Source organism: Shewanella phaeophyticola (assembly GCF_025398315.1).
GTDB lineage: Bacteria > Pseudomonadota > Gammaproteobacteria > Enterobacterales > Shewanellaceae > Shewanella > Shewanella phaeophyticola.
On record NZ_JAODOQ010000001.1, the window covers coordinates 288,358 to 346,028 of the forward strand.

49 protein-coding genes and 10 pseudogenes (2 of these 59 only partly in view) are annotated in these 57,671 nt (G+C 42.2%); 35 read left to right on the forward strand and 24 right to left on the reverse strand.

All coding sequences use genetic code 11. The features are described from left to right. The 3 genes from cobA to cysC form a co-directional block, all read left to right on the forward strand. On the forward strand, positions 1-630 hold the 3' portion of the coding sequence (cobA, locus tag N4T56_RS01370; RefSeq protein ID WP_261731970.1) for a uroporphyrinogen-III C-methyltransferase. 189 nt of this gene lie to the left of the window's left edge; 630 of the gene's 819 nt are visible here — the last part of the coding sequence; its start codon lies off the left edge, out of view; it ends in the stop codon at positions 628-630. A gap of 183 nt (positions 631-813) precedes the next feature. Next, a complete protein-coding gene (locus tag N4T56_RS01375; RefSeq protein WP_261731971.1) occupies positions 814-2,538 on the forward strand; it encodes an SLC13 family permease in 1,725 nt (574 codons plus the stop codon). A 45-nt stretch (positions 2,539-2,583) separates the two neighbouring features. Beyond that, positions 2,584-3,207, forward strand: a complete 624-nt coding sequence (gene cysC / locus N4T56_RS01380) for an adenylyl-sulfate kinase (RefSeq protein WP_261731972.1) — start codon at positions 2,584-2,586, stop codon at positions 3,205-3,207. An 87-nt stretch (positions 3,208-3,294) separates the two neighbouring features. On the opposite strand, the gene N4T56_RS01385 is transcribed toward cysC, so the two are convergent. From N4T56_RS01385 to yjjX, 6 genes and pseudogenes are all read right to left on the reverse strand, one after another. Continuing rightward, positions 3,295-4,476: a dipeptidase gene (locus N4T56_RS01385; RefSeq protein WP_261731973.1), complete on the reverse strand. Its 1,182-nt coding sequence runs from the start codon at positions 4,474-4,476 to the stop codon at positions 3,295-3,297. A 39-nt stretch (positions 4,477-4,515) separates the two neighbouring features. Continuing rightward, positions 4,516-4,968 carry a SufE family protein gene (locus N4T56_RS01390; RefSeq protein WP_261734727.1) on the reverse strand — a complete coding sequence of 151 codons (453 nt, stop codon included), beginning with the start codon at positions 4,966-4,968 and terminating at the stop codon, positions 4,516-4,518. 47 nt (positions 4,969-5,015) lie between these two features. After that, positions 5,016-6,307, reverse strand: a pseudogene (locus N4T56_RS01395) (aminotransferase class V-fold PLP-dependent enzyme). 92 nt (positions 6,308-6,399) lie between these two features. Beyond that, positions 6,400-7,440, reverse strand: coding sequence for an NADP(H)-dependent aldo-keto reductase (locus tag N4T56_RS01405; RefSeq protein ID WP_261731976.1), 1,041 nt, complete (start codon positions 7,438-7,440; stop codon positions 6,400-6,402). 144 nt (positions 7,441-7,584) lie between these two features. Next, positions 7,585-8,097 (reverse strand): GNAT family N-acetyltransferase, encoded by a 513-nt coding sequence (locus N4T56_RS01410; protein ID WP_261731977.1) that lies wholly within the window; start codon positions 8,095-8,097, stop codon positions 7,585-7,587. Beyond that, positions 8,081-8,654, reverse strand: a pseudogene (gene yjjX / locus N4T56_RS01415) (inosine/xanthosine triphosphatase). Before yjjX ends, N4T56_RS01410 begins: the two are co-directional and overlap by 17 nt. A gap of 268 nt (positions 8,655-8,922) precedes the next feature. Here yjjX and N4T56_RS01420 point away from each other — a divergent pair. The 3 genes from N4T56_RS01420 (at position 8,923) to N4T56_RS01430 (ending at position 10,625) form a co-directional block, all read left to right on the forward strand. Further along, positions 8,923-9,369 carry a hypothetical protein gene (locus N4T56_RS01420; RefSeq protein WP_261731978.1) on the forward strand — a complete coding sequence of 149 codons (447 nt, stop codon included), beginning with the start codon at positions 8,923-8,925 and terminating at the stop codon, positions 9,367-9,369. Positions 9,370-9,382: 13 nt separating this feature from the next. Continuing rightward, a complete protein-coding gene (locus tag N4T56_RS01425) occupies positions 9,383-9,727 on the forward strand; it encodes a hypothetical protein (protein ID WP_261731979.1) in 345 nt (114 codons plus the stop codon). A gap of 109 nt (positions 9,728-9,836) precedes the next feature. Continuing rightward, entirely contained in the window at positions 9,837-10,625 is a 789-nt protein-coding gene (locus N4T56_RS01430; RefSeq protein WP_261731980.1) for a ribonuclease H family protein, read from the forward strand. Positions 10,626-10,726: 101 nt separating this feature from the next. On the opposite strand, the pseudogene pepN reads toward N4T56_RS01430, so the two are convergent. The 6 genes and pseudogenes from pepN to N4T56_RS01460 form a co-directional block, all read right to left on the reverse strand. Continuing rightward, a pseudogene (gene pepN / locus N4T56_RS01435) lies at positions 10,727-13,391 on the reverse strand (aminopeptidase N). Positions 13,392-13,468: 77 nt separating this feature from the next. After that, positions 13,469-14,062, reverse strand: a complete 594-nt coding sequence (gene lpoB, locus N4T56_RS01440) for a penicillin-binding protein activator LpoB (RefSeq protein ID WP_188918121.1) — start codon at positions 14,060-14,062, stop codon at positions 13,469-13,471. Positions 14,063-14,111: 49 nt separating this feature from the next. Next, a pseudogene (locus tag N4T56_RS01445) lies at positions 14,112-15,483 on the reverse strand (COG3014 family protein). Further along, the gene (def, locus tag N4T56_RS01450) at positions 15,477-15,989 is read right to left on the reverse strand and encodes a peptide deformylase (protein WP_261731981.1); all 513 of its coding nucleotides are present in this window, start codon (positions 15,987-15,989) and stop codon (positions 15,477-15,479) included. The pseudogene N4T56_RS01445 and the gene def overlap by 7 nt, the downstream one beginning before the upstream one ends. Positions 15,990-16,073: 84 nt before the next feature. Further along, complete coding sequence (locus N4T56_RS01455) at positions 16,074-16,286, reverse strand: SlyX family protein (protein WP_188918115.1); 213 nt, start codon at positions 16,284-16,286, stop codon at positions 16,074-16,076. A gap of 23 nt (positions 16,287-16,309) precedes the next feature. Beyond that, a pseudogene (locus N4T56_RS01460) lies at positions 16,310-17,280 on the reverse strand (WD40 repeat domain-containing protein). 167 nt (positions 17,281-17,447) lie between these two features. On the opposite strand from N4T56_RS01460, the gene fkpA reads away from it, so the two are divergent. After that, positions 17,448-18,212, forward strand: coding sequence for an FKBP-type peptidyl-prolyl cis-trans isomerase (gene fkpA / locus N4T56_RS01465; protein WP_261731982.1), 765 nt, complete (start codon positions 17,448-17,450; stop codon positions 18,210-18,212). Between the two features lie 142 nt (positions 18,213-18,354). On the opposite strand, the gene N4T56_RS01470 is transcribed toward fkpA, so the two are convergent. Continuing rightward, on the reverse strand, positions 18,355-19,320 hold the full coding sequence (locus N4T56_RS01470; protein WP_261731983.1) for a zinc transporter ZntB: 966 nt from the start codon (positions 19,318-19,320) through the stop codon (positions 18,355-18,357). A 174-nt stretch (positions 19,321-19,494) separates the two neighbouring features. Between N4T56_RS01470 and N4T56_RS01475 the strand changes: the two genes are divergently transcribed. Then, on the forward strand, positions 19,495-19,866 hold the full coding sequence (locus tag N4T56_RS01475; protein WP_261731984.1) for a YacL family protein: 372 nt from the start codon (positions 19,495-19,497) through the stop codon (positions 19,864-19,866). Positions 19,867-19,926: 60 nt separating this feature from the next. On the opposite strand, the gene N4T56_RS01480 is transcribed toward N4T56_RS01475, so the two are convergent. Both N4T56_RS01480 and narQ read right to left on the reverse strand, forming a co-directional pair. Beyond that, entirely contained in the window at positions 19,927-20,556 is a 630-nt protein-coding gene (locus tag N4T56_RS01480) for a response regulator (protein ID WP_188918106.1), read from the reverse strand. Beyond that, the gene (narQ, locus tag N4T56_RS01485) at positions 20,549-22,264 is read right to left on the reverse strand and encodes a nitrate/nitrite two-component system sensor histidine kinase NarQ (RefSeq protein WP_261731985.1); all 1,716 of its coding nucleotides are present in this window, start codon (positions 22,262-22,264) and stop codon (positions 20,549-20,551) included. Before narQ ends, N4T56_RS01480 begins: the two co-directional genes overlap by 8 nt. A gap of 281 nt (positions 22,265-22,545) precedes the next feature. On the opposite strand from narQ, the pseudogene nrfA reads away from it, so the two are divergent. The 6 genes and pseudogenes from nrfA (at position 22,546) to N4T56_RS01515 (ending at position 29,144) form a co-directional block, all read left to right on the forward strand. Then, positions 22,546-23,941 (forward strand): annotated as a pseudogene (nrfA, locus tag N4T56_RS01490) (ammonia-forming nitrite reductase cytochrome c552 subunit). 346 nt (positions 23,942-24,287) lie between these two features. Beyond that, a complete protein-coding gene (locus tag N4T56_RS01495; RefSeq protein WP_188918100.1) occupies positions 24,288-24,626 on the forward strand; it encodes a P-II family nitrogen regulator in 339 nt (112 codons plus the stop codon). A 10-nt stretch (positions 24,627-24,636) separates the two neighbouring features. Then, positions 24,637-25,887 carry an ammonium transporter gene (locus N4T56_RS01500; RefSeq protein ID WP_261731986.1) on the forward strand — a complete coding sequence of 417 codons (1,251 nt, stop codon included), beginning with the start codon at positions 24,637-24,639 and terminating at the stop codon, positions 25,885-25,887. 281 nt (positions 25,888-26,168) lie between these two features. After that, positions 26,169-27,192, forward strand: a pseudogene (locus N4T56_RS01505) (IS110 family transposase). Between the two features lie 298 nt (positions 27,193-27,490). Then, the gene (locus N4T56_RS01510; protein WP_261731987.1) at positions 27,491-27,811 is read left to right on the forward strand and encodes a hypothetical protein; all 321 of its coding nucleotides are present in this window, start codon (positions 27,491-27,493) and stop codon (positions 27,809-27,811) included. A gap of 115 nt (positions 27,812-27,926) precedes the next feature. Next, positions 27,927-29,144, forward strand: coding sequence for a tetratricopeptide repeat protein (locus N4T56_RS01515; protein WP_261731988.1), 1,218 nt, complete (start codon positions 27,927-27,929; stop codon positions 29,142-29,144). 201 nt (positions 29,145-29,345) lie between these two features. Here N4T56_RS01515 and N4T56_RS01520 read toward each other — a convergent pair whose 3' ends face one another. Continuing rightward, a complete protein-coding gene (locus tag N4T56_RS01520; protein WP_261731989.1) occupies positions 29,346-29,516 on the reverse strand; it encodes a hypothetical protein in 171 nt (56 codons plus the stop codon). Between the two features lie 11 nt (positions 29,517-29,527). Then, a complete protein-coding gene (locus N4T56_RS01525) occupies positions 29,528-30,208 on the reverse strand; it encodes an amino acid ABC transporter (RefSeq protein WP_261731990.1) in 681 nt (226 codons plus the stop codon). A gap of 392 nt (positions 30,209-30,600) precedes the next feature. Here N4T56_RS01525 and aroG point away from each other — a divergent pair, with 392 nt between their 5' ends. Continuing rightward, entirely contained in the window at positions 30,601-31,656 is a 1,056-nt protein-coding gene (gene aroG, locus N4T56_RS01530; RefSeq protein WP_261731991.1) for a 3-deoxy-7-phosphoheptulonate synthase AroG, read from the forward strand. A gap of 28 nt (positions 31,657-31,684) precedes the next feature. Here aroG and N4T56_RS01535 read toward each other — a convergent pair whose 3' ends face one another. Next, entirely contained in the window at positions 31,685-31,870 is a 186-nt protein-coding gene (locus tag N4T56_RS01535; protein ID WP_261731992.1) for a hypothetical protein, read from the reverse strand. Between the two features lie 350 nt (positions 31,871-32,220). On the opposite strand from N4T56_RS01535, the pseudogene N4T56_RS01540 reads away from it, so the two are divergent. Further along, positions 32,221-34,014, forward strand: a pseudogene (locus N4T56_RS01540) (ABCB family ABC transporter ATP-binding protein/permease). Between the two features lie 289 nt (positions 34,015-34,303). Beyond that, on the forward strand, positions 34,304-34,522 hold the full coding sequence (locus N4T56_RS01545) for a hypothetical protein (RefSeq protein WP_261731993.1): 219 nt from the start codon (positions 34,304-34,306) through the stop codon (positions 34,520-34,522). Between the two features lie 205 nt (positions 34,523-34,727). Here N4T56_RS01545 and N4T56_RS01550 read toward each other — a convergent pair whose 3' ends face one another. Together N4T56_RS01550 and N4T56_RS01555 are read right to left on the reverse strand one after the other, a co-directional pair. After that, positions 34,728-34,922: a hypothetical protein gene (locus N4T56_RS01550; protein ID WP_261731994.1), complete on the reverse strand. Its 195-nt coding sequence runs from the start codon at positions 34,920-34,922 to the stop codon at positions 34,728-34,730. Between the two features lie 359 nt (positions 34,923-35,281). Next, positions 35,282-36,769: an FMN-binding glutamate synthase family protein gene (locus N4T56_RS01555; RefSeq protein WP_261731995.1), complete on the reverse strand. Its 1,488-nt coding sequence runs from the start codon at positions 36,767-36,769 to the stop codon at positions 35,282-35,284. A 195-nt stretch (positions 36,770-36,964) separates the two neighbouring features. On the opposite strand from N4T56_RS01555, the gene N4T56_RS01560 reads away from it, so the two are divergent. The 6 genes and pseudogenes from N4T56_RS01560 to N4T56_RS01585 all read left to right on the forward strand — a co-directional run bounded on the left by N4T56_RS01560 (position 36,965) and on the right by N4T56_RS01585 (position 43,518). Continuing rightward, positions 36,965-37,561 (forward strand): DUF5610 domain-containing protein, encoded by a 597-nt coding sequence (locus tag N4T56_RS01560; protein WP_261731996.1) that lies wholly within the window; start codon positions 36,965-36,967, stop codon positions 37,559-37,561. A 133-nt stretch (positions 37,562-37,694) separates the two neighbouring features. Next, on the forward strand, positions 37,695-38,444 hold the full coding sequence (locus N4T56_RS01565) for a ferredoxin--NADP reductase (RefSeq protein ID WP_261731997.1): 750 nt from the start codon (positions 37,695-37,697) through the stop codon (positions 38,442-38,444). Between the two features lie 189 nt (positions 38,445-38,633). Further along, on the forward strand, positions 38,634-39,641 hold the full coding sequence (locus N4T56_RS01570; RefSeq protein ID WP_390903987.1) for an extracellular solute-binding protein: 1,008 nt from the start codon (positions 38,634-38,636) through the stop codon (positions 39,639-39,641). Positions 39,642-39,714: 73 nt separating this feature from the next. Next, positions 39,715-41,346: pseudogene (locus tag N4T56_RS01575) on the forward strand (ABC transporter permease). Between the two features lies 1 nt (position 41,347). Then, positions 41,348-42,382 (forward strand): ABC transporter ATP-binding protein, encoded by a 1,035-nt coding sequence (locus N4T56_RS01580; protein ID WP_261731998.1) that lies wholly within the window; start codon positions 41,348-41,350, stop codon positions 42,380-42,382. Between the two features lie 197 nt (positions 42,383-42,579). Continuing rightward, on the forward strand, positions 42,580-43,518 hold the full coding sequence (locus N4T56_RS01585) for a Dyp-type peroxidase (protein WP_261731999.1): 939 nt from the start codon (positions 42,580-42,582) through the stop codon (positions 43,516-43,518). A gap of 109 nt (positions 43,519-43,627) precedes the next feature. Here N4T56_RS01585 and argR read toward each other — a convergent pair whose 3' ends face one another. Then, positions 43,628-44,098, reverse strand: a complete 471-nt coding sequence (gene argR / locus N4T56_RS01590; protein ID WP_238107637.1) for a transcriptional regulator ArgR — start codon at positions 44,096-44,098, stop codon at positions 43,628-43,630. Positions 44,099-44,429: 331 nt separating this feature from the next. Continuing rightward, positions 44,430-44,552 carry a hypothetical protein gene (locus N4T56_RS01595; protein WP_261732000.1) on the reverse strand — a complete coding sequence of 41 codons (123 nt, stop codon included), beginning with the start codon at positions 44,550-44,552 and terminating at the stop codon, positions 44,430-44,432. 123 nt (positions 44,553-44,675) lie between these two features. On the opposite strand from N4T56_RS01595, the gene N4T56_RS01600 reads away from it, so the two are divergent. Genes N4T56_RS01600 through N4T56_RS01610 form a run of 3 tightly spaced genes read left to right on the forward strand, consistent with a single transcriptional unit; the run spans position 44,676 to position 45,823 of the window. Further along, positions 44,676-44,894 carry a hypothetical protein gene (locus N4T56_RS01600; protein ID WP_261732001.1) on the forward strand — a complete coding sequence of 73 codons (219 nt, stop codon included), beginning with the start codon at positions 44,676-44,678 and terminating at the stop codon, positions 44,892-44,894. Between the two features lie 3 nt (positions 44,895-44,897). Continuing rightward, positions 44,898-45,461 (forward strand): GNAT family N-acetyltransferase, encoded by a 564-nt coding sequence (locus N4T56_RS01605; protein ID WP_261732002.1) that lies wholly within the window; start codon positions 44,898-44,900, stop codon positions 45,459-45,461. After that, a complete protein-coding gene (locus N4T56_RS01610; protein ID WP_261732003.1) occupies positions 45,461-45,823 on the forward strand; it encodes a hypothetical protein in 363 nt (120 codons plus the stop codon). The genes N4T56_RS01605 and N4T56_RS01610 overlap by 1 nt, the downstream gene beginning before the upstream one ends. Before the next feature lie 170 nt (positions 45,824-45,993). On the opposite strand, the gene N4T56_RS01615 is transcribed toward N4T56_RS01610, so the two are convergent. Then, positions 45,994-46,479, reverse strand: a complete 486-nt coding sequence (locus N4T56_RS01615; protein WP_261732004.1) for a hypothetical protein — start codon at positions 46,477-46,479, stop codon at positions 45,994-45,996. Between the two features lie 10 nt (positions 46,480-46,489). Continuing rightward, complete coding sequence (metK, locus tag N4T56_RS01620) at positions 46,490-47,641, reverse strand: methionine adenosyltransferase (RefSeq protein ID WP_261732005.1); 1,152 nt, start codon at positions 47,639-47,641, stop codon at positions 46,490-46,492. A gap of 229 nt (positions 47,642-47,870) precedes the next feature. Here metK and N4T56_RS01625 point away from each other — a divergent pair, with 229 nt between their 5' ends. The 9 genes and pseudogenes from N4T56_RS01625 to N4T56_RS01665 form a co-directional block, all read left to right on the forward strand. Continuing rightward, entirely contained in the window at positions 47,871-48,026 is a 156-nt protein-coding gene (locus N4T56_RS01625; RefSeq protein WP_261732006.1) for a hypothetical protein, read from the forward strand. 154 nt (positions 48,027-48,180) lie between these two features. Beyond that, on the forward strand, positions 48,181-50,175 hold the full coding sequence (gene tkt / locus N4T56_RS01630) for a transketolase (protein ID WP_261732007.1): 1,995 nt from the start codon (positions 48,181-48,183) through the stop codon (positions 50,173-50,175). A 186-nt stretch (positions 50,176-50,361) separates the two neighbouring features. Continuing rightward, complete coding sequence (gene epd, locus N4T56_RS01635; protein ID WP_261732008.1) at positions 50,362-51,381, forward strand: erythrose-4-phosphate dehydrogenase; 1,020 nt, start codon at positions 50,362-50,364, stop codon at positions 51,379-51,381. An 81-nt stretch (positions 51,382-51,462) separates the two neighbouring features. After that, entirely contained in the window at positions 51,463-52,638 is a 1,176-nt protein-coding gene (locus tag N4T56_RS01640) for a phosphoglycerate kinase (protein WP_261732009.1), read from the forward strand. A gap of 149 nt (positions 52,639-52,787) precedes the next feature. After that, positions 52,788-53,852 (forward strand): class II fructose-bisphosphate aldolase, encoded by a 1,065-nt coding sequence (gene fba / locus N4T56_RS01645; RefSeq protein WP_261732010.1) that lies wholly within the window; start codon positions 52,788-52,790, stop codon positions 53,850-53,852. 286 nt (positions 53,853-54,138) lie between these two features. After that, positions 54,139-55,376, forward strand: a pseudogene (locus N4T56_RS01650) (MATE family efflux transporter). Positions 55,377-55,512: 136 nt separating this feature from the next. Beyond that, the gene (locus N4T56_RS01655) at positions 55,513-56,253 is read left to right on the forward strand and encodes a DUF481 domain-containing protein (protein WP_261732011.1); all 741 of its coding nucleotides are present in this window, start codon (positions 55,513-55,515) and stop codon (positions 56,251-56,253) included. A 338-nt stretch (positions 56,254-56,591) separates the two neighbouring features. Next, on the forward strand, positions 56,592-57,296 hold the full coding sequence (locus tag N4T56_RS01660) for a hypothetical protein (protein ID WP_261732012.1): 705 nt from the start codon (positions 56,592-56,594) through the stop codon (positions 57,294-57,296). A gap of 40 nt (positions 57,297-57,336) precedes the next feature. Beyond that, positions 57,337-57,671, forward strand: partial view of a hypothetical protein gene (locus N4T56_RS01665; RefSeq protein ID WP_261732013.1) — the 5' portion only. It continues 211 nt past the right edge of the window; 335 of the gene's 546 nt are visible here — the first part of the coding sequence; its start codon is at positions 57,337-57,339; its stop codon lies beyond the right edge, outside the window.

Sequence of the window (57,671 nt, forward strand, 5' to 3'; positions counted from 1 at the left end):
GCCGTAGGCAAACGTGCGGGCAAACACAGCGCCGCTCAAGATGAAATTAATCAATTGTTAGTGACTAAGGCGTATACCCGCAAAAATGTGGTGCGCTTAAAAGGTGGCGACCCGTTTATTTTTGGCCGTGGCGGTGAAGAGCTACAAACCTTAGTAGCGTCAGGCATCGCTTTTGAAGTAGTGCCAGGCATCACCGCTGCAAGTGGCACGTCTGCTTATGCGGGTATTCCGCTTACACATCGTGATTATGCCCAAGGTGTCACCTTTATTACCGGACATTGCCAGTTAGGTAGTCGCCCTATGGATTGGCAAGGTTATGCCAATCCTAATAACACGCTAGTGGTTTATATGGGTATTTTAAATGCCAACATTATTAGCGAAGGTTTAATCGGTGCAGGGAGAAGCGCTGATACTCCAGTGGCGATAGTTTCTAAAGCCACGACATCAGCACAGCAACGTTTTTTTGGAACATTGGGTGAGTTAGCCCAACTAGCAGCAGACCCAGCATTACAGATGCCAGCATTAATGATTATTGGTGAAGTGGTTGAGCTTGCAGACAACTTACACTGGTTTGAGCCGAATACAGATAAACACACATCCGATTTAGAGGCTGCAGCTAAAGCGCTGTAGCGATACAATTTTAACCCGCTGTTAAAGGTAATGGAGAATAATCGAAGCAGGCCGTTTTATTGCTTTTTATATCAATAAATAGCGAAATTTTCTGATAACGGCTGATTGACATACATGTATTTTTTAATGCGTGAAAACATGGTGTGTTTATACATTTGATATCAATTTGCTTAGGTATGAGACATGAGCGAAATTTGGTTACTGTCGGTTATATTGTTCGGGTTAGTTATTGGGTTAATTGCAGGTTTAGGTTCTCCTGCGGGGTTATTCTTTTTTGCATCACTGGCATGTTATTTATTTTCACTTGCAGATTTAAGCGTCATTTTAAGCAATTTTACAAATAATGGTCTAATAACATTAGTGCTGTTAGTGCTTGCCGCCACAGCTTTAGAAAAAACCTCTTTGTTAGGTAAAGTAAGCTATGTTGTTGGTCGAAGCACTTTATTTCCAACTTTGATTAAACTAGGGTTTTCAACAGCCTTACTATCGTCGTTTACCAACAACACTGCAGTGGTAGCTTCAATGATCAGTGTTGTTCGTCGCAACCCTACACATGCACCTGCTAAGTTATTATTACCGCTCAATTATGCGGCCATCCTTGGCGGTACATTAACCTTAATAGGCACTTCAACTAACTTAATTGTTAACTCGTTTGTTGAAAACGCAGGTTTAGAACCATTGGGTTTTTTCGAGTTTACACAAGTGGGTGCACTGTTGGTGGTGGGGGGATTAACTTTACTGACCATTCTCGCTAACTTTTTACCCGACAGACGTGAAGAGTCAGAGGATGAGGCATTGCCTTATTTACTTGAAGCTCACGTAGCTAAAACGTCCACCCTGGTGGGTAAAAGTGTTATCGATAATCGTTTACGTGCACTTAAAAAACTTTACCTAGTTGAGTTAGAGCGTAGCGGTATTCGTATTTGCCCTGTGCCACCACAAATGGTGTTGCAAGCCGATGATGTATTGCGATTTAGCGGTGCAGTTGAGTCGGTTGAATTATTACATCAATTTGATGGCTTAGAGTGGTTTGGCAAGCAGCACGCTAAAGGCCAAAATTTGGTAGAAGCGGTATTAGCACCATCATCAAGTTTAGTGGGTACGAGCTTAAAAGACTCTCGATTTCGTGAAGTGTTTGACGCAGCGGTTATGGCGATTCGTCGTGGTCATCTACCGCTAAAAGGTGGGCTAGGTGACATCGTATTACAACCTGGTGACGTACTGCTCTTAACGCCAGGCGATCGTTTTTCAAAATGCCCTAATTTGACCACAGACTTTGCCGCCATTAGCGGTTTAGATTTGAGTGTTCGTTTAGATGAAAAGCGTGGTAATTGGGTATTAGCAGGATTTGCCTTAACCATCTTAGTGAGCATTTTTGACGTATTCCCCTTAGCTAAAGGCTTAGTATTATTACTGCTCAGTTATGTGGCTATTAAAGCCGTGACCTTAACTGAACTTAAGCGCCGGTTCCCAATTGAATTGGTGGTTATCGTTGGCAGTGCGTTAGGATTAGCTAACCTGATGGTGGCTACTGGTTTAGCAGATCAAATGGCCCAAGGCTTATTAAGTGTGTTTAACGGTTATGGTGTATTTGCTGCATTTGCTGGCGTGTATTTTATCACGCTAGTTGTCACAGAGCTGATAACCAACAATGCTGCCGCGGCGTTAGCATTCCCTGTTGCTTATGCAATAGCGATGAGTTTTGGTGTTGATCCTCGCCCGTTTATTATGGCTGTGGTATTTGGCGCCAGCGCGAGTTTTATTTCTCCTTACGGTTATCAAACTAATCTGATGGTATACAACGCAGGTAATTATAAGTTAAGTGATTTTGTTCGTTTAGGATTACCCTTATCGATTCTTTATTCTGTGATTGTATTATTGGCTGTACCGTATTTTTTCCCGTTTTAGTATGAGTTTTAGCGCGGTATTGGATATCGCGGTTCAGGAGCTGTTATGAGCAATATTGTTTGGCATCAACATTCGATAGACCAAGCTGCCCGAGGGGCACAAAAAGGCCAAAATCCAGTGTTGTTATGGTTTACTGGTTTGTCTGGTTCAGGCAAGTCAACGCTTGCTGGCGCCCTAGAGAGAGCATTATTTGAGCACGGCTTTCATACTTATTTGTTAGACGGTGATAACGTTCGCCACGGCTTATGTAAAGACTTAGGTTTTAGCCTTGAAGACCGTGATGAAAACTTACGTCGTGTAGGCGAAGTGGCTAAATTGATGGTTGATTCAGGCTTAGTGGTGCTGTCGGCATTTATCTCACCGACGCGTGAAGAGCGCGATCGCGTCCGTGCATTATTTTCTCAAGGTCAATTTGTTGAAGTGCATGTTTCAACGCCATTGAGTGTGTGTGAATCGCGTGATCCAAAAGGTTTATATGCCAAAGCTCGTAAAGGTGAAATTGAAAACTTTACCGGTATTTCATCACCATACGAGGTGCCTGAATCTGCTGAGTTAACCATAGACACCAGCAAAGGCGATCTTGGCACGCAGGTGAATGGTTTATTAGCTTATTTAAAAGCTATTGAGGTGTTAAACCCGCCAAGGCAAATTGCTGGCGCGGGAATTTAAGCCGCGAATGTAAACCTCATTGAGTAAATAATTAAAAAAGGTTGAATATTTCTATTCAACCTTTTTTATTGTCTGTAACTGGATTATTTAGATTAATACTTTTTTTAGGATCCGCTGCCAGTTTCCGCCCATGAAACGATCGCGGTCGGATGATTTAAAGCGCGCTTTTTTTAAGGCGTCATCAATGCGGCTCATGCGGTCTATGTGGTTAAGTTCAGGGATAACAACATGCTTAGGCGCTACGTCAAACCCTAATACGTTTTTACTTTGCAGGCTATGCCACCAACCAAGGTACTCTTTGACCCCTTCGTTGTTATTGTTATTTAACGCTAATAAGTTTTCTTGGCCGCGCAGTGGAAAATCATTGGCCACTGCAGCGCAGTCAACACCACCGACTCTGGCAACGTATTCTATCTGTTTTATGTAATCTTCAATGGTGGGGGAGGCATTATTGGTGAGCCAAAAACTCATCATAAATACCCCAAAAACGCCACCTGTGTCGGCTACTGCTCTGATTACGTCATCTGATGAGCAGCGTGCATGATTGACAAAGTGTCTGGCTGCGCCATGACTCAGCACAATGGGCGATTGGCTGGCTTTTGCTGTATCAAGTGCGGTTTGTTCACTTGAGTGGCTAACATCGATAAGCATGTTTCTTTTGTTAAGCTCGGCAATTAGCGCATGACCGGCGGCGGTAAGAGGCTTGTTAAGCCCTTGGTTGCCATTGTTGTCTAGTGCGCCACCTGCGAAACGATTGCCGTAGTGATGGGTGAGTTGTAATACACGTAAGCCTTGCTGTTGCAATGACTCTAGTTGTGGCCAAAGTGGAGGATTGCCATTGGCTGAAATGCCATCGTCTTCGACACAATCAGCCCCTTGGATTTGAAAGTACACTGCAGTGCGTTCCTGCTCTCGAGCCTTATCTATATCGGCGCCCATGAGGCCTTGCAAGTATACCTCTGGATTTTCGCTAACGGTATTGGCTGCTTGTTTAATGCTGTTAATACAGGCTTGATAGGTGCGTTTATAATTTTTAGTGCCATCGCTTTGCTCAATAGTTTCTATTGCCGAAACGTCAGCGATAAAAGCATCGAGTTTTGAGGCTTTAACATCATTGATGTCATTGGGTAAAAAGGACAACCCGTCAACATACAGACGGTGAGGTTGGGCTCCCCAAGCGGGAAGCGTACAAAGTGGACTTAATAATGTGGCTGCTCCAAGGCCTTTTAAGATGTGGCGGCGTGTTGGGTTGCAGACTTTTAGGGTCATTATTATTCCTTAGTTGAGGCCTATATTGGTGGCACTTTTTTAGGTGACACTCTCTTTGGCGTAACGTTTTATTGCTTCGGCTAATGCATTGAGGCCATTGGTTCTTGAAGGACTTAGCTGGCCACTGAGGCCTAAGCGATCAAAATAATCTGTAACTTCAAATTGGCTAATTTGTTCAGTGGTTTTCCCTTGAGTTGCCACGAGTAAAATGGCGATTAACCCTTTAACAATCCGCGCATCGCTATCTGCGAGATAAAAATGTTGGTCGTTTTTCTGATGATGATATAACCAGGCTTGGCTTTCACAGCCCTTTACCTGAGCATTATCTTGTTTAAATTCGTCAGTTAGCGCTGGTAATTGTTTACCGAGCAGCATGATATGACGATACTTATCTTGCCAGCTTTTGGCTTGTTCTATTTGTGTTACTGCTGAAGTTAACTCGGCAGGTAACACAGTAAACAGTTGACTTTCTGGTATTTTACTTGGGCTCATTTGGGTCATTAACAATGCTGTCTCATAAAGCGCATGGGGGTGTTAAGTTATAACAATAACTCTTTTACCGTATTTAGCGCATGAATAAATTGATCAATATCTTGCTTATTAGTATAGATGCCAATTGAGGCTCTACAGCAACCCGCTAAATTAAGTTCGCTCATCAGTGGCATGGCACAGTGATGACCACAGCGAACGGCAACAGCTTGTTGGTCTAGTAATATGCCAACATCCTGGTGATGCTCATTGGCTAAGTTAAATGCGACCGAACCAATATTATTCTGTGATGGGTTACCTGCAATGCCGTACAAGGTTATATCGCCTAAACTAAGCAATTGCTGTTGTAAATAACCCATTAACTGTTGCTCGTGGGCTGCTATATCTTGGCGCGGTAGGCACTGTAAAAATGTGATTGCAGCACCCAATCCGATCACTTCTGCAATGGCTGGCGTGCCAGCCTCAAGCCTGTTTGGCAACTCACCATATTCAGTACGATCAAAGCTGACGGTTTTGATCATTTCGCCGCCGGTAAGCATTGGCGTTAATGTGTTTAATTGTTCAAAGCGGCCGTACAAAATACCGACACCTGTTGGATCATACATTTTATGACCTGAAAACACATAAAAGTCGCAATCAATGTGTTGTACATTGATATCAAGGTGGGCAACTGCTTGTGCGCCATCGATTAAGGTTAATGCACCTGCATTTTTAGCTTTAGCTATTAGGTCGTTAATTGGGTTTACTGTGCCTAACGCGTTGGATACATGACATAACGCGACGAGTTTAGGCTTGCATGCTAATAGTTGGTCATAGGCGTCAATATCAAGCTGAGCATTAGCTGTAAGCGGTATCGGTTTAATCACCGCCCCTGTGCGTTTAGCGAGCTCTTGCCAGGGCACGATATTGGCATGATGCGCTGCAGTATCAATTAAGATCACATCATTAGCTTGTAGCTGCGCAGTTAAGCCGTATGCGACCATGTTGATTGATTCGGTCGTGCCGTGAGTGAAGATAATTTCTTGCGGCTTTGATGTATTAATAAAGTGGCCAACTTGCTGGCGCACTGCTTCATATTGTCTGGTGGCTGAGCCGATAATTGGTGTGCAGCGCGATGAACATTGGCATTGTTGAGCTGATAATACTCATTCATTGCATCAATCACAGCCTGAGGTTTTTGGCTGGTTGCGGCGGTGTCTAAATAGCATAAAGGATGATCGCCTAGAGTCTGTTTGAGTGCCGGGAATTGATCACGAATGGCCTGGTGAACAAATGGCGCTTGAGACGGAAATGGGGATATCGACTTCATGAATATGGGGTTCTTTATCAAAATAAAAGACATCAAGATCTTCAGTGATCTTGATGCCTAATGCAAGGTTTTGTCGGTAATAAGCTTAATGTTACGAGTTAGCTAATTAACTTAATGTTGCGAGTTTACGGGCAAGGAAAACGGTAAAGCGCTGACAGCTCGTTAATCCTAGTCATTAACTCTGTCGATAATGTCACTTTATGGCTGTCGATATTTTGTTTGAGCTGGTGCAGATCCGTTGCGCCAATAATGTTAGCTGCCACAAATTTGCGAGTATTAACAAATGCTAAGGCCATTTCTGTTGGGGTTAAGCCAAACTCACGTGCTAGATCGATATAAGCTTGGGTGGCTTGCAATGCAACCGGTGTGCTGTTGTAACGAGCAAAGCGTTTGTATACCGTAAGGCGTGCACCTTCTGGCCATTGATCGTTCTCGTATTTACCCGTTAATGTGCCAAAAGCCAATGGTGAATAAGCCAGTAATGGTACATTTTCACGATGGCTAATTTCAGACATGGCAATCTCATAACTGCGATTGAGCAAGTTATAGGGATTTTGCACACTCACAATACGGGGTAAATCGTGTTTTTCAGCCAACTTAAGGTATTTCATAAAGCCCCAAGGGGTTTCGTTCGAAATGCCAATATAGCGGACTTTACCTTGTTTTATCACTTCAGCGAGGGCTTCAAGGGTGTCTAAAATAGGCGTGTAATGTTCGTCTTCATCGTGTTCATACATCATCTCGCCAAAAAAATTGGTATTTCGGTCTGGCCAATGCACTTGGTATAAATCGATGGTGTCGATTTGTAAGCGACTTAATGAGTCATCCACGGCTTGATGTACATTGCGCCAGTCAAGAGCCATATTGTCACGAATATAGTCACCTTTAATGCCTGGGGCTGCAATTTTACTGGCAATGATCAGTTCATCACGATTCCCTTGGGCTTTTAGGTAACGACCTAAAATACGTTCGGTTTCACCCTGGGTGCTGGCTTGAGGTGGCACAGGATACATTTCGGCGGTATCAATAAAGTTAACGCCCTGGCCAATGGCATAGTCAAGTTGTGCGAAAGCTTGCTCTTGGGTATTTTGTTCGCCCCAAGTCATTGTCCCGAGGCAAATTTTACTGACCTCTAGCGTTGAATGTCCAATACGTTGATATTCCATTATCTTCCTCCTATGGAATGTGCTTAATTTGAGGCTACCAAGCTTTCATCCACTTGCAAAGCGCTATCAAACTGTTAGGAGAGGACTGCTTAAAAAACACTCTAAAAGCAACGGGTGCAGAAGATTAATGGAATGCTTTTTAAGCTATAAGTCCATTATCATGGCGATTTCGCAGGCATCGTGACCGGTTTCGCCTAAATGCTGACAGTGGATAAAACCGAGTTTTTCGTAGAGCGCTAAGGCTTCAACTAACACTGCTGTGGTTTCTAAATACATCGATTGGTATTGCTGATTTTTAGCAAATGCAATGCATTGCTGTGTGAGCTTTTTAGCCAAACCCTGGCCACGGATGGTGCGGTTAAAATACATTTTTTGCAGTTCGCACACACCGATATTGCCCGCAAGGGCTGCAACGCCTGCGCCGCCCACGACCTTACCTTGGTATTCAATCACCCAATATTGTGAGCCTTGTGCTTGGTATACTTCGCTTAAGCAGTCGAGGGTTTTGTCGGCTACGCTGAAGCCTTTGTCTGGGGTTAAGCCGTATTCTGCTGACACTTCACGGATCACTGCTGCCAATGCGGCATCATCTTGTGCTGTGAGTGGACGGATTATGGCATCGACGCTGTGGCTTAAAATGCTAGAGTGTTGAGTCATTAAATAATTCCGCATTAATAAAGGGAGCCATAGCCAGTAACAACGCTTGGGTATAAATGCTTTCACGGGTGGCTAAACCTTGAGTCAGTAGGCCTATCGCGCCGCCTTTTTGTTTAATATTTTGGGTGCTAAACATTCGGTCCATTACATGGCTCCAGTTCTTCGCCAGCGGCTAGAGCATTATATACGGTCGGCGGTAAGGGTAAGTTGGCGCTGCGACCAACAGATAAAGTGCCATTACTGATAATCGCCATATAAGCAAACGTTGCTGGATCATTGTCAAAATGGTCAACGCCGCCTTCCATTGCCACATAAAAGTCGGCAGTTTGTGTTTGTTGTTGACAATATTGAGCGCGATTAATGGCGCCTAGTTTGGTTTCGGCTTCTGTCATTGGTTGTTCTGCCACTTTTGAAGGAGCATGCATACCTTGGCAGCGCACAGTGCTGTTAGGGTAATACTGCGCAATGGCGTTTTTAGCGGCATTAATTTTTACTGGGTTGGTAGAACCGACAATAATATTGATGCAGTGAAGATGGTCGTGATGAGTTGTTGTCATAAGTTGTCGTTATTCAGTGTTCAGTATTGAATTTATCGGGTAGTGATATTAACCACTTTGTGTTGTTTTAGATGAATTTTTACATTTTTAGCTTAATGAATATTATCACTAAGTGGATATAAATATATATAAAACAGTTGGTTGTGATTTTGGTATGAAACCTGCTTAGTAATAGCCATTAAGGTGCAAATATGTATTAGTCAGTTTGCGACTAAGCTTATGTACCAGCCTATTCTATTCCGAATCTCTTTTAAAAGGAATTTAACCTATGTCTATTCGTATTGCGACCATTAGCCTAACTGTAGGTTTAGTATTAGGTGCGACAATTTTTGGCGCGTCCTACACCGAAGCGGAGTCGGTTTTTTCATTATCGGAATCTACCGAAGTGAATGCCGATCTAACACATACCCAACAAAAAATGACCTTAGACAGTCAATCACTAAGCCAATTAGTGGCTAATACTGGCGCGGGTAAATTAATCGTTAAAGGTGTAGAGGGGCAAACACAAATAGAAGTCACCGCAGATATTTATACCGATAAAAACAGCGACGATGTTGAGATTGAATTAACCCTAAACAAGCAAGGCGACAATGCCAAGTTTGTGGCCGATATTCAGTCTGATGGTTTTATGGAGCAATCGCCTTATATCGATGTGTTTATTACTGTGCCAGCGACTTTAGCGCTTGATATTACTGACGGTTCAGGAGCCTATTGAAATCAATGATGCAATGGCGGCGATTAAACTAAACGATGGCTCAGGTAGCATAGTGATGGAGCGCATAGGCGCAGTAAGCCTGGCTGATGGTTCAGGCTCAATTAACATGAAAGATGTCAATGGTAATGTAACTTTGCAAGACGGTTCTGGCTCTATCAACATTTCACAAGTTGCCGGTGATATTGAGGTTAGCGATGTTTCTGGCTCGATTAATATCGACCAGGTCAACGGTAAAGTCACCATTAGTGACGGTTCGGGCGGCATTAATGTGAGTCATACTCAAGGGCTTGAAATTGTTAACGCGGGTTCTGGTGGGGTTAATCATCAGTACATTGATGGACCTGTAATCATTAATTAATCTTTTATCCCTTATAGACAGTAAAACCTACTTGTTATTGCAGGTTTTGTTTTAAAGCCTAAATTAATCGTGGCATGATGCAGCATTGATTTAGCAAGGATAAAGCACAATGGCAAAGAAGTACTATGTGGTATGGGCAGGGCGTGAAACGGGTATTTTTACCAGCTGGGATGTCACCAAACGATCCGTTGATAAGTTTCCGCAAGCTAAATACAAATCCTTTGCCACTGAAGCTGAAGCAAAAGCGGCTTTTGCCAAGTCGCCGCACAACAGTATTGGCAAGCCCATCGCTAAAGCACCGGGCACAAAAACGACAAGCACTAAAGCGAAAGCGAGCAGCAGTACTGCAACCGAGGCGTCTAACAATGCGATACTGTCGCAGTTTGATGTAGTGATTTACACCGATGGAGGTTGTGAGCCTAATCCGGGTAAAGCTGGCTCTGGGGTTGCGGTATATCGTCAAGCTCAACTTGCCGAGTTATGGTATGGCTTATTTAATCCGAATGGCACCAACAATACCGCAGAGCTTAATGCATTACATCAAGCCTTATTGATGGCTAAAACGGCATTAGATGCCGGGCATAGCGTGCAGATTATGAGCGACTCGCAATATTCAATTAAGTGTATTAGCGAGTGGGCTTACGGTTGGAAGTCAAAAGGCTGGATCCGCAAAGGTGGTGAAATCGCTAACCTAGATATCATTAAACAAGCGCATGAACTTTATGATGCGATTAAAGATCAGCTAACTATTCAACATGTTGCAGCTCATATTGGCATTGAAGGTAATGAACTCGCCGATAGAATGTCAATCTATGCCATTGATCAACAACACAGTGCTTTTAGTCAATTTAAGCCACCATTGGACATTGGTAAAATATTAGCATTACGTACAGGCTAATGACTGAGCTTCACGGACAAAAAAGCCGGATTACTGAAATGTCCAACTTTATGGGGTCACTTCATTACTCCGGCTTTTGCATTTCACTAACACCATGGATACTAGTTCAGTTTTTGTTTAATACTGACACAACGTTGTTCTTGTTGGCGAGTTTCAAGCAGGGCGCGTCTAGCCAGTTTTGACAAACCAGTTTCGCTATTTAACACCTGGCTAATAGCATCAATATTGGCTGCGCTGCAATCTGTAGGGATTAATTTTGAAGCAAAGCTGCGCATAAACACCGGCACTTTATCGTCCATGAGTTGCAAATTTTCAAAGCGTTGCTCGGCGGTTGCAGCGCTAAGTAACTTTTGTTCTGCAGGGTATAGGTTATACATCGCCACACGAATTTTTGAAAATGCCATACTGTCGTTATGCTCGATGGTATTTAACCATTGGCGCTTAAGCGATGACTGCGGGCGGATAACCTCAGCGGCAATGGCAGCCTTTACGCCTGAGTCAGATTGATCAAGCTGTTTTTCTCGAGCCAGTAATGCTTGAGCATCGCCATAATCATAACGGTTTAGTTGGCGGATCATGTCCCAACGTAGATCTTGATCTATGGTTAAACCTTTAATATGGCTTTTGCTTTGAAGTAACGACTGAATATGTTCAAGCGCATCACCATGGCTTGATAGGCTAATGTAGGCATCGAACCAACGACGTTGAAAGTCTCGGTTACGGTAGCTTTCCATGCTCATGCGTAGGCTCATTTGGCTTAACGCTTTTGATATTTTGCTGTTATAACTGGCATGAGTTGGCGCCATTAAGTCGAGGTAGTTTTTGGCTCGCTGCATGTTATTAAGTACTTGGCCTAAAATGGTGTAGTCTTTTTCCAGCGGCGCATTGATTAAGGCAATATTTAAGAACTGCTCTAACGACGCGTTACCATCAACCACACTGTCCCACATACTTTGCCATAACATCGATCGCAATAATGGGTCGCTCACATGGCTGAGTTGCTGCTTGGCAGTATCGAATGACTTTTGGTCTAATTCAACTTTCACAAATCCCCAATCATCATAGTTTGGATACACTAAATCAGGACAGATCTCGCCAACCAGTTCGTTAACTTCCGTATAAGCGCCTTTGTAGGTCACAGCAATTGTTTGCTGCTTATCGAGCCCGTATCGGTGGTGGTCGAATAAGCCTATTTTCACTCGCTGCTCACGCAGTGTTGGGTGTTGGCTATCTTCAGCGGTTTGCACTAATGCAAAAGAGTCTATTTGATTATCCTGGCAAGTGTATTGTGCCTTAATGGTATTGACGCCAGCGGCATATAACCACTCTTGAGTCCATTGCGACAAATCCCGGCCACTGGCTTTGGCTAAACTATTAATAAAATCGCTTAATTCGGCATTTTGATAGCTGTATTGCTGCAAGTACTGGCTGACACCACGGCGGAAGGTTTCTTCACCTAACAGATGACGCAGTTGTTTAATGGTTGATGCCCCTTTTTGATAGGTGATGGCATCAATGTTATCAAATGCATTTTGACTGGTGGCCACCGGTACTTCAATTGGGTGAGTGGTGACTAAACTGTCTTGATGATAAGCCGCTTGCTTACCAGAGGCGTAGAAGGTTCGCCATGCATGGCTGAACTCAGTGGCTTCGCTAGTGGCCAACGTCCCCATAAATGAGGCAAAGCTTTCATTTAACCATAAGCCATTCCACCATTTCATAGTGACTAAATCACCAAACCATTGGTGAGCCATTTCATGCATGATAACTCCGGCTAAACGTTGTTTTTGCTCGGCGGTCATTTGGGCATTAAATAAGAAGCGATCTTCTGAAAAGGTAATTGCAGCGGCGTTTTCCATGGCGCCATATAAAAAGTCTGGCACTAGCACCTGGTCGTACTTTTTAAATGGGTAATCTATCCCAAAGTAACTGTCAAAAAAGTCTAAACCTTGCTTGGTATAGGTAAACCAATCTTGTGGGGTAACCTGCTCAGCCACCGATTGACGCGAGAATAAGCGCATTGGGTAACGACCAGAGTCATCTTGCCAAACTTTATATGGATCCGCATGCATAGAAAAGTTATATGGGCTTAATTTAGGCGTAGTAGGGAAGGTCCATAAGTTGGTTTCGCCTTGGTCTACCACGTTAGTTTCACGCATGGCACTGATCACTTGCCAGTCTTTTGGGGCATGAACATTAATCTGGTAGGTGGCTTTTAAGTCGGGTTGATCAAACACCGCGAGACATTTGCTGCGCGGCAGCAGGCTCAAAATGTGAATATAAGTAAACTTTACTGTCAACTGGGTCAACAAAGCGATGTAAGCCTTCACCGTTGGTACTATGTTCGCGGGTAAACTCAACTGTAATGGTGTTGTTGCCAGTGTCCAATAGGCTTTGGTTAATTACGATATATGCGCCGTTGTAGTTAGGGTAAACCTTGGTGCCGTTAATGATAAATTGTTTAATATTGGCTTTGTTTAGGTCAAGTGTCAGTGATTTAGGCACACTGCTAAGGTCAAAGTTAACGGTCGACTTGGCACTGAATTGACTATTTTCACTTAAAAAGAAAGTAAGATCGTATTGTACATTTGAGACTACGTTAGCGCGTGCCTGCGCTTGCTGTTGGCTAATGTAAGCCGAGCCATCACGTTGTAACGTTGAGGTCGATACAGAGCTACTGCAACTTATGACGCTAGCACAACATAATGCAACAAAACTGGTTTTGATAACCTGTGGACTAAACAATTCAGTGGATAACAATTTCACGTTAGTGTTCCTAACTTATTATTGGGTGTATGAAAAAGCCGACATCAATGTCGGCTTTATTACTATGTGCTTGGGTATTACAAGCCTAAGAATGACTTAGATTTAACCTTACGGATTTCTTTTTCGTCAGACCATTCAATTAAACCGGTTTCAAGATCCATTAAACGCATGGTCATCTTGTAGTACACATCTTTGGTGCTGCCATCTTGTTTAACAATGCTCGATAGGTTGCCATAAAGCATGTATTGCGCGCCAATTTGACGGCCAAACTTAATGGCGGTTGTTGGGTCTACCATGCCAGCATTGTTTTGATAATCTAGCTGCTTACGTACGGCATCCACTTTGGTCATGTCGATAAATCGGAACTTACCAGAACGGAGTAACTTGTTGCTAATCGTGTCGGTAACTGACTCGGTATCGATATGCTCTGAGGTCTTATTTTTGATTTTATCAACAAATATAATTGGACGATTGGTTTGTGTCATTACAACCACTGGCGGGAAGGTCATCATGCTGTCGACCATTTTGGCGGCAATATCTTGCAGATCAGTTGAGCCAAAGTTTTCGTTAACGGTTTCAACTTCGGTGGCATCGCCATATTCCACTTTAGATTGACAGGCGCTCAGCCCCATTACTGCAGCTAACACAAATATCAGTTTTAAATTTTTCATAATAAATTCCATTGGTGATGAGTGACAGTTGATAAGGGGTTATCGTCTATCAGATGATTATCGAATAAAAACGGGTACGATTGCCAGTCTCTATTGCCCAAATTAATGTTGTACGGTTTGGTTTTACTTCAATTTTTACATTTTGGCTGTTATTTAAACGAATGTCGTAGTCACCTGCGTCGATAAACTGTTTGGCTATTTGTAGCCTGACGCGGCAAGGTTAACCAGCTGCGACGATCTGCTTGTTCGCTTATTACGTTAAAAATTTGCATCACCATGGCAGCGGCATCAACTTGATTACTGGCGCGGCGACTGCTGCTCTGAACGCTTTGATTAAGTTCGTATTTGGCATAGATCCGTGCAGCTTGGCGAATTAGCGCAGCAGGTAAATCTTCTTTTAGCGCATTAATGGCTAGGGCGTCAATATGAGCAATACTGTCGGCGTAGAGTGTTTGGCCTAAGCCGCCTATTTGGCTCTGTTCAGCTAATGGCATTTGCCTCTGGTAAGTGGCTAAAGACGCGGTTTGCCAGTTACCATTTATTGAAAAAGGAACAGTAATACTTTGTTTTTCTGGTACAAAGCTGCGTTCTACAATAAATACAACTTGGCCTTGATCCGCGGTGGGCAACACCGCATCACCCCATCGTTTTGCAAACTCATCATATTGTGGCATAGCTAATTGTTTGGCTAAACGGACTAAGTCTTGTTGTAAATAGCGGTTGTCGGGAGTGATTTGCGCCGCTTTACGGTAATCGATAAAAGCATCATTAGGTTCGTTAGCCAGTTCGTGCAGTAAGCCTGTTATGTAGTAACTGTATGCATTTAAAAACGAACTGGTTACGCTACCTGCGGCTTGTCCTAGCTGCGCCATTTGGGCATCAATCGTGCCATTAGCCATTGCTTGAACCGACTCTTGTGATTGTTGATAACGCGCTTGTTCCATACTTTGCAGCTCATTACTGCGGCGCACTTCAACTAGGGCTCCCTGCGCGTCACCACTAAATAAATAATTCAACGCCTGATATTGGTGCAACATAATGCGTTCATAACCTGAGCCGCGATATGGAATGGCATTGTCGTTAAGCAGTATGCTGGATGCACCTGCGCCGAGCTGACTGGCACTGATGGTGGCTTTGTCGTCAAAGGCTTGGTATGCCACGATTGCTTGCTGGTAGTAGGTTTTACTTTGTTCAAAATCGCCCGCGACTTGCATAATTCGTCCAGACTCTTGGGCGTAGAGCAAACCGTCATTACCGCTGATGTTGTCGGCTAATGCAGTAATATTGGTCGTAGGTGAGTTGCTGGCTAATTGTTGTTTATAAGGGGCTATTTGCGACGGATAATTAACGAATACGCTGTTGTAAGCGCAACCGCTTAAACTGGCCATGAACAGCAGCGACAGCCCAAGTGTTTTTAACATGGCATCACCTCAATCTGTGGTGCCATAAGCTTAACCCGTTCAAGCAAGGTAATACCCTGAAGGTGGTCATATTCATGCTGAAATATCCGCGCCAAGAAACCTGTTAAGGTGTGCTGCTGCAGTTCGCCTTTAAGTGATTGGTATTGCACTTCAATTTGTTGATAGCGCAAAATCGAAAAGCGTTGTTCCGGAATCGATAAGCAGCCTTCAACCCCGGCTTCTGTTGTGCTAGAGACTGACAAAATTTGAGGGTTAATGACTACAGTTGGCGCCATTGATGGGGCGTCCGGGTATCGTTCATTTGGGTTAGAAGCCATAATAAACATGGATGCACGGCTAAAGACTTGTGTTGCAGCAATGCCGACACCGTTAGCATTGAGCATTGTGCTAAGCATGTTATCGGCCAATGCCCGCAATTTATCGTCAAACACCGTCACAGGCTCAGCTGTCAGCGTAAGAATATCATCGCCTGTTGTGGCTATTGTGAGGTGTTGAGTCGATTGCATATGCACCTGCTATGTAAAAATAATGGCCAATATTGCAAACTCATATGTTAACCAACCTTCTATTGCAACACAGCTAGGTAGGACCTAGTAGTGCGGAGGTGGTGTTTCTTCTGCTTGCGAAGCCATATTACTTGGCTCCATTGCCTGTAATTTATTGACCATTAATATCATTTGCTGTTGTTGTCTGGCAACTAAAGCATTGAGCTTTATCACTTCTTGATTAAGTTCTTCAATAGTGATTTCTTGGAACGAAAGCTTCATCTCAAGGTCGTCTAGTTTTTGCAACACCTGCTCCATTTGGCCTCTATTTGTCTCTGTTATTACTGCCAATATTCAATTAACCCCTGGCTACTTATACTGACGATAGAGCCCTGGGTTGTCATTGCAGCAGAGTATACTACAGCGCCCCTGTTTTGGGTGTTTTTACTGAGTTGAACTTGCCAATGTCCTGTTTGTTTACCTGAGTCGACTTGCCATAAAAAGATCTCTTTTGACGGCGTCCCTGTGAGTAGCTGTGTATCATTTTTGACAAAACGAACCGCAGAAAAGTTCATTTGACGACGTTTAATATCGAGCTGGCTAAGCGAGTCGCCTGAGTTTGAGTGCCATAGGTTAGCATTACCAGTAATGTCAGCGGCTAAACTTATGCTACCGCTGTCATTAATTAATACTTTGGTAATCCTTGAGTCCATTTGCCACTGTTGCATTGGCTGACCCGTTTGGCTATTCCACAATATGATTTTGCCATCATTCCCCCCACTGAGAGCCGTTTCACCGTCGGCGCTAATCGACACACTATTGACCTTTTCTTGATGACCTAAAAATTGAATTAAGCGATTTTTTTGTGGTGATAATGACATCACTGAGCCATCAACAAGGCTACCACTAATGTTTGGCCATTATTGGCAATAGCAACGCTTTGAGCATAAGAGGGCAGAGACCACCAACCGACAGAGCTGCCGTCATCTAAACGCCAAATCGCTAATGAGCCACTGCTCATTGTCGCAGCAAACATATTGTTAGCCGATATAGCGGTATCAATAACATTACTGGTGTTATCTTGTTTGCCTTGAAGCCATTGGTAGGAGATGCTCGAGCCGGTTAAATCCCACACTTGCACACCATTGTTGGCGGTGCTGACCAGAGCGATGTTGCCATCGTTAGACAAGCTGGCACTGTAACTGGCGTCAGTGGTGAGCACCATCATCTTATCAGCGCTCGGCTGACATGCAGATAATAGCGCAACACAAAGCCAAGTTGTCCAAAAAAGCAGCATTGGCACCCGTATCATGAACTTGCCCCTTGAATTATTGTCGTAAACCTTGTGATATAAGGTCGACCCAATGGTATAACCCCATTAACTAGTATAAAGTGGCAAGCGAACATGACCACTAAAACATCTCATAGTTTGAATGTATTAGGTTATTGTAACCACTAAAGGATGCTGAGGAAGCTTTAATGAAATCTATTTACAAATTATCGTTAGTTGCATTAGCTGTTGTTGGATTGACTGCATGTAACCAAGAACAAGACGTAGCACCAAAGAAAGTCGAGCTAACAACAGACGCTCAAAAAGAAGCATACAGCGTGGGTGGTTCAATTGGTAAGTACATGTCTGGTCACATTAAAGAGCAAGAAGAGTTAGGTTTTGCTGTTGACCGTACTATGGTTATCAAAGGCTTTAGCGATGGCTTAGGCGAAGAAATGCAGTTGACCGAAGAAGAAATGCAAACTGTATTACAAAACCTAGATAAAAAATTAAACGACAAACGTTTAGAGCAAGCTGAAGTGCTAGCGGCTAAATCGGTTGAAGAAGGCAAAAAATTCTTAGAAGAAAACAAAGCCAAAGAAGGTGTAACGACCACTGAGTCTGGCCTACAGTACGAAGTACTTGAAGCCGGTGAAGGTGAAAAACCAGCTGCAGAAGATACTGTTGAAGTTCATTACCGCGGCACATTAATCGACGGTACCGAGTTTGACAGCTCATATGCACGTGGCGAAACGGCTAAGTTTCCACTAAACCGCGTTATTCCTGGTTGGACTGAAGGTGTACAGCTTATGCCTGTAGGTGCTAAGTACAAGTTTGTTATCCCTTCAGAACTTGCATATGGCGAGCGTGATACAGGGACTATTCCTGCTAATTCAACATTGGTTTTTGAAGTAGAACTTGTGTCTGTTGAAAAAGCCGCAGCTGAAGCTGAAGTTGAAGCAGAAACAAAATAATGAGCTAGCTTTCGGTGTAAACGCCCGAGATACATATGCTAATGGCAAAAAAGGACGCATCGCGTCCTTTTTATTGCTCATTTGAGGCTGTAGATACCGTTAAGCAAAGGGCTATTAACGGTAGTCAATTAATATCAACTCATTACAACCACTTTAAGCGATAAAATAGATACATCTGCAATGCGATAAGGGCAATAAGGCCACCACAGAATGCTGCAAATGCCCAGTTAGTTTCTGCGCCAGGAATACCACCAATATTGACACCCAGTAACCCAGTTAAAAAGCCAAGCGGTAAAAACACCGCTGATATTAATGATAAAAAATACAGTCTTTGGTTCACCTGTTCAGACTGTTGAGATTGCAGCTCTTCTTGGGTCACACTGGCTCGGTCGCGAATGGCATCTAAATCTTCAATGACGCGAATTAAGGTTTCATGAATTTCGCGCAAACGCAGTTTATCGTTATCATCAAATAGCTCACTACTTTCATGCAACATCCGCGAAAAAGCTTCACGTTGCGGCGCGAGGTAACGACGTAATACCACGGTTTGTCTACGTAGCTCGGCTATTTCAGTGCGTAAGCTTTTGTTCACTTGGGTGACTACGCGCTCTTCTAACTCATCGAGCTGTTCTTCTAGTTTGCCAATAAATTCAACTTTACGTTGAGTTAAGCGCTCACAAATGGCCATGATAAATGCCGCGGTATCAATTGTACCTTTGCCTTGGCTAATGGACTCTGCGAGATCGATGACCGACTGTAATTGGCGCTCGCAGGTTGAAATGATTTTATCTTCTTCTGCGTATATGCGCACCGCAACCATGTCTTCAGGATCTGAGTTAGGGTTGAGATTGACGCCACGCAAGGCTAATAGCATTCCTTTACTTGAGTTGACGACGCGTGGACGAGTATCTGTGGCTAAAAGTGTGTCTGTTTCAACACGCGCTAACCCAGAATTCAGGATCCATTTACGGGCTTTAGGTTCACGATAGCGAAGATGAAGCCACAGTAAACCATCTTGTGGTCGCCACTGCGCAACTTGCTCTTCGCTGAGTGACTGGCCAACATTTGGCCCTGTGAGTAGTAAGCTATAAATAAAACTATTGTTCATTATTTATCATTCCAAGTGATCGCAGTGTCAGCAATTACGCTACAGTGAGTGCTGAACTCAGTTTATAACGTTTATGGCCAATAAAGCGTATCGTTTTTTTATTATTTAATCCTTGGCTGCAGGTTTGAGTTTCATGGGTTAAAATAGAGCTAACGCTAATAAAAGAGCAATATTATGGAATACCAATTTCGTCGAAATCGTCTTGAAGGGACGGTATTTGCAGAGTTTAGTATGGATCATGAAGTACTCGGCCGCTGGTTTGCTGAAGAGCTTGGCGATGATAACAGCCGTGCTAACCATATCCTTACACAAATAATCTTAATCAAAAGCGGTAGCAAAAATCACTGGCGTCATATTGGTGCAGACTTAACTATTGATATCGATACTGAGCAGGTACGAGTTTTTGCCAACGTTATCGATTTTGAAGAAGATCATGAATTAGATGATGCAATGAGCTTGTATGACGCGGAGTCAGAATCATACTGCGGTTTAGAAGATTTTGAAGCGGTGTTACAAAGCTGGTTAGCTTTTATCAATCAGAAATAGCATAGCCCCCACACTCATTGGTGTGGGGCATCAACTCACGCTAAATGCATCTCGTCAGCGTTATTGGTTTAAATAACGAACGGCCATTTCGGTACGCGACTTCGCATTGGCTTTACGCAGTAAGTTTTTAACGTGTACTTTGACTGTGCCTTCACTGATGTGTAAGTCATCTGAAATCATTCGATTACTTTTACCTTCAGCCAACTCCTGTAAAATTTGCAGCTCTCGTGGAGTAAGGTTTTCAATCCAGGTGTTGTCATCGGTGGCATTTTTTAACTCGTAAAGATAGGCCTCAACTTCGTTGCTGATGACACGGTGACCTAACATGGCTTTTTTAAGTTGTTCGAGTAATAAATCTGGCTCAGTGTCTTTGAGTAAATAGCCATCAGCCCCCGCACGCAATAACCTAACGACATCTTGCTTGGCATCGGATACGGTTAAAATAACAATTCTCGCGGTGACACCTTCTTGGCGCATCGCATTCAGCGTATCTAAGCCTGACATGCCTTTCATATTTAAATCGAGCAGGATGATGTCTGGCTCGTTATCGGCGACAGCGGTGAGTGCTTCTAAGCCAGTGCCAGTTTCACCAAAAAGTAAAAAATCGCTGTCTGAGGTGATCAGTTGGCAAATGCCTCGGCGTAACAAGGGATGATCATCTACAACAAGTACGGAATACGGCTTACCCATTTAAAGGCTCCTGTTGAGGTGGAAAGCTAAGTGTAACGGTAGTGCCGCCATGCGGGTTACTGTCAAATGTTACAACGCCATCTAATTTATTGGCTCGTTCATGCATGATACCAATACCGAAATGCTGATCGCGTTCTTGTAAATGTGACACGCCAATACCGTCATCGCATATTGCTATGGTTATCATAGCACTATTTGTTAACTGACAATCTACCACTATATGGGCAGGCTTAGCGTGTTTGATTGCGTTCAGTGTTGCTTCGCGGATCAATTGTAAAATGTGAATATGTTGTTTCGCTTCTAACAAGTGTGCTGACAATTTGTAATTGAGTTTAATATCAACATCACTTTGCTGACGAAGTTGATCAAGCATGACTTCAATCGCTTGATTTAAATTGGGTTCTTTAATGGTTAATCTGAACGTAGACAATAATTCGCGTAATTGCACGTAGGCAGTGCTTACCCCTTCATTAATCTCCACTAACTGTCCTTCGACCTCAGGGCTACGACAACTTTCATGTAAACTCTTTTTGAGTAAACTGACCTGAATTTTTAAAAATGACAATAACTGACCTATCGAATCATGTAATTCACGGGCGATCACTGCACGCTCTTCCATTAAGGCAAGTTGTTGGCGCTGCTCAGTGGCGTTATGAATCGTAATCGAACGGGTCAGCATCATGGCAAAGTTTTCAAATAATTGTCGATTCAATTGTTTATCGGAAATAATATCCAAATACCCTAATTGAGTCTGTTCAAGGTTGAGCGGGAACTGAACAGAGCTGATATTGTTTTCATCTGGCCAACCTCCTTCAGCTTTGATGACATCAGCTGAATCATCTTCATGCTTAATAACCAGCCTAAGAAAGTCTAAATCTTCGTAGTATTTCAATTGGTTAATCGCAGACTGCAGCGCTTTGTAATCCAGTTTGTCTGCATGCAGCATCACAAGATTATCGTATAAAAACTTAAGCTCATTATTTGCGCGCGTTAATGCAAGGGTTTTATCGTTAACTTGACCTTCTAAATCTTCATATAAATCAGCCAATTCAGTGGCGGTTTTTTGCAATGCGTTACCCAACGCGGTGAGCTCAATATAATCTGTTTTAGGCATCTTAACTTTAAAGTTACCTTTTGAAATGGTGGCTGCGCTGTCCATTAATGATTGCAGCGGTCTTACAACGCGTTTTCGGGTAAACACAACGGCCACAATGGCAACTGCTAATAAAATGGCTAAACCTATAATTTGTCCTATCACTAATAACTTAAGCTTAAATGCTGCAAAGAGCTCCATTTTCAATACTAGGGTGTCAATGGTATCAACAAAGTCTTTTAATGATGCAGAATACAGGCGAGCATCGCCCGCTTCGACATAGGCTCTCATGACTTGCCACTTATCAATTACCATCAGGTATTGGTCAGTTAATTCTTGAGGGCTGTACCAGGCCAGTGTGCGCTTAAGCGGTTCAGAATTTAGGGTATTTTCAAATTCGGCGATTTTTTCTTGAGCATTAATACTGCCAGCATTAGTAAATAGCAGTAAGCGATAACTTTGCATGCGCATTGAACCTGAAGCATTAATGCCTTTGGCATCATCTAGGCTAAAGGTTAAATTGACGATAGAAAAAACTGCTAGGCTTGATGACAATAAAATGAGAAACAGCATTAAGCCTAAAATGGTTGAGGTAAGACTGCCTCGAGTAAACATAAATCCCTACTTTGAATGACATTTAATAAAAGAATGTGGATAAGGCAAAAGTATGCTTTCGCCCCATATCCAATAGTGTGTTCTACATTAGGTGTATCTGCATTACATTAACGAGTTAACAGAACTGTGAGATACATCCTGTTTACATGTTGATCTGGCGCAAACTTTTCTCGCTATACCCCATTGGAGGTATGTCTAAATGTCAGGTTAATGGCTACTTTTGATATTGGAGATGTCGTGGTTAATAAATTAAATATAATGTAACACGGAGATAAAGGGTGATGAAGATGAACGCAAAATCAATTGCACTCAGTGCTGTTATCGCTGCAAGCTTTATGGCGGCAGGCGCAATGGCGAGTGATAAAACTGAACCTCGTAATGAGGTTTACAAAGATAAATTTTCAAATCAATACAACAGCTGGCATGCAACTGCAGAAAGCGAAGAAATTGTTGATATGTTGGAACAAGTACCAAGTCTAGTTGTGTTGTGGGCGGGTTACGGTTTCGCAAAAGACTATAACGCACCTCGCGGCCATATGTATGCTGTTACAGATGTAACCAATTCATTACGTACTGGCGCACCAAAGAATGCTGAAGACGGCTCCAATGCCAATGGCATGTTGGAGCTGTAAAAGCCCTGACGTACCTCGTGTCATTGAAGAGCAAGGTGAAGACGGTTACTTTACAGGCAAATGGGCTAAAGGCGGTCCAGAAATCGTTAATGTTCTAGGCTGTAGCGATTGTCACGTAAAAGGTTCATCAAAGTTACGTATGTCACGTCCTTATGTTGAACGCGCAATGAACACGATAGATACCCCATTTGATGAAGCTTCTCGTAAAGACAAGCAATCAATGGTATGTGCACAGTGTCACGTTGAATACTACTTCGAGAAAACTGCTGACCGTAAAGGTTTTGTTAAATTCCCTTGGGATATGGGTACCACCGTTGAACAAATGGAAGTGTACTATGACAGCATGGAGTTTTCTGATTGGACTCACGCCGTGTCTAAAACACCTATGTTAAAAGCACAACATCCTGGTTATGAAACTTGGAAAATGGGTACTCATGGTCAAAACAATGTAAGTTGTGTTGATTGTCATATGCCTAAAGTGACAAATGACAAAGGCCGCAAATACACTGACCATAAAGTGGGTAACCCACTTGATCGCTTTGAAGAAACCTGTGCTACTTGTCACACTCAAAGCAAAGAGTTTATGGTTAAGCAAGTTGAAGAGAGCAAGCACAAAGCAGCAGACTTAAAAGCACGTGCTGAAGCGCAATTAGTTAAAGCTCACTTTGAAGCGAAAGCTGCTTGGGATGCGGGTGCAACTGAAGTTGAAATGAAGCCTATCCTTATGGATATTCGTCATTCACAATGGCGTTGGGATTATGCAACTGCTTCACATGGCGCATCAACTCATGCTCCAGCTGAAGTTCTACGTATTTTAGGTACTGCAGTGGATAAAGCTGCTGATGCTCGCATTAAATTAGCTCAGTTATTAGCTGTTAAAGGTGTTAAGCAACCAATCGCTTACCCAGACACTTCAACTAAAGCTAAAGCGCAAGCGGCATTAGGCATGGACATGAAAAAAATGAATGCTGAAAAAGCTGAATTCAAGAAAACACTGGTTCCTCAGTGGAAAGAAGAAGCTAAAAAGCGTGAAGCGACTTACTAAGTAACTTGCTACATTAAACAGCTTATGCGTGAATCATAAGCTGTTATCTCCAGTAAACCGTCCTTTTTTAAGGGCGGTTTTTTTATTCTATTTTTGCGCAAGCCTTCTTCTGCTACCCCTTCTTAAAGTGTCTATAACGGCTATTTCCCTTTGTTGAACTTGCGCACCAAAAAAGGGCGTTGCATTTTTTGTGCTGCACTTTGTTGGTGCTTTTGCAAGCAGTAAAACTGACGTGAATTATTTAAATGCCATATTAAACAGACACTTATAAAACTGGCCTGATGATTGAATTAGTTAGTTCAACAAATCAATAACAACTACATTTTTTTACACTTTGGAGGTCGGGATGAAACTCGTCAGCGCTATCATCAAGCCATTTAAATTGGATGATGTCCGTGAAGCCATAGCAGGCATGGGCATTGAAGGTATGACCGTTACTGAAGTTAAAGGCTTTGGTCGTCAAAAAGGACACACAGAGCTTTATCGCGGTGCAGAGTACCAGGTCGACTTTTTACCTAAAGTAAAACTTGAAATTGCCACCAAAGCAGAAAACTTGGAAATGCTTCTTGAAGCGATTACCAAAGCCGCTCATACCGGCAAAATTGGTGATGGCAAAATCTTTGTGACAGATTTAGAACAAGCAGTCCGCATCCGTACGGGTGAGCTTGATAACGAAGCATTATAAGGGGGCGATTATGGAAGAGTTAACAAAATTAGGGCTTACAGTAACTGAATTACGCTTTGCATTAGATACTTTTTACTTTCTAATTTCTGGCGCATTGGTGATGTGGATGGCGGCAGGTTTTGCAATGTTAGAAGCAGGGCTTGTGCGTTCAAAAAACACGACAGAAATTTTAACTAAAAACGTGTGCTTATATTCAATTGCTTGTGCGATGTTTTTATTAGTTGGCTACAATATTATGTATGTAGACAATGCTGAAGGTGGCTTCATTCCTTCGTTTGGTTCGTTAATTGGCTCACAAGCTGATGATGCTGACCATGCATTAGAATCTGACTTCTTCTTCCAGGTTGTGTTTGTTGCAACGGCGATGTCAATTGTTTCGGGTGCGGTAGCTGAGCGTATGAAGCTTTGGGCATTCTTAGCGTTTTCTGTTGTGATGACTGCGGTCATTTACCCCGTTGAAGGTTACTGGACTTGGGGCGGCGGATTCTTATCAGAAGCTGGTTTCTTTGATTTTGCTGGTAGCGGTATTGTGCACATGGCTGGTGCAGCTGCAGCAATCTCTGGTGTATTACTGTTGGGTGCTCGTAAAGGTAAATATGGCGCAAACGGTCAAGTACAACCAATCCCAGGTTCAAACTTACCAATGGCAACATTAGGTATGTTCATTTTATGGATGGGCTGGTTCGGTTTTAACGGTGGTTCTCAGTTATTAGTGTCAGATGCTGAAAACGCAACTGCAGTCGCTAAAATCTTTGTTAACACTAACTCAGCAGCGGCGTTTGGTGCTATCTCCGCATTAATCGTATGTAAGGTTGTATGGGGTAAAGCTGACTTAACTATGATTTTAAACGGTGCATTAGCAGGTCTTGTTGCTATTACTGCTGACCCATTATCACCTTCATTTTTAATGGCTGCTGTGATTGGCTTAATTGCTGGTGGCGTGGTTATCTTTTCAATCATTGCCTTTGACCGTGTTAAAATTGATGACCCAGTGGGCGCGATTTCAGTGCATGGTGTTGCGGGTTTCCTAGGGTTAATGTTAGTGCCTTTATCAAATGCTGACGCTAGCTTTGGTAGCCAGTTATATGGTGCTGCGGTTATCTTCATCTGGGTATTTGCTGCATCATTACTTGTATGGTTTGTATTGAAAATGACCATGGGTATTCGTGTAACAGAAGAAGAAGAATACAACGGTATGGATGTGTCTGATTGTGGTGTTGATGCCTATCCTGAGTTTGTGAGTGTTAAATCTGCTGGATAATCTTATCCTTGCGATACGCTTAAAAACAGAACCTTTGGGTTCTGTTTTTTTTGCTGTTTTGAAACACTACTCTGTTTAAGTTAACTCTTTTTTGGCGCTAAGTGCTTTGGGTATAGATCCGCAGTTGTCATCTCAAGCAAAGTCTATGTAGCTTGAAGAGTATTTTGGCAAAACGCGCATTACTGTGCTGATTAATGGAATGGATCCTCTCTACCAAATCGGCTTCAAATGAGCCATATTGATTGATGAAAAAGCAACCAACAACAGTAAGAGAGGATTCTATGACAAGCGTAACAGTCGGTTTAGATACAGCCAAATCTATTTTTCATGTTGTAGAGAAAAATATCTCTGGTCGAATACTAAAAAAGGTCAAGCTCCCTAGAAGTAAATTGGTCGCTTACTTCGCCAATAAGGAGACTTGTACCATTGCCATCGAAGCTTGCGGTGCTTGCCACTATTGGAGTCGGGTTTTTAGCCAACTCGGACATTCGGTCATGATAATTGCACCTCAATATGTTGCGCAGCATCGTATTGGCAACAAAAATGATTTCAATGATGCACAAGCACTTGCCGATGTCGCTCAACGCGAAGATGTGAGAATCGTTCCGGCAAAGAGTATTGAGCAACAAGATGCGCAACTGTTACACCGAGTAAAAGAGCGATATGTGAAGCAAAGAACGGCGCTAGGCAATCAAATCAGAGGTTTATTGGCTGAGTATGGTGTCGTTATCCCCAGAGGGATTTCTTCTCTAAAAAAGGCCTTACCTTTTGCCTTAGAAGACTCAGAGAATGAGCTGAGTTCTCTTGTTCGAATGATGCTCGATGAGCTGATGAACGAGCTCATCACCTGGGATGAAAAAATAAAAAACATCGATAAGCTTTTTGTTAAGCAGGCTCGAGATAATGAACAGTGTCAAAGTCTTCAAACCATGACAGGGATTGGTGCCATTGATTTCAAGTATTCTTTGGGTGGCACTTGGAGACGGTAAAAATTTTAAAAATGGCCGTCATTTTGCTGCTTGGTGTGGTCTAGTCCCAAAACAGCACTCTACGGGTGATAAAGCTCGCTTATTAGGAATAAGTAAACGAGGAAATGCCTACTTACGAACTCAGCTCATTAATGGCGCGAGAAGCGCTTTGAAGCATGCCAAAAATAAAGATGACAGATTAAGTGTTTGGGCTGTCAACTTAGAAGCTAGAGCCGGATTCAACAAAGCCTGTGTAGCGCTCGCTAATAAGATGGCGAGAATGGCTTGGTCATGGTCATTAAGCAAGAAAAATACAAAGTACAAGCTGTCTAACTAGCGTTAAATCACAATTACAATAGAGGTACCTTTTCACCAAATTGCTAAAGAAACAATATGATGATTGAAGGCTCATAGCCACCTAGTTCAAATCAGTTTATACCAAAGGCTCATTGAAGCCGTCACGATTGATATGATAACTAGGTGCGGATATCCATCATGGCGGGTAAATCTGATACCCAAAGCCGAATATATGGGAGCAATTGAGTATCAGAAATTGTCGTTATTGTCTCTTGCAATAAGAGAGGATTCATATATGGTATAATGTGATAAAGGTTTATTTGGCGCTTGGAGGGGGTATGACACATCGTTTTGGATTGATCATTTTGATTATGGGACTATTTATGAGTTCTGTAACTGAAGCTGGCACCGTTGTTGTGCGTAAATCATCGCAACCGTTTGATGCGTTTGCTGTGCGCGATGAATTGCAGCAACAGCATGAGTGGCAGGAGCTTTTGCGTCAGCAACAACAATTATCCATTTTGCAATCTTTACCCCTAACCTGTATTGCTGTCAAAGGGGATTTTTTGTATTTCAATTGTGGTCAACATCATTATCGCCCTTATCAATATCAACACCAGCAGTTATTTATTGAGATCGACCCCACTCAAGAACATTAGCTATGTTGGCCTGTTTACTCCTGCTTAATCACTCCCCAAAGCAGTGTATTTGTGGCTGAATACCAGTCTATTGACTACGCTTTAAGGTAGCTTATTTCTATCTGAGGGTTGAATCATGTTGGCTTATCACCCAAGCAGGAGCGCAAGTAAGGCATTATGCCTATCCCCAAAAGGACTTCAATTAACGGTTAAGTTATTATTCACTAGCGTATTAATCTGCCTTGGTGGTTGTCAATCCACGCAATCTAATGTGCAAAATACTGATATTAACACCTTGTTTTACGACGAATACTTTACCCCTGTATCGACCATTGATCCCGATGATATATATCAACTACCTGAAGCATTTGTAGCCAAGTTTAGACGCCAATATCTCGCTGAGCATACACTACGAAGCAACAATATACTGGCCAATGAATGGTTAGCGCAATACATAGGTGCCGCCGAGGGTGGTTTTGAATATCGTGACCATTACACTCGATCCGCTAGAGAAACAGTCGTTAATCGCCAGGGGAATTGTATGTCTTTGGTGGTGCTGTCAGCGGCTTTAGCGGAGGTATTAGATGTGCCGGTTGAGTTTTATGACATTGACGTTGAACCCATTTGGGATCGTCGTGGAGGCTTTTTCTTGGTCAATGGTCATGTCAATTTAAACTTGATGCCCCCTGAAGATAATAAAACCGTATTGCTTAGGGGCTCAAAATTGCTTGTGGACTTTTTACCCGAGCGTTCTTTGAGGGCTTATCAAAGTAAGCGGGTCAATAAGCGGCAATTATCGGCAATGTATTATAACAATATTGCCGCAGAAGCCTTGGTTAAAAACGACTATGACCAAGCGTATGCTTTAGTTAAAAAAGCGATTATGTTAAATCCTGAATTTGTTGCGGCGATAAACACTTTGGCAGTGATTTATCGCCATAAAGGTTATCAAACAGAAGCTGAACAAGTCTATCGAGCTGCATTAAAAGTAAACCCGCAAGATTTATCAACCTTATATAATTTAGCGCTAATTTTAGGTGAGCAAGACCGGTTAGCTGAGTGGGCTGAAGTGCATAAAGTGTTAGAGTTGGTCAGAATTAATAACCCTTTTTATTACTTTGATATGGCGCAACAAGCGTATTTTGACCGACAGTATCAAGATGCACTCGTGTGGTACAAGCGTGCTGTTGAGAAAGCAGACTACCGCCATGAGTTTTACTTTGGTTTATCGAGAGCGTATTGGGCAACGGGTGAACAGAGGCTTGCAGAAAAAAATCTTAAGCGAGCGTTAGCACTGAGCGATGTGGATAATAAACAGCGTTATCAAAGCAAGTTGCAAGCTATGCGTCAATAATAGCCAAGGCTATCAATAAGCTAGTCGTGACTTCGTATGAGTTTAATATATACGCTGATTATTCTTGCCTTGTGCCTTGTTTCAAGCTAAAAGTCATAGTCTAAGCCTTATATGGACGCCTCATTAGGCATGACAAATAGACACTGACATTGCTGCATTTAAGGGGATTACCTTTAGGTATTGTCTTGTTGAGCCGAGGACTTATTTGGTGAGACGGTTAGTGTGTTGTGCAGGTTGATAGCTGTTTTGTTCAGCTAAGCTGAGAATTTCTTGGTATTGGTACGATTGCTTTAAAGTGGTAATGGCTTGATCTAGCACTGCGGCGGTATGTTTGTCGTGACAGGCAATCTTTCTTTCTGCTGGTGCAAACAAGGCTACCTCTGTCACAGCTTGACTAGTATCGAGTTTTTTTGCAATAAATGGCGGTAATACTCAAAAATACGTCTCTCAAGTACTACCGATTGAATATGGCCATTAAATAACATTACAACCTGGCTTTTTTGATTGGAAATTTCGCTGTAAAGCGGGTTTTGTTTTGTTACCTCACTAAACTCTTCACCAAGGTACTTCGTTGCATTTTGAAACCCTAAAATCGAAATGGGCTTAAGATCTTCAATTTTATTAATATTTAGCTTGTTTTTAGTCAGGTAAAACACGCTATTTTGATATTCAATTAAACTTTGAGTATAAAACATCCCTTCAACATGATCCGGCGTATTTATCATGCAATCTATTCTCTTGGTATCTACTAGGCGTTGAGCTCGCAGGTTAGGCGCGTGAACAAGCTCTGTCATCGAAATACCACTCAGTTTAAGGGCGGTAACTAATAGATCATATTGTACGCCTTGAGATTGATTCGCAAAAAAATACGGTGCAATACTATTGCTGGTTGAAAAGCTGATTTGGGTGATATCAGGCAGTAAGGTTTGTTGTATGGTTTGGGCGTGATGTTCGACTAAGATATGAGGGAATTCAGATGGATCGCTAACGATGTCATCTGCCGTAGCGGTTAGACAGATAAATAAGTTAAGCGTAAGTAGCAAAAAAAAGATGCTGTATTTCAAACGTTAAACTTCCTATTGTGATGTCCTTGTCTAGGGGCTGTTGATCTTAATCAAGTCAATAATGGTTGCTTGTATAGATCATAACAGCATTTGATATGGTGCAAGAAATTGTTCATTATTCAGTACAAAAACGCATTATTGTTAACATCAGTATGGTTCATCAAATGTCTTGCATCAAGTTCACTTTTACTTTAGGTGATAACTCATCATTTAATATCGGCATAGTTGAGTAATACTTGATTGATTTGTCGATTAATACTGGTTAGATTGAACTTTCGTGTTCATTTTCCTGATGTACTCTACTCATTTTTATATCACTTTTATGAATTAACTCATCTCTTTCAACCTATTGAGTAAGAGATATTATAGATTTTGCCGGAGTTGTAACCACTATGAATTATCAAAACGACGATATTCGTATCGATGAAATAAAAGAATTGCTACCACCTATTGCGATTCTTGAGCGATTTCCGGCTAGCGAAAATGCATCTGCGACCGTATATAACGCCCGTAATAATATCCATAATATTTTAGCGGGCAAAGATGACCGTTTATTAGTCATCATTGGACCTTGTTCAATTCATGACCCTGTGGCTGCACTAGAGTATGGTGAGCGCTTATGCGTTTTACGTGAGCAGTATAAAGACCAACTTGAAATTGTTATGCGTGTCTATTTTGAAAAGCCGCGGACAACCGTGGGCTGGAAAGGATTAATTAACGATCCTTACATGGACAATAGCTATAAATTAAATGATGGTTTACGCACCGCACGTAAATTATTGGTCGACTTAAACGAGTGTGGTATGCCAACCGCAGGTGAGTTTTTAGATATGATCACACCACAATATGTTGCCGATATGATGTGCTGGGGCGCCATTGGTGCACGTACTACAGAATCTCAGGTGCATCGTGAACTATCTTCAGGGCTTTCTTGCCCAGTAGGTTTTAAAAATGGCACTGATGGCACAATTAAAGTGGCTATTGATGCGATTGGTGCGGCTAATGCTCCACATCATTTTTTGTCGGTCACTAAGTTTGGCCATTCGGCGATTGTGTCAACCAAAGGTAATCCAGATTGCCATATCATTTTACGAGGTGGACGTGAGCCCAATTACAGTGCTGCGCATGTTGAAGATATTTCAGCGCAACTGAAAAAGTCAGGCCTGGCTGATAACATTATGATTGATTTTAGCCATGCTAATAGCAGCAAGGACTTTAGAAAACAGATGTTAGTTGCCAAAGACGTTGCCGAACAAATTTCAACAGGCAACCAAGCCATTTTTGGTGTGATGGTTGAGAGCCATTTAACAGAAGGTCGTCAAGACTTAGTAGATGGTGTTGAATTGTGTTACGGCCAAAGTATCACTGATGCCTGCATTGGTTGGGATGATACAGAGCAATTACTGGCAACATTAAATCAAAGTGTGGTTAATCGTCGACAAGACTAATTAAAATGTGCAGACAAAAATAAGGCGCTCAATGCGCCTTATTTTTTTCCTGCTGTACTAAATATTCGTTTGCTTTTGCTAAGCTGCCAAATGCAGATATGAGATTGTTGCGGCCTTTGTCTTGTAATTCAGGGTTCCCAGATTCAATCATCATCCATACCCAAGTTTGTATTAGTTGTAATGGTGGGTATTGAACTTTCGTGCTATCCAACATAAAGCATCCTTTAAACGGGTAAATCGTTGCTTGTGAATTACCCAAACAGTCGTTTATTTATTACTGAAGAGTATCAAATAATATCCGTAGAAATAACTCTATTTAGGCGTTAAAAGCCCCAAATGGCCAAATAAAAATAAAAAATAGTATAAAGGTGTGTGTTTTTATTTATTTTGTAAGCATAAAGACTTACCTGTGCTTAGGTTGAATAATGAAAATATTGAGATAATTCAGGGCTTATTACAGTAGATTGTGACGTAAGTCTGATAAGAAAATGCTTTATAATAAGACAATATTGATAAACCTCATGATCATATTGCCACGTTAAGCGGCCTAACATTGGAGTAGTGATGAGACCTTCTGCGTATTTTGAAGGCCCTGTAGGGAAGCTGAATTGGCATGTTTTACGATTATTGTGCACTCTATTTAATAGAGTTTAAAGGTCGAGTGTTGTTGGCTATGCTGTGCTTAGTTATCGCTAAATTAGCCAGCGTCGGCTTACCCTTTATTCTAAAAGATCTCGTTGATACCTTAGACACGTTAAGTGTTGAACAAGCTCTTGCAGTGCCATTTGGATTGGTAGTTGCTTATGGTGCAATACGCTTTCTCAATGTCATTATTGGTGAAGTACGCGACACGTTGTTTGGCCGCGTAACTGAACGTGCTATTCGTCGTCTTGGGTTGGCTGTGTTTGAGCATTTACATCGCTTAGATCTTGATTTTCATCTTGACCGCAGAACCGGTGGTTTATCGCGAGATATTGAGCGTGGTACCAGTGGTGTGAGCTTTTTAATGCGTTTTATGGTGTTTAATATTGTTCCCACCCTGCTTGAAATCACCTTGGTTATCGGAATTTTCTTTTTTAACTATGGTATTCAATTTGCCCTCATTACATTTATCTCTGTGATTGTTTATATCGGATATTCAATCAGAGCAACTGAATGGCGCACAGGTTATGTACGTGATGCGGCAAAAGCAGATTCATTAGCCAATACTCGGGCAATAGACAGTCTATTAAATTATGAAACAGTAAAATACTTTAATAACGAGTCTTATGAGTCACAACGTTACGATAACGCGCTGGCTCAGTGGGAAGTGGCTAAACGTAAAAACCGTTTGTCACTCCTAGCTCTAAATGGAGGACAGGCGCTTATCATTGCTATCGCCATGACTGCGATGATGGCTTTAGCGGCCCATCAAGTATCACTAGGTATGATGACCATTGGTGATTTTGTATTGATTAACGCCTTTATGATGCAGTTATTTATACCACTCAATTTTTTAGGGTTTGTTTACCGTGAAATCCGAGGTGCCTTGGCCAACATTGAACGTATGTTTGACATTATGGCTAATGTGCCACAAGTTGAAGACCAAGAAGGGGCTTCAGCCATTCGCCCAAGTATAGGCGCAATAAAGTTTAATAATGTCAGTTTTCAATATGATCAACGATCGATTCTAAAACAGGTGAGTTTTGATGTTCCAGCGGGAAAAAAATCGCCGTGGTGGGTGACAGTGGGGCAGGTAAATCGACCATCATTAAATTATTGTTTCGTTTTTATGATGTCAAAAGTGGCTCAATTAGCATTGATGGTATCGATATTCGACAATTGACTCAATTAGCGTTACGCCAAGCGATTGCTGTTGTGCCGCAAGATACGGTGTTATTTAACGATTCAATCTATGAAAACATTCGTTATGGCCGCCCTGATGCAACAGAAGCTGAAATTAAACAAGCCACTGAATTGGCACATTTGAGTGATTTTATTCATTCATTACCCGATAAAGGCAATACCAAAGTGGGTGAGCGCGGGCTCAAACTTTCTGGCGGTGAAAAACAACGGGTCGCAATTGCACGCGCTGTGTTAAAAGGCGCACCGATTTTAGTGTTCGATGAAGCAACATCATCATTAGACTCTCGCTCAGAACAAGCGATTTTAAGTGCCTTGCGCGACGCAGCAAAAGGCCATACAAGTTTGGTTGTTGCACATAGGTTATCAACCATTATCGATGCCGACCAAATTGTGGTGCTCAGTAAAGGCAGTATTGTTGAGCATGGTACTCACAGCAGTTTATTGTACCAGCAAGGTTTATACGCTCGCTTATGGCATATTCAACATGAGCAGAGCGAACCAATTAGCCAATAGCTTCCTTCTGAACAAGCTAGTTTTGATGTGTTTTATATGTTTATTGTTACAATTATAACGAATGATTATTTTGACGATCTATAATAAGGTCGCTAATCTATATTGCTGCAAGTTGTTGAGTAGAGCATGTGCATTTATATGACGTTCTCTCTGCATCTAGGCTTAAATCTGATCTAGTTGGTTATCCCACCGCTTAAATCCAAGCTGAGATTCTTGTAGATGCTTATTAGGCATCTGATTTTAATTTTGTATTAATCGTTAGGTACTAAATGATGTATGGAGGTGACTTATGCATAATATTGCGTTGATAGCGGCGTTAGAAGGCACCCGACATCAGGTGACGACAGATTGGTTTGCTATTATGGCCATGTTAAAACAGCGTAATATGTCCGATGATGCTATTAGTATTGTTTATAACGATTTATGTGCGGGGTTAAGGGTAACGACTCGAGGCTTAACATTAGCTAAAATGACTGAAAAACTTAAAGATCAAACCATCTTAAAGTAATATCTCGTCATAAACGTACCGTTTGGTTAGCGTTTATGTGCAGCCGCTAAGCATATTGTTAAATCAATGATGCATTGAAACTAACAGACTCAATATTGAATGGGGTTAACGTTGTTCGGGTTGGCAACAAGGAAAGAGTAATTTATAGACAAGCTGAAATGTAGCTATGCAGCAATAGCTAAAGTAGGATTTACTGAACTTGTAGCTACTTTTTTCTCCAGCCAATACAAACCATCTTGATCAACGCTGCTGGCGAAGGATCAAGAGTTAAGCGTTTGATTTTACCATGTTCAAAACAGACTTGCTCGCCTTCGATCTCAATCATGCGATCGCAGTTTTGGCAGCTAACACTTAAGCTTTTTTCGTTAACGGGGATGTTATCCGCTTGAATCTTTAACATATAACCCTTAATCCACTTTGTTCCTAAATCACATCAAAGCAATATAATGTGACGAATGTCATACTCTATTCTACACCTTATTCCGCATTTCAGCAAAGCGATACTGATACAATTCAGTGCTATATTCTGTATCTCTTTCGTATAAGTTGTTTGGATAGTGACAATACATAACGTGTTGAGTTGTTTATGCAGGTTGTTCAATAGATAATAAGTAAAGAATTGTAAATGTTAATCTTTTCAAAGGCTTTGTTCGCATTAGCGTACATCGACCTGTTTATCATAATAAAGCTTATCGGATTCATAAGCCGTAATTAGGGCATTGCCATTAATAGGTATACGCTTTTATCGACACTGATGTTTTATTGCATATGTCGATAATGTTTATCTAATGTCACCGCCACCCCGGTATTTTGGACTATGCGGGCGTGATGACGTGTTAGATGTCTTGGGTCGACAACCCCACATGAATGAGCAATCATGGTTAAATCGTAATGTAAAAAGTGGTTATAATTCGCCACTCGAGCGGATTTGTCTTTGGGGTCTAAGCCATGCTGTAAGCGAGTGTTATGAGTTGTTATACCTGTAGGGCAGGTATCTTTATTGCACTGCAGAGATTGAATACAACCTAAAGCAAACATGTTACCTCTGGCTGAAGCAATAAAGTCTGCGCCAGTAGCTAATGCCCAGGCAACATAAGATGGCATAACTAATTTACCTGTTGCGATGATTTTGATCCGCTGCTTTAACCCGCGCTCGTTAAATAAATCCACTAACAATGGCAAGCTTTGTTTTAAAGGCAATCCCACATTATCCATTAACGCTTGTGGTGCTGCACCTGTGCCGCCATCTGAACTGTCGAGAGTAAAAAAGTCCGGAGCAGACTCGATACCACGCCGCTCAATTTCATCACATAAGTCACTTAGCCAAATCATGTCGCCTAAAACGGCTTTAATGCCTGTGGGTTTACCGGTGATATCGCGAACTTGGTTAATCATATCGAGAATGTCGCTTACGCCTTTAAATTCAACATGACCATTCGGGCTAATGGAGTCCTGCCCGAGAGGGATACCTCTAATGGCGGCAATTTCTTCAGTGACTTTAATCGCAGGTAAAATTCCGCCTTTACCGGGTTTTGCGCCTTGGCTCAATTTTATTTCGAACATTTTGACCTCAGGGTGGGCGGCGATGTCAGTTAATTTTTGTGGGTCTAAATGCCCTTGTCCATTGCGCACCCCGTATTTTGCCGTGCCGATTTGAAACACTAGGTCGCAATGCCCTTTCAAATGGTGTGGACTCAGCCCACCTTCACCGGTATTTAACCAACAACCCGCTTGCGCTGCGCCATGCGACAATGCCGTTATCGCTGGGCGAGATAATGCACCAAAGCTCATGGCAGAAATATGACAAATTTTCTCAGTGCTATAGGGGTGTTGACAGTTGAAGCCAACGGTTATCGCAATAGGTTGATGTTGTTCATGGTCACTCACAGGAAAGGCTGAATTCATAAACATGACTGTGCCAGGCTTGTCTAAAACCTGGGTTGAGCCAAAAGCGATAGTACGATCAACATTTTTGGCAGCACGATATACCCAGCTGCGCTCGGCGCGGTTAAAAGGCAGCTCTTCGCGATCTTGGGAGAAAAAATATTGTCTAAAAAACTCGCCTTGTTTTTCAAATAAATATCGAAAGCGGCCAATCACAGGATAGTTGTGACGTACAGCCTGCTTAGTTTGCAGTTTGTCGGCGATATACATGTAACCCACTGCGATAAGCAGTAGCCAAAAAAGCACCAAAAATAAACCAGAGAACAAGTCTATTCCCCACATAAACCAATGTTGTTGCTCCATGCTGCAGTCCTTAATGATCGCGTATATTGGTTACCATATTAGCCGTAATGAATTAGGGCAAGTTAAATTGATGATATTAATCAGTAGACTAAAGCTGCTTGCCATGACATAACCTAAAAAGATCGCTACAGCGCTTTAGAAATGGGTGTGTTGGTCGATAATTAAGCTATCTGTCATTGTATGTGAGCCAAGATTATGGATATTAAGTCAACCAATAGCACGAGTGTAAACACGCAGAGTAGTACTCAAAACACTGCTAATCAACAAACAACAAGCAGTGATACAGAGCCTAAATTGACCAACAATCAACTTAGTCGCCAAATGATGAATAACTCGATTTTAGCTGCCCAAGAAGAAGTGAGTATTGCTGCGGGCGATAAATCGATGGCGCTGCTTTATCGTGCCGCCATTGAAGCCATTAATGAGGAACTTGCCCCCACCATGGGCGAAGATGCGGTACAAAAAAATGCTGAAGAAGGCATTGATTACTCGCCTGAAGCAACAGCCGATCGTATTGTGAGCTTTGCCACCCAATTTTTTTCTGTTCATCAGCAGCAAAATCAATCGATGGGTTTTGATGAGCAGGTCAGTAGTTTTATGGTTAAGATTGGTGATGCGATTAACCAAGGTTTTAAAGAAGCTAGTGATATTTTGTCAGGATTGAAAGTATTAGAAGGCGACATTGCCGACGGTGTCGATCAAACCTATGAATTAATTCAGCAAAAACTAGCTCAATTTGCGCAAGACAGACTAGATGCTAATACGGCTAATACAGAAACCCAAGAGGCTTAATTTTACGCTGTGGTATTACGCCCTCATTGAGACGTTGCGATAAATATCATAAATAAACTTAGACTGTTAATTAAGCAAATATCTGTATAGATTGGTATTATTATTTATCGCCAAATCTAGAAGGATACTCACCATGTGGATTAACGGTACTGTACTCAAGCGCATTGACTGGAATGACAAATTGTTTTCTTTGCGTATCAAAGCGGATATTGAGCCCTTTATTGCTGGGCAATTTATTAAGCTAAGCCAAAAACGCGACGATAAGCGCGTAGCCCGAGCTTATTCACTTGTTAATCCGCCCGGCACTGATTATGTTGAAGTGCTTGCTGTGGCGGTAGAGGAGGGGCAACTCTCTCCCGATCTGCAAAGCCTAACCCCAGGTGACACAATCGAAATTACCCCTAAAGCCACCGGGTTTATGACCTTAGATGAAATCCCTCAAGGCACCTTACAAGGCAAGCATTTGTGGTTTTTAGCGACCGGAACTGCTGTGGGGCCGTTTATTTCTATGTTGGCCACCGATGAACCTTGGCAACGGTTTGAAAAAGTAGTGCTTGTTTATGGTGTCAGGCTTGCTGAAGATTTAGCTTATCTTGATACCATTAAGCAGTTAAAACAAAAATATCCTCAGCAATTTGTTTTTATTCCTATCGTGACCCGTGAAGATTTTCCTGATGCATTATCGTGTCGAATCCCTGATGGAATAAGTAGTGGCTTAATTGAGAAAAAAGCCGGTTTAGGCATTAATGCAGAACATTCTCAAGTGATGATTTGTGGCAACCCTGGGATGATTAGTGACGCGCAAGCTGCGTTAATCGAAAAGGGACTCAATAAAAACTTACGTCGCGCCCCCGGACAAATTACTGTCGAAAAATATTGGTGATTTTTATTTTTGCCAATGGTGCTCAGTGTTGACGCCTGCAGTTTTTACATTCTATTGACTTAAAATACGAAAAAATTAAACAGTGCTTGCTCAATATGTGACGTTTATCTATCATGTATGCAATTGATAATTATTATCACTTACATTTTAAAAGGCTTTTATAAAGCTTGATCACAGGAGAGTGCCACAATGAAATTGCTCAATAACGTCGTATTATTAGGGTTAGCCGGTATGACTTTTTCTGCCTCTGCAGCAGATCCACTGACCGTTTATTCTTATCGCCAAGCATTTTTAGTTGAGCCAATCCTAGAAAAATTTACTGAACAAACCGGCGTTGACGTGAATGTGGTATTTGCCAAAGATGGCATTGCGGAGCGTATAGCACGTGAAGGCCGTTTATCTCCTGCTGATGTTGTTTTAACCTCAGATTTTTCGCGTTTAATGGAATTAGTTGAAAAAGACCTGGTTAGCCCAGTTAATAGTTCAGCTATTGATGAAAATATCCCTGTACAATATCGCTCGCCTAATCACGATTGGTACGCATTAACCATGCGTGTGCGTAACGTATACTCTTCAAAAGAGCGTATCGGCAAAATTGACATTGATTATGAAGATTTAGCATCAGAGCAATACAAAGGCAAAATTTGTACTCGCAGTGGTAAGCATCCTTATAATGTGACTCTTGTTGCCTCAATGATTGCTCACGACGGTGAAGCTAAAACCAAAGCATGGCTTGAAGGTGTTAAAGCGAATTTAGCCCGTAAACCACAAGGTAATGACCGCGCCCAAGTGCTAGCAATTAAAGAAGGCTTATGTGATATCGCCATTGGTAATAGCTACTATTACGGTAAAATGATGATGGATAAAAACCAAAAGAGCTGGGCTGAAGCGGTTTATATTAACTTTCCAAATCAACAAAACCGTGGCGCGCATATCAACGTATCAGGTATGGCTTTAGCAAAACATTCACCTAACAAAGATAATGCGATCAAATTGATGGAGTTTTTAACTTCAAATGTTGCTCAAGGCATGTATGCTGAAGTGAATATGGAATATCCCGTTAAGGCGGATGTTGCGCCATCTGAACTTGTAGCATCGTGGGGCGACTTTAAAGCGGATTCACTGCCTATTTATAAATTAGCAGAAAACCACCAAGCAGCAATTAAGTTATTAGATGAAGTAAAATTTGATCTGTAATTAAGTGCGGTTTTTTTCAGTATCAGCGCGTTGTTAAAAAATAATAACGCGCTGAATTAATTCGGTAGACTTTATGATCTTAGGGTTAACCAGAAGCTGGTCGCTTATTGGTTATTTGATTACTGCAGTATTATTGTTACCGCTACTTGCTCTTATTGTTCAGGCTACTCAGCCAGACGAAGCGGTATTCACCCATCTGTTTGACACGGTATTACCTACCTATATTTACAATAGCTTACTGCTAATGTTGCTCGTTGGGTTTGGCTCACTCGTCATCGCTATACCTGCCGCTTGGTTTGTTGCTCGCTGTGAGTTTCCTGGACGACGTTATTTTCAATGGTTATTGTTATTACCTCTCGCTATGCCTGCTTATATTGTCGCCTATGTTTATACCGATATGCTCGACTATGCTGATCCTGTGCAGCGCGCAATGCGGGCATGGTTTGAGTGGCAAACACCTCATGATTATTACTTCCCGGCTATTCGCAGTATTGGCGGTGCCGCGGTTATGTTGTCGTTGGTATTATTTCCCTATATATACTTATTAGCTCGCACTGCATTTATGGAGCAATCGTCTAATTTATTACACGCCTCTAGAGTGATGGGTTGTGTGATCTTGGCACAGTTTTGGGCGGTTAGCCTTGCCCATGGCACGCCCTGCTCTAGCTGTAGGTGTTGCATTAGTGGCAATGGAAACCGCCGCCGACTTTGCCACGGTAAGTTATTTTGCAGTACCAACATTAACTACTGCTGTTTACGATACCTGGTTAGGTTATGGCAGTTTAACTGCAGCAGCTAAACTGTCGGCAATTATGTTACTGGTGGTGTTTAGCATGGTGGGGGTTGAGCGTTTTGCTCGGCGTAAACAGCAATTATTTCAAAAACAGTCAAGGTTAAATGAAGCTGATAGATATCATTTAGCGCCAGCTAAAGCCTGGGCAGCGTGGAGCTATTGTATGGGTTTATTGGTGGTATCATTTTTACTGCCTTTTGTTGTGTTGTGTGCATACGCTGTCGATTACTTTAACGAAAGTTGGGATGACCGTTTTTGGCAGTACAGCATTAATAGTTTGTGTATAGCGGCTATTGTGAGCTTTATTTGTGTGGCTTTTGCGGTGGTGTTAATGTTTGTTCGGCGCGTGAGCCCACGCCCAAGCGATAAGCTTGCTTCACGCTTGAGCAGTACAGGCTATGCATTACCCGGCACGGTATTAGCGATTGGTGTATTGGTTCCGCTGACCTATGCTGACTTTGCCATTAATGACTTAATGACATGGTTTGGTGCCAGCCACCTGGACTGTTATTTACGGGTAGCGTATTTGCGTTAATCTTTGCATTTTGCGTGCGCTTTATTGCGATTGCGATTGGCAGCTTAGAGAGCAGTTACAAGCGTATTTCTCCGTCGCTTGATATGGCGAGTATCACGTTAGGCCAATCACCTCGGCAATTATTACGCAGCGTTCACCTTCCATTATTACGTAAAGGTATGTTTGCGGGTGCATTATTAGTGTTTATTGAAAGCATGAAAGAATTACCAGCAGCATTGTTACTTCGCCCTATAGGGTTTGAAAACCTAGCCACGTATGTATTTCAATTTGTCTCTGATGAGAAGTTAGAACATGGGGCTTTAGCCGCAATTGTAATTGTGTTGGTTGGGCTAGTACCTTTGATTTATTTGAACCGTTCATTGGAGCAATCACGCTAATATGTCTACTTTATCTATTCATAATGTCACCAGTGATTACCAGGGACAGGTGATATTAAAGCAGTTAGATTTAACCCTACAACAAGGCGAAATTGTCGCGTTATTGGGTCCCAGTGGCTGCGGTAAAACCACATTGTTAAAAGCGATAGCGGGGTTACAGGCCATCAGTGAAGGTAGCATTAGCATTAATGGGCAGGTGCTCAGTGGTGATGGCGTTTTCGTTGCCAGTGAGCAACGAGGCGTGGGGATGATTTTTCAAGATTATGCCTTATTTCCTCATTTAACGGTTGCTGACAATATTTTATTTGGAGTAAAAGGCTTAAATAAGCTTGAGCGCCAAACAAGATTAGAGGACATGCTTGAACTGGTTAAGTTAACTGGGCTTGGGGAGCGTTATCCTCATGAACTCTCTGGTGGACAACAGCAGCGAGTGTCTATTGCGCGAGCTTTGGCATATGAGCCAGAGCTCATGTTACTAGATGAGCCTTTTTCTAATATCGATGCTCAGGTGCGCCATGAGATGATGCTAGAAATCCGTGCCATTTTAAAACAGCGTAATGTCAGTGCAGTGTTTGTCACTCACAGTAAAGACGAAGCTTTTGTTTTTGCAGATCAATTAGCGTTGTTTGAACAAGGGAGGATAGTGCAACATGGCGCTGCAGAAACTTTATATTCAACCCCAAACAGTCACTACGTTGCCGACTTTTTAGGGATCACAAATTATCTCGATGTCACGGTAACCGCTGAACAACAAGTTGATTCACCTCTAGGGATTATCATTAGTACGACAGCTCTACCTCATACTATCGGTTCTAAAGGGAAGCTATTATTAAGACCGCAGCAAATCTTGCTACAAGCCAATGACAAAGGTGACGCTAAAATTATCGAAAGGCGCTTTTTAGGCTCTGTTTGCCATTATCATGTTTTACAACATGAGGTGTTTTTAGAAATTAACAGCCCAATGATGAATTTTAACATTGGACAGCGAGTGCAGTTAGTTATTCCAGAACATCAGTTAGTGGTGTTTAGTGAATAATGTTAAAGTTTATTAGTTTCTACTGATAAAAATTATCCAACTAAGGCAGTTATTGATTTAAATGTGAGAGTACATCAAGTAATTTGTTTATATTTAAGCTAAAGTGCTTTGGCTTAATGGTATTAAATAAAATATGATCAAATTGTTAAGTTATAAGCATTTAGGCCGACATAAAGTATTAAGGTGGATGAGTAAATATGGGTAACCAAGTTATGCCTCGTGAACAATTAGGGATTTGCGCTGAAGGTAATTTACACAGTGTGTATTTAATGTTTAACGCCCTCGATGGTGTAGAAGAACAATTACGCCCTTCAATTGCCAATGTGGCGCAATACATTTACGAACTCACGGACCAATATGCTGACAGCGCTTTTAATGGCTTTGTAGGTATTGGTGCTAATTTTTGGGACACCTTTTATCCTCAAGCTCGCCCAGCATTATTAAAGCCATTTCCGGCTATGAATGAAGGTAACCGTGATGCACCGGCAATAGAATATGATATTTTTGTGCATATCCGCTGTGACCGTTACGATATTTTGCATTTAGTTGCCAATGAGATTAACCAAATGTTTGAAGACTTGGTTGAGCTTGTTGATGAAGAGCGTGGTTTCCGTTTCATGGACAGCCGAGATTTAACGGGTTTTGTTGATGGTACCGAAAACCCTAAAGGTCGTCATCGCCAAGAAGTGGCATTAGTGGGTAATGAAGACGCCGAATTTACTTCAGGCAGTTATGTTCACGTACAAAAGTACAAGCATAATTTAAGTAAATGGCACCGTTTACCCCTTAAAAAACAAGAAAATATTTACGGCCGTACTAAGGTTGACGATATTGAATATGCGTCTGAAGATAAGCCGCTTACCAGCCACACTAAACGAGTAAACCTCAAAGATGACCAAGGCCAATCGCTTGAGATTTTACGTCAAAGCATGCCTTATGGTTCGATAAAAGAGCAGGGATTAGTGTTTATTTCTGTGTGTCGTACACCTGAGCATTTTGAGAAAATGTTACGCAGTATGGTGCATGGTGATGCTCACGGTAATCACGACCATTTAATGCTATTTACTAAAGCGCTAACAGGCTCTTCTTTCTTTGTGCCATCACTTGATTTTTTAACTCAATTTGATGATGCATAGCACTCGATAAGATAATAAAAAAGCAATGCCAAGGCATTGCTTTTTTATTTAGGATAGCGATCACGTTGTGAAATATAGCGCTGAATATTTAATCGCTTAAATCGCGTTTTTATTCGCTGTAATTAAATAGTGATTTAACGGTCTCAAGCGTGTCATCAATTGTTTTGATACTGGCTGGGCAGATAAAAATAGTATCATCGCCTGCAATTGTACCTAAAATTCCTTCTGGTTTACCTATTGAATCGAGTAAACGGGCAATCAATTGTGCTGCTCCTGGGCTGGTGCGTACCACAATCATAGCTTGGTTATGATCGACGTCTAGCACGAGGTTTTTCAATGGGCTGCCAGCAGTGGGCACCCCGAGTTCAGCTGGAAGGCAATATACCATCTCTTGTTTGGCATTGCGGGTACGTACCGCGCCAAATTTACTAAGCATGCGCGACACTTTAGATTGATTAATATTACCGAATCCTTCGGTTTGTAGCGCATTAACAATCTCGCTTTGGCTTCCAAAACGTTCTTCTTTTAGAATCGCTTTAAAGGTTTTTACGAGCTCATCCTGATTTTTTGTCGCTGGCATAGTGAAAATTCATCTTATCGTTGTTATATAAAAAATTATAATTGTTATTCAAAAAAACGAGTTCATTTTGAATAGATTGCCTGATTAAGTCAACAACGAATCAGATTTCTTGAATAAAAATTCATTTGCAAAGTGGAACTTTATGCTGACACTTTACGCCTAGCCGTGAACATAAGGCAAAGCTGATAGGCTGATATGCCTTATGATTTAGATGATGTGTATTGTTAGCCAGTGTGTTTAGTTTATACCAGTAAAGTGTCACCGTTGGCAGCCAGTAAGTTAAGCTTACCTTTTGAAATATCGACGTGTTTTACTAATGATATCGCCTGCATTAATTAGCTTCTTGCGCCATAAGATTATCAATACAAGCTTTCATGGTGGCACCATGCGGTTGAGTTTGATAAACGCTAACGCCAAAAAGTAATCCCACGGCACAAAGAATAGGCTTTATCATGCGGCGAATGCTCTTATAATAAAAAATAGCGGTGATTCTGCTACTGCTAGAATACATTTAGGCTGATAATGTCCCTCTTTTGTTGGTTTAATTAACACAATTTAACCTGTAATGAGTACGTATATGATCAAACTGCTAAAAGTACTGCATTTTATTGGCATTGTTATGTTATTAGTTGGCATTTTCTTGTATTGGCAGACTGATGTAGCCCAACAAGTGAGCGGCATGTTAGTCGTTGCATCATTGATAGGCGTTGGTACATTAATTATGTCCCCATTACCTGTGGCGCTTGTGTTTGAGTGGGCACGAAATCAACCGACGTCAGACAACCCAAAGGAATAATCATTGTTATTCACTATCCGTAAAGGCGCATTAACTGACGCAGCAGCTATTGTGCAATTAGAGCGTAAGCATATTAATGACGAGCTGAGTCAGCCTGCGGCAGCATTGCATGCGCATTCTTTTACTCTTAACGAGGTAAAAACGTTAATCAATCTTCACTGGTTGGTGGTTGCAGAGGATCAAGGGAAAATTATTGGTTATGTTGTGGCGGCTAAGTGGGCGTTTTTTTCATCTCAACCACTGTATCGCCACATTATTCAACGGATTAAATTTGCTGATGCATACGGCTGTGCATTATTAACCACAAACACTTGCCAATACGGACCTGTTTGGATTAACCCATCTTACCGAGGCCAGGGAATATTTGAAGCCTTAGTGAATGAGCTTAAGCATCAGGTAAAAGCCACTTACCCGTTTATGGTGACGTTTATTTCAGCTGATAATGTACGTTCGCTTGCGGCGCATAAAAACAAAGCTGCTATGCATGTGCTTGAAGATTTTACATTTGAGCAACGTGATTATCAGTTACTGGTCACTGACACTCATCAATCTACTGAGGCAAACTAATGACGACGAATTTTGAAGCCCTGTTTAGCCCCTATTTAGCATTGCGGTTGGCGGCTTTTGATAATATGAAATTAATTGCAGCTGTGCTAACCGAAGCTGGTGAGCGGTATCAATGCATAGAGGCTAATCTGTTAGCATCAGCTGCCAATGAGCAGGTTAATCGTGGTTATTTTGTGCAATGGGCTGATCGCTGGTTATATTGCGGGCTTTGTAACTCTTATGCCGACCCGATTGTATTAATGACGAAAATTGAACTTGAGCAGATTGATGTGGCATCGGTGACTTTAGTTACGGTGCCTGTGATGTCAATGCAGCAAGTGGGTTTTATGTGTATTGAAAGTGCCCACTTTGATCATTGTTAAGTTTATACCGTTCACCCTAAAGAGTGCGACATAGTTGCATTATGACGAGGGGGCGCTGATCGCTATGGTAACGCTGATACAGCTGGATAATCTCAGCGGGAACTTGATTGGTTTGTTGTGGTGTCACTAAATTAAATTGTTGTTTTTGATACAAAGGCTGCAGTATTACCTCAGTAAATAAAAAAGCATTTTTTATCAATTAAATGCGGGTTTATGAAGTTGAACAAATCGCTCGCGATACCTTTGCCACGGGAGTCTGGTTCAACTAATACGCCGTTGATTAGTTGAAACTGCCCTACAGTTTTGATTCTGACTGCTGCAATGATTGTAGCGGGTGAACTTAATGCCTTGTTTGAACCTGTTAAGGTTTGTGTCGTGATAGCTTGCGCCATTGACGATGGTTTATTATCCGCCAGAACAGGGGCGTGATATTGGCGAATAACTGCAACAGATTCTTTCACGGATACCCTTGCATAGGGCATATGCTGGCGATAAAAAAGCTTTAGTGCTGACCACTGTTTTATTTGAGCTAGCCTATCAGCACAATCCTTACTTCCACTCAGTAGGTCAGTATTTAACCAGTCTGCTTTAATCATTAGTTTTGACTTTATTTGAAGAAACAAAAAACCGCCATCAGGCGGTTTTTTTACAACCATGCAAGATTAATTATAAACCGGCATCTGCACGTAATATTTCAGCTTTGTCTGTCACTTCCCAAGGGAAGATATCGCGGCCAAAGTGGCCATAAGCTGCAGTTTGTTGATAGATCGGACGCGCCAAATCTAACATTGCGGTTAAGCCATATGGACGTAGTTCGAAATGTTGACGCACTAACTTAATCAATACTTCTTCAGACACTTTACCAGTACCGAAGGTTTCGATACTGATAGATGTTGGCTCTGCAACACCAATAGCGTAAGACACTTGCAGCTCACAACGATCAGCAAGACCGGCTGCGACAATGTTTTTAGCCACATAACGTGCTGCATAAGCTGCACTACGGTCAACTTTTGATGGGTCTTTACCAGAGAAAGCACCACCACCATGACGCGCCATGCCGCCGTAGGTGTCAACGATGATTTTACGACCCGTTAGACCGCAATCGCCAACAGGACCACCAATGACAAAGCGACCTGTAGGGTTAATAAAGTATTTGGTGTCTTTATTTAACCATTGAGCAGGTAATACTGGCTTGATGATGGTTTCCATTACGGCTTCAATCAAATCAGATTGAGTAACGTCTTCACGGTGTTGTGTTGATAACACAATTGCATCAATACCGATAATTTTGCCTTCATCGTATGCAAAAGTAACTTGGCTTTTTGCATCTGGGCGTAACCAAGGTAATGTGCCGTCTTTACGCACTTCTGACTGACGCTTCACTAATTTGTGCGCATAAGTAATCGGTGCTGGCATTAATACATCAGTTTCATTGCTGGCATAACCAAACATTAAGCCCTGATCGCCTGCGCCCTGTTCTGCAGGATCGCTGCGGTCAACGCCTTGGTTAATATCCGGAGACTGCTTACCAATGGCGTTTAATACTGCACATGAATCAGCATCAAACCCCATATCTGAATGGGTGTAGCCAATTTCACGCACGGTTTTACGGGTAATTTCTTCAATATCGACCCAAGCAGAAGTGGTGACTTCGCCGCCCACTAATACCATGCCTGTTTTGACATATGTTTCGCACGCAACACGAGCTTTAGGATCTTGCTCAAGGATTGCGTCTAATACCGCATCAGAAATCTGATCGGCGATTTTATCTGGATGACCTTCTGAGACCGACTCAGAGGTAAACAAGTGCTTTGCCATAATTGGAAAATCTCGTTGGTTGCATTTGAATATACGTCTAGACGTCTATTTTAATCGAAATCGAAATCGATAACACCCCCCTAATACGAATTTAACCTAAGAATTGTGCAATACATCAGCAATCTATTTTAGATTTTGGATTTTGGGTTTGAGTAAAAATAGATTAACTATCTGAATTGTAGCTATTTAATGAGTATTATTATGGTTTTTTATGTCAGTGGGATGGTAAATGTTAGACAATTTTTTTACTAATAATGTGATTTTAGTAGTGAAAATAGACGGCTTAATCCATCAAATTTCTTTAATTAATTGTGTCAGTGTCAACAAATCATTACTGCTAATTGCACTAGATATCGACAGCGGATTTATTGCTAACTTAAGTTAAATCTGTAGGAGCATGCAAAGCCGCGTGCAACAAACATCATCGTCGGCACCCATAAAAAACAACCGGAAAAATTTTAATTTGCGTCCCACCGCCTAGTAGGGGAAAATGCCTATCCACAATTGCCGTTAGATCTCACAAACAAGCAGGAGAGAGCATGTCTTCTCGTAAAGTACTCGCTAATGCCATTCGCGCCTTAAGTATGGACGCGGTTCAAAAAGCTAACTCTGGTCACCCAGGTGCACCAATGGGGATGGCTGATATCGCAGAAGTGCTATGGAACGATTTTCTAAAGCATAACCCGACTAACCCAAACTGGGCTGATCGCGATCGTTTCATTTTATCAAACGGTCACGGTTCAATGCTTATTTACTCTTTACTGCATTTATCTGGTTATGAATTACCCATTGAAGAGCTAAAGCAATTCCGTCAGTTACACTCTAAAACGCCGGGGCACCCAGAGTTTGGTTACACGCCTGGTGTTGAAACCACAACGGGTCCTTTAGGCGCTGGTATCAGCAACGCAGTGGGTATGGCGATTGCGGAAAAAACCTTAGCAGCCCAGTTCAACCGCCCAGGTCACGACATTGTTGACCACTACACTTATTGTTTCTTAGGTGATGGCTGCTTAATGGAAGGTATTTCACACGAAGCCAGTTCATTAGCAGGAACCTTAGGCCTAGGTAAGTTAGTGGCATTTTGGGATGACAACGGTATTTCTATCGATGGTCATGTTGAAGGTTGGTTCACTGACGACACTCCTAAGCGTTTTGAATCATACGGCTGGCATGTTATTGCTGGTGTTGATGGTCATGACCCAGACGCAATCCATGCAGCCATTGAAGAAGCTAAATCAGTGACTGATAAGCCATCTATGATTTGCTGCAAAACCATTATTGGTTTTGGTTCACCAAATAAATCTGGCAGCCATGATTGTCACGGCGCACCATTAGGTGATGCCGAAATTGCTGCTGCACGCGAATTTTTAAACTGGCCACATGCGCCGTTTGATATTCCATCTGACGTATATTCAGGTTGGGATGCTAAGCAAAAAGGTGTGGCGAACGAAGCATTATGGAATGACAAGTTTGCTGCATACCAGGCGGCATTTCCTGAATTAGCTGCTGAATACGAACGCCGTGTATTAAATGGTGATTTACCTGCTGATTTTGAAGCAAAAGCACAAGCTTATATCCAAGAATGCCAAGAAAAAGCGGAAGGCATTGCCAGCCGTAAAGCTTCACAAAATGCTATTGGTTTCTTTGGTGCAATGTTGCCAGAACTATTAGGCGGCAGCGCCGACTTAGCGGGTTCAAACCTAACGCTTTGGTCTGGTTCAAAAGGCATTCAAGATGATCCTGCTGGTAACTACATTTATTACGGTGTGCGTGAATTTGGCATGAGTGGCATTATGAACGGCGCATCTTTGCATGGTGGTTTTATTAACTATGGCGCGACCTTCATGATGTTCATGGAATATGCACGTAATGCAGTCCGTATGTCAGCATTAATGGGCATTCAAAACATTTTCGTTTATACCCATGACTCTATCGGTCAAGGTGAAGATGATCCTACTCATCAACCTGTTGAGCAACTTGCAAACTTACGTTTAACCCCCAATATGGCGGTATGGCGTCCATGTGATGCGGCTGAAACCGCAGTATCTTGGAAGGCTGCGATTGAACGTCGTGATGCACCAACATCATTAATCTTTAGCCGCCAAGGTCTTAAAGCCCAAGCACGTACTGCCGAGCAATTAGCAAATGTCGCTAAAGGTGGTTATGTACTGTCTGATTGTGAAGGCACCGCAGAAGTGATTTTGATTGCTACCGGCAGTGAAGTGCAATTAGCGATGGATTCTGCTGCTGAGTTAACTAAGCTTGGTCAAAAAGTGCGTGTGGTATCTATGCCATCAACAACTGAATTTGACAAGCAAGATGCAGCTTATAAAGAGTCTGTATTACCAAAAGCGGTGACTAAACGCGTTGCAATCGAAGCTGCTCATACCGACTTTTGGTACAAGTATGTTGGCTTTGACGGCGGCGTAGTGGGCATGACCACCTTTGGTGAGTCTGCTCCAGGCGGTGACTTACTTAAGCATTTCGGCTTCACTGTTGATAATGTCGTAAAAACTGTCCAGTCTTTAGGATAATCGCTTGCCATTAAACACTTATCTATTAAGTGTTTAATCTGTATAATAACGACCTGCAATGCTATTGTAGGTCGTTTTTTTTATGGCTGCAATTTCACAAAAATAATATGCTAAGTTACTCATGTTTCGGCTTTTTATATAACTGTCTTAATAACATGTGCTTAGGTTAATTACTCTGAATCCTAAATGATTCGAGTTGCAATTAATGGATATGGTCGAATTGGCCGCTCAATTCTTCGTGCATTGTACGAGTCGGGTAAACGCCAGCAAATTCAGATTGTCGCGATTAATGAACTCGCCAAACCTGAAGCCATTTGTCATCTTACACAGTACGATACAACCCACGGACGCTTTAAGCACACTGTCCGCCTCGATGGCGATAAGCTGTTGATTGGCGATGACAATATCCAATTGTTTAATCAAGCTGATGCGAGTTTATTGCCCTGGCGCGATCTTGATATTGATATTGTATATGAAGCCACTGGTAGCTTAATCGACCGCCAAGCTTGCGAAGCGCACATTCAAGCGGGGGCTAAACAAGTGTTGATCAGTCATCCATCGTCTGCCGATGTTGATGGCACTATTGTTTATGGTGTTAATCATGATTTATTGCGCCCTGAACACACTGTTATTTCAAATGCGTCATGCACCACCAATTGTATTGTGCCGGTTATTGATGTGCTCGATAGGCATTTTGAGGTTAAAAGCGGTGCAATAACCACTATCCATTCGGCAATGAACGATCAACAGGTGATTGACGCTTACCACGATGACCTGCGCCGTACGCGTGCAGCGGGGCAATCTATTATCCCTGTAGACACCAAATTAGCCCGTGGTATTGAACGTATCTTGCCTCACATGCAAGATAAGTTTGAAGCGATCTCAGTAAGGGTTCCCACCATTAATGTGACCGCGATCGACTTATCGGTCACCCTCGATAAAAAAGTCGATATTGAACAAATCAACAAAGTATTAGAACTTGCGTCAAACGGCAGTTTTAATGGTATTTTAGGCTATACTGACGAGCCGTTAGTGTCGTGTGACTTTAACCACGATCCGCGCTCGAGTATTGTCGATGGAACTCAGACCCGTGTCAGCGCCGGCCACCTGGTCAAATTATTATTATGGTGCGACAACGAATGGGGTTTTGCTAATCGCATGCTCGATACGAGCTTAGCAATGATCCAAGCTAAACAAGTGCAATAGAGCTCAATGAATTTATCAGTAATGGGTATTAAACCGGTTACGTCTAAGTTTTGTTTTTAACTTAAAAAGGAAAGGCTAATTATGGCAATTATTAATATGACAGATTTAGATCTACAAAATAAGCGTGTGCTTATTCGTGAAGATTTAAATGTGCCTGTCAGTGACGGTGTGGTGACCAGTGATGCGCGTTTACGTGCGTCGTTGCCAACCATTCAACTTGCATTGCAAAAAGGCGCCGCCGTGATGGTGATGTCGCATTTAGGTCGCCCAACAGAGGGTGAGTTTAATGCTGAATACTCAATGCAGCCTGTTGTTGATTACTTAGCAAAAGCATTAGATTGCCCAGTGCGCCTCGTGAGCGACTACCTTGACGGTGTTGAGGTTAATGTTGGTGAAGTGGTGGTTTTTGAAAATGTCCGTTTTAATCCTGGTGAAGGCAAAAACGATGACACATTGGCCAAGAAAATGGCAGCACTGTGTGATGTTTACGTTATGGATGCATTTGGTACGGCGCATCGTGCTCAAGCATCTACCCATGGTGTTGGTGTCTATGCCCCGGTGGCGTGTGCTGGTCCGTTATTAGCACAAGAGCTTGATGCACTAGGCAAAGCCCTTGATAATCCAGCGCGCCCAATGGTGGCCATTGTCGGTGGCTCAAAAGTATCAACTAAGCTTACAGTATTAGAAAGCCTATCAACTAAAGTAGACCAACTGGTTGTGGGTGGCGGTATTGCCAATACTTTTATTGCTGCTGCCGGCCATAAGGTGGGTAAATCACTATATGAAGCCGATTTAGTTGAAGAAGCTAAACGTCTTGTGGCTAACGCCCAAAGCCGTGGTGGTGACATTCCTGTACCAACTGATGTGGTTGTCGCGAGTGAATTTAGCCCAACAGCCGCGGCAACACTTAAATCAGTTGCGGATGTAACCGACGGCGATATGATATTTGATATTGGTCCAGATAGCGCAGACGCGTTAGCAAAAATAATTGAACAAGCCGGTACGATAGTCTGGAATGGCTCTGTGGGCGTATTCGAGTTTGATCAGTTTGGTGAAGGTACTAAACGCATCGCGCAAGCGATTGCTGAGTCAAAAGCATTTTCTATTGCGGGCGGCGGCGACACGCTAGCTGCGGTAGATAAATATAACATTGCTGACAAAGTGTCTTACATCTCTACAGGTGGTGGTGCTTTCCTTGAGTTTTTAGAAGGTAAAGAATTACCCGCAGTGGCAATGCTTGAAAAACGTGGCGCCTAAGTTCACGTCTTAAGTTATTGTAAATAAAATATAATTATTATAAAAAAATGCGCTGTTATTACCTAAAGGAATTTGGTTGTGGCAGCGTTAAAAATCCGTCCAAACGATAGCGACCTAGGTGAGTAATCACCCTATTAATGGAGAACAAAATGGCTCTTATCTCTCTACGACAACTACTTGATCATGCTGCTGAGCATGATTATGGCGTCCCTGCATTTAACGTAAACAACCTTGAGCAAATGCGTGCAATTATGCAAGCCGCTGAAGCAACAGACAGCCCTGTGATTGTGCAAGCATCAGCTGGTGCGCGTAAATATGCTCGCCCACAATTTTTAAAGTACCTTATGGCTGCTGCACTTGAGCAGTATCCTGATATTCCTGTGTGTATTCACCAAGACCACGGTACTGATCCTGATATTTGTCAGCGTTCAATTCAGTTAGGCATGTCATCTGTAATGATGGATGGCTCGTTAATGGCTGACGGTAAAACTCCTGCATCGTATGAATACAACGTCGATGTCACTCGTCGTACTGTTGCATTTGCTCATGCATGTGGTGTGTCAGTTGAAGGTGAAATTGGCTGTTTAGGCAGTTTAGAAACTGGCCAAGCAGGCGAAGAAGATGGCGTGGGTGCTGCAGGTATTTTAAGCATGGATCAAATGCTTACAACTCCAGAAGAAGCGGCTCGTTTTGTTGCTGACACTCATGTAGATGCATTAGCGATTGCGATTGGTACTAGCCATGGCGCATACAAGTTTAGCCGTAAACCGACTGGTGATGTGTTACGAATTGACCGTATTAAAGAAATTCATGCACGTATTCCAAACACCCATTTGGTTATGCACGGTTCTTCGTCTGTACCGCAAGAGTGGTTAGAAATCATTAACCAATACGGTGGTGAGATCCCAGAAACTTACGGTGTACCATTAGAAGAAATCGTTGAAGGCATTAAGCACGGTGTGCGTAAAGTGAACATCGATACCGATTTACGTTTAGCCTCAACAGGTGCTATCCGTAAGTTCTTAGCTGAACATCCTGCGGAATTTGATCCTCGTAAATTCTTAAAAGCATCGATGGAAGCAATGGCAGACATTTGTACCACTCGTTATGACGCATTTGGTTGTGCAGGTATGGCGTCTAAAATTAAGCCTAAGTCTTTGCAAGCGATGTATAAATCGTATCAATCTGGTGAACTTGATCCAAAAATCATGTAAACCAAGTTAGTCGATATTATTATGAAATGGCTCACTGAATCCAGCGAGTCATTTTTTTGTAAATAAATTACGAAAAATGTTGTTTTTTTAAACTTCATCACGCATGATCTGCGCCCTAAAAATGTCATGTTTTATTGCTATAACCCTACCAATATTTCATTTTTCACTCACAGTAGAACAGCTCATGCACTCCAGTTCAGATAAGCCTTTATCCTTATTTTCATTAACTTGGCTCTTGTTCGTTGACTTTGCTTTGCACTTTTTAACGGCGGCCATTAATACCTTTATGATCAGCCATGTGTCTTACCAAGGCGTAGCGGCGTTATCTGTCGGTAATATGGTGTTTGAGCTGGCTATTACGTTATTTAGTTTCGTCAGTATTGGCGCGAGTGTAGTGATCACCCAATACTTAGGCTCAAAAAATAAATCCGCAGCCAGCGCAGTGGTCTACTCGTCTATTGGTTTTAACTTTTTAGTGGGTTTGGTCGCCGCAGCCGCTATTTTATTAGGCTCTACCACTATTTTGAATTTAATGAATTTACCCGCAGAGTTAATGGCTGATGGTAAGTTGTATCTACACATTGTCGGCTTGTGTCTGATCCCTGAAGCCATGGCAATGTGCTTAGCGGCAGGCATGCGTGCTCATGGATTTACTCAACAAGCCATGTGGGTCACTTTGTCGATGAATATTATTACTTTTGTGGGTAACTTATTGCTGCTTTACGGTTGGTTTGGCATACCGCAAATGGGTGTTGCTGGCGTCGCGATAAGTACGGTTGCAGGGCGTCTCGTGGGGGGGACTATTATGGTGGTGTTGTTTGTGCGTTATACCGGCATAAAATTACATATACCAAGCATATTACGACCAGAAACAAAGATGCTTAAAAAGGTGTTTCATATCGGTTTACCTGCTGCGGGTGAAAACTTGTCGTGGATGCTGCAATTTATGGTGGTGACATCGTTTGTTGGTTTAATGGGCGATAAGGCGCTTGCTGCGCAGTCATTATATTTTCAAATTTGTATGTTTATTTTGTTGTTTGGCCTTTCTATCGGCATTGGTAACGAGATTATTATTGGTCACATGGTGGGTGCGAAAAAGCTCAAAGCGGCAGAACATCAAATGTACCGCGCGTTAAAGTTAGGTTTAATGGTGACCACTGTCGTTGCGTTAGTTGCTGCGGTTTTAGGCCAAATTTGGTAGCTTTGTTTACTGATGAAACCGACATTGCCTTGTTAGTGGGTCAGTTATTCATCCTCACGTTATTGATGGAACCTGGCCGTACGTTTAACCTTATTGTGATTAATGCCTTAAGAGCCAGTGGTGATGCTAAGTTCCCATTCTTTATGGGGGTGTTTTCTATGTGGTGTATCGCGGTTCCTGGTGCGTACGTATTAGGGATTCACTACGAGTTTGGCTTGATAGGCATTTGGGCAGCTTTAGCATTAGATGAGTGGGTCAGAGGGTTAGCGATGCTATGGCGCTGGCGCAGTGGTCGCTGGCAGTCTAAAAGCCTAGTTGCTTGATGTTAATGTAAGTTGTTTCATGTTGATTACGGTCACATTTTTGTCAATCCAGCATTGAAAGTGGTAATATGCCTACAAATTTAGACTAGATAGCCATCTAAACGATTTGTAAATCGTAAATTAAGGACGTAATGACATGAATAAACTGCTACTTACCGCAGCTATTACACTGACCATGCCATTTGCAGCACACGCTGGAAGTGATTTTGTTGAAGGCGATGCCACTTTTGCTGGTGAAGCTGAGTTAGGTGCGACATTAACCACAGGTAACACTGATACTTCTTCATTAAAAGCACGCTTAGCCTTAAAGCAAGAGCTAGGCAACTGGGAAAACCAGTATGTGTTAGAAGGGTTATATAAAGAAGATACCGAAGAAGTCACTGCAAAACGCTACTTTTTAGGCGTACAAGGTGATTATCAAATAAATGATGTTAGCTATGCGTTTGCTAACACCAACTATGAAGTCGATCCATTCACTGGTTACGATTTTACCTCTACAACCTCTGCGGGTTACGGTTATCGATTTATTGATACAGAAAGAATGTCATTAAAAGCTGAGGCTGGTCCTGGTTATATTTATCAGCAGCTTGACGATGAAACGGCTCTTGCCGAAGGTTATGACAGCGATGACAGCGTCGTGCTTCATGCCGTGGTCGACTTTCAAACTAAAGTCGGTGAGTCATCGAAGTTTCAGCAAAAATTTGTGGCTGACTGGGGGGAAAAATTAGATGGTCGCTCTGAAACCTCGTTAACGGCTAACATTATTGGCGCATTAGCGATGAAGTTTGCTGTAATTGTTCGTTATAACAGTGATCCGCTTGATGATAAGAAAAGCACTGACACTGAAACTAACATGACATTGCTTTATTCATTTTAAGCCAATGTCATTGTGAAGAAGCTGGCTTAGCCAGCTTTTTTTATGCCTGCGTTTCGAGCGAGTAGGGTTGTTGGATGATGTCATTAGGGATTTTCCTTGCAGACATAGCGTAGAAAGTGGATGTTGTTAGCATTATTCGTTTTATTGTCCCCCCAGTGATACATAGCTCATAAAACCGTCATATTCGGGGGGCGGTTCACGTAATAACAATCTTATTAGCTTGTTTTCATGGCATTTATTCAAATTAGCTTGGGTTTAGGAGTATACTTTTTTATCAGTAGCGACGCTGAGACAGTACCATGCAAATAGGATGTTGTTGGTTTGATAAAGAGCGACGTTTGTTAACTGATCAGGCAAAATCGACTCAGTGGCATTTGAACGATCATGAATATTGGGTGCTAGAACAATTAGTTCAGCATCGGGGGCAAGTTGTGCCATTAACGGCGCTCCAAACCGTAGTGCTTGACAGCGGTGCCCATCAATTACCTCATAATGAACTTGTCGGCATTATTTATCATGTTATTGATTACTTATGTGCCAAGCATTCAAACCTTGTAGAATACATCCCACAGCAAGGTGTCATTCTTTATCCTGCCACCCAGGGCAAACATACTAAAATACTCGACTTACCTAACCGGTTACTGACCTGTGGACAATACGGGATTATTATTGTGGCATTATTGGCCGTGCTACTGTTTGTGTTGTCTAACCTTAATCCTCCGTTATTTGCAAAAGCTGATGTCATAAGGCAGGTACTCACTGCAGATGGGCAAGTGGTGCAATTATCGGTATTTGATAATCAATCCCCACAAGATGCTATTTTGCATGCTGATTGTTTATCCACTCAATTACAGCAGTGCCATGATGTACGTTGGAACTCAATCAGCGCCGCGATTTCTACAGATCGTCATTATGTGAGCTTTATTTTGAGTCAATCTGAGTCACAATCATTGCAGTTTAAAAATATTAAATTATCTGTAAATGACATGCACTCACCGTTTATCACTCAAGAATGGCTGCATAAGGTGCTCATTTGTGGTTAACCGAATAGGAGTAAAGTGGCGAAAAAGAGCGCGGCGATTATTGCAATCAAAGCGAGGCAAGTTGTTGTTTGTATTAACGTGGGTGTTCGTCTTATTTACTTTCACTCACGCGCTTGAACGCTTTGTTCCCTCGCATCAAGAATGGCACTTGTCTTGCCGTGCCGATGGTTATTTTGACCTGCCACAAACCCAAGCTGCTTCCTCTGTTGTCAGTGAATTATTGTTAACCTTCACACTTGAAAATCAATATGCTGCTTTGCGTTACCATTTAGGTAATGAGTCATTACCAGCCGAATCGATTGTGTTGCAAGGACATGTGGTTAAGGTCGATTTTGGCGCTTTAAATTACCAATTACAAATGCAACTAAAAAGTAA

Excerpts from the sequence above, each read along its gene's own strand:
- N4T56_RS01565 (WP_261731997.1), top strand. The coding sequence starts at position 37,695 with ATGTGGATTAACGGTACTGTACTCAAGCGCATTGACTGGAATGACAAA.
- fkpA (WP_261731982.1), top strand. The coding sequence starts at position 17,448 with ATGAAATCTATTTACAAATTATCGTTAGTTGCATTAGCTGTTGTTGGA.
- N4T56_RS01615 (WP_261732004.1), bottom strand. The coding sequence starts at position 46,479 with ATGGTTGTAAAAAAACCGCCTGATGGCGGTTTTTTGTTTCTTCAAATA.
- N4T56_RS01405 (WP_261731976.1), bottom strand. The coding sequence starts at position 7,440 with ATGGAATATCAACGTATTGGACATTCAACGCTAGAGGTCAGTAAAATT.
- N4T56_RS01410 (WP_261731977.1), bottom strand. The coding sequence starts at position 8,097 with ATGACTCAACACTCTAGCATTTTAAGCCACAGCGTCGATGCCATAATC.
- N4T56_RS01640 (WP_261732009.1), top strand. The coding sequence starts at position 51,463 with ATGGCAATTATTAATATGACAGATTTAGATCTACAAAATAAGCGTGTG.
- N4T56_RS01495 (WP_188918100.1), top strand. The coding sequence starts at position 24,288 with ATGAAACTCGTCAGCGCTATCATCAAGCCATTTAAATTGGATGATGTC.
- N4T56_RS01430 (WP_261731980.1), top strand. The coding sequence starts at position 9,837 with ATGGCAAAGAAGTACTATGTGGTATGGGCAGGGCGTGAAACGGGTATT.
- N4T56_RS01625 (WP_261732006.1), top strand. The coding sequence starts at position 47,871 with ATGTTAGACAATTTTTTTACTAATAATGTGATTTTAGTAGTGAAAATA.
- N4T56_RS01655 (WP_261732011.1), top strand. The coding sequence starts at position 55,513 with ATGAATAAACTGCTACTTACCGCAGCTATTACACTGACCATGCCATTT.
- N4T56_RS01475 (WP_261731984.1), top strand. The coding sequence starts at position 19,495 with ATGGAATACCAATTTCGTCGAAATCGTCTTGAAGGGACGGTATTTGCA.
- fba (WP_261732010.1), top strand. The coding sequence starts at position 52,788 with ATGGCTCTTATCTCTCTACGACAACTACTTGATCATGCTGCTGAGCAT.
- N4T56_RS01420 (WP_261731978.1), top strand. The coding sequence starts at position 8,923 with ATGTCTATTCGTATTGCGACCATTAGCCTAACTGTAGGTTTAGTATTA.
- N4T56_RS01550 (WP_261731994.1), bottom strand. The coding sequence starts at position 34,922 with ATGTTAAAGATTCAAGCGGATAACATCCCCGTTAACGAAAAAAGCTTA.
- N4T56_RS01580 (WP_261731998.1), top strand. The coding sequence starts at position 41,348 with ATGTCTACTTTATCTATTCATAATGTCACCAGTGATTACCAGGGACAG.
- N4T56_RS01375 (WP_261731971.1), top strand. The coding sequence starts at position 814 with ATGAGCGAAATTTGGTTACTGTCGGTTATATTGTTCGGGTTAGTTATT.
- epd (WP_261732008.1), top strand. The coding sequence starts at position 50,362 with ATGATTCGAGTTGCAATTAATGGATATGGTCGAATTGGCCGCTCAATT.
- cysC (WP_261731972.1), top strand. The coding sequence starts at position 2,584 with ATGAGCAATATTGTTTGGCATCAACATTCGATAGACCAAGCTGCCCGA.
- N4T56_RS01455 (WP_188918115.1), bottom strand. The coding sequence starts at position 16,286 with ATGGAGCAGGTGTTGCAAAAACTAGACGACCTTGAGATGAAGCTTTCG.
- N4T56_RS01500 (WP_261731986.1), top strand. The coding sequence starts at position 24,637 with ATGGAAGAGTTAACAAAATTAGGGCTTACAGTAACTGAATTACGCTTT.
- N4T56_RS01570 (WP_390903987.1), top strand. The coding sequence starts at position 38,634 with ATGAAATTGCTCAATAACGTCGTATTATTAGGGTTAGCCGGTATGACT.
- N4T56_RS01610 (WP_261732003.1), top strand. The coding sequence starts at position 45,461 with ATGACGACGAATTTTGAAGCCCTGTTTAGCCCCTATTTAGCATTGCGG.
- N4T56_RS01470 (WP_261731983.1), bottom strand. The coding sequence starts at position 19,320 with ATGAACAATAGTTTTATTTATAGCTTACTACTCACAGGGCCAAATGTT.
- def (WP_261731981.1), bottom strand. The coding sequence starts at position 15,989 with ATGCAATCGACTCAACACCTCACAATAGCCACAACAGGCGATGATATT.
- narQ (WP_261731985.1), bottom strand. The coding sequence starts at position 22,264 with ATGTTTACTCGAGGCAGTCTTACCTCAACCATTTTAGGCTTAATGCTG.
- N4T56_RS01390 (WP_261734727.1), bottom strand. The coding sequence starts at position 4,968 with ATGAGCCCAAGTAAAATACCAGAAAGTCAACTGTTTACTGTGTTACCT.
- N4T56_RS01560 (WP_261731996.1), top strand. The coding sequence starts at position 36,965 with ATGGATATTAAGTCAACCAATAGCACGAGTGTAAACACGCAGAGTAGT.
- N4T56_RS01515 (WP_261731988.1), top strand. The coding sequence starts at position 27,927 with ATGTTGGCTTATCACCCAAGCAGGAGCGCAAGTAAGGCATTATGCCTA.
- N4T56_RS01480 (WP_188918106.1), bottom strand. The coding sequence starts at position 20,556 with ATGGGTAAGCCGTATTCCGTACTTGTTGTAGATGATCATCCCTTGTTA.
- tkt (WP_261732007.1), top strand. The coding sequence starts at position 48,181 with ATGTCTTCTCGTAAAGTACTCGCTAATGCCATTCGCGCCTTAAGTATG.
- N4T56_RS01425 (WP_261731979.1), top strand. The coding sequence starts at position 9,383 with ATGGCGGCGATTAAACTAAACGATGGCTCAGGTAGCATAGTGATGGAG.
- N4T56_RS01535 (WP_261731992.1), bottom strand. The coding sequence starts at position 31,870 with ATGTTGGATAGCACGAAAGTTCAATACCCACCATTACAACTAATACAA.
- lpoB (WP_188918121.1), bottom strand. The coding sequence starts at position 14,062 with ATGAAAAATTTAAAACTGATATTTGTGTTAGCTGCAGTAATGGGGCTG.
- N4T56_RS01510 (WP_261731987.1), top strand. The coding sequence starts at position 27,491 with ATGACACATCGTTTTGGATTGATCATTTTGATTATGGGACTATTTATG.
- aroG (WP_261731991.1), top strand. The coding sequence starts at position 30,601 with ATGAATTATCAAAACGACGATATTCGTATCGATGAAATAAAAGAATTG.
- N4T56_RS01595 (WP_261732000.1), bottom strand. The coding sequence starts at position 44,552 with ATGATAAAGCCTATTCTTTGTGCCGTGGGATTACTTTTTGGCGTTAGC.
- N4T56_RS01545 (WP_261731993.1), top strand. The coding sequence starts at position 34,304 with ATGCATAATATTGCGTTGATAGCGGCGTTAGAAGGCACCCGACATCAG.
- N4T56_RS01585 (WP_261731999.1), top strand. The coding sequence starts at position 42,580 with ATGGGTAACCAAGTTATGCCTCGTGAACAATTAGGGATTTGCGCTGAA.
- N4T56_RS01600 (WP_261732001.1), top strand. The coding sequence starts at position 44,676 with ATGATCAAACTGCTAAAAGTACTGCATTTTATTGGCATTGTTATGTTA.
- N4T56_RS01555 (WP_261731995.1), bottom strand. The coding sequence starts at position 36,769 with ATGGAGCAACAACATTGGTTTATGTGGGGAATAGACTTGTTCTCTGGT.
- argR (WP_238107637.1), bottom strand. The coding sequence starts at position 44,098 with ATGCCAGCGACAAAAAATCAGGATGAGCTCGTAAAAACCTTTAAAGCG.
- N4T56_RS01385 (WP_261731973.1), bottom strand. The coding sequence starts at position 4,476 with ATGACCCTAAAAGTCTGCAACCCAACACGCCGCCACATCTTAAAAGGC.
- metK (WP_261732005.1), bottom strand. The coding sequence starts at position 47,641 with ATGGCAAAGCACTTGTTTACCTCTGAGTCGGTCTCAGAAGGTCATCCA.